Raw genomic sequence first — 45,772 nt, 5'->3', positions numbered from 1 at the left:
GGGGACGGAAGTCCGCGTTCAGCACAAGGCAGGGCCAGCCGGACGGCGGGTGATTAAGCACCTGCATGGTCGGCCCTCCGGGCGGGGGCGGTCCCCCCTATGTCGTACGCGTAGAGACTGAAGACAGGCCCCCTTTCGCGATCCGAGCGCTCGGCGAATCGCCCACTGGGGGAATTCCCGTAGCCAGGGAATTATAGGCCGGTTTTTGAGACAGCTCCATGAAATGAAGCTCGGCGGCCCCGTCCGGATGCGCATGTCCAGGCGGACGGGGCGCGCTGCCCAAGCATCAGGCGCCGACGACGGCGGTGGCGCCGGCCAGGCCCAGGCTGATGGCGACGAAGACGACGCTGACGCTGGCGTCGAAGATGCGGCCGAGTTGGCTGAGGATGGTCATGTTCTGCACTCCCTTGGCTTTTCCAGTGCGGCGGCGCCGCCCCAGGTCCATCTGGACGATGCTTAGATAGGTTCACATCTAAACGATGTACAGATAAATTTTACAATGTAAGCTATTCAGAAATGCATGGAACCGACAGAGCCCGCGCCACGCGCGGCCCAATTGCTCTAGGCTGAAGGGCGCAAGGAGCGGCGACAATGAAGCGATCGGGATGGGTGATGACGGCGATGGTCGCGGGTCTGGCAGCCGCCGCCGGGCCTGCCAGCGCCTGCATTCCATCTCCAGTGCGCGCGCCACCGACGGCGGCCGCGAAGCCGAGGCCCTCTATCGGCATGCGGCCCATGTCGATCTCGTCAAGATCACCGCTGTGGAAGCCGTGGCCCCCGAGAATCTGGCCGGCGCGACCGCGGCCGCCGCTGGCGAAGGCGGAAACAGCTATGACTACTACCTGGAAATCATCAGCGGCTACGCCCCGGCGACCTATCACTACCGGGTGCTTGAGCGGCTCAAGGGCGACCTGCCGCCCGACGACTTCACTCTGCAAGGCATGACGCAGCAGGTGCTCGCGGACGACGCGGCGCAGGCCGCACGCCCCATCCCCCACAAGCGCCCGCCGTTCTTTGCCGAGCCGATCGAGGAGGCGACGGCGGCGAACCTGGCCCGCCCGACATGCGCCCTCTATCCCTACGGCTGGATGGGCTCCACGGCCGTAGTCTTCCGGGACGCCGACGGAGCCTTGCTGGGAGCGGTCGTTCCGCACCGTCGAACCGGCCAGGCGTTGCCTGGCCGCACCTACGCGATCGTCGACGGCGACAAGGACCGCTGGCTGGCCGAAGTGCGGACCGCCCGACGGCTCGCGCAACAAAAAGGGGGCCGGAACCCGGCCCCCTTCAGACACTGACTGGGAGATCGGCTGTTACGCGCCGACGGCGAGCGTAGCGCCCGCAAGGCTGACGCTGAGGGCGATCAGCACGACCGGCACGATCCGGTCGAAAAGACGTTCGAAGCGGTTGAAACGCGCGAGAGACATGACACACACCTTTCAAGTTGGAACCCTCGGGGGAGCGAGGGTTTAGTAATTTGAACACCGCTAAGATATCCGCGATCTGAACGGCGTCAAGATGATCTTTACGGCGTCCAGATTCAGTTTTAGAGTGAACGCTATGAGAGAAGCTGCAGCCGCCGACAATCGCCCCTATCACCATGGCGATCTGCGCCGCGCGTTGATCGACGCGGCCCAGCGACTGCTTGAAGCTGAAGGTCCCACGGCGCTGTCGCTGCGCGCTGTCGCGCGCGAAGCGGGGGTCAGCCCGGCCGCGCCCTATCACCACTTCAAGGACAAGGGCGAACTGCTCGACGCCGTCGCCCACGAAGGCTGGGATCTGCTCAACGAGCTGATGACGGAGGCCCGCGCCAGCCACAGCCTGGTGCGCGACAAGCTGACCGCGCTCGGCGTCGCCTATGTCCGCTTCGCGCGCGACAACCCGGCGCTCTACCGCGTGATGTACGACTGCTCGCGCGACAAGGAGAGCCTGCCCGAGCACGTCCACGCCGAGAACGACAGCGCTTACTGCCAGGTGCGCGACACCCTAGTCGAAGCCGGCGCCGGCCCGATGGACGAGCAGGAACTGGAACTGGCCACCACCGCGGCCTGGTGCGCCGCCCACGGCCTGGCCGAGATGTTCGCCTTCAAGCAGTTCGACCATCTGAAGGACGCGCTCGGCGGCGACGACGCCTTCCTGCGCGGCGTGTTCGAGCACATGGGCATTTTCGGCAAGGCCCACCACGGCTAAAAGCTGATCGGGTGTTCGTCACCCGTTTCGCCCCCTCGCCGACCGGCTACCTGCATCGCGGCCACGCCTTCTCGGCCCTGAGCGCCTTCGAGGCCGCACGCGCGTCCGGCGGGCGCTTCATCCTGCGCATCGAGGACATCGACGTCACTCGCAGCCGACCGCAGTTCGAGGACGCGATCTACGAGGATCTCGCCTGGCTCGGGATCGCCTGGGAGACGCCGGTCCGCCGCCAGTCCGAGCATCTCGACGACTACCAGGCCGCGCTCGCCGCGCTGACCGCCGACCATCTGACCTATCGCTGCTTCCGCACCCGTAAGGAACTGGCCCAGGCCGCCGCCAGCGCCCCCCACGGCCATGCCGAGACATTCCGCGGCGCGCCGCTGCCGGCGGCCGAGGAGGCCGAACGCCTGGCCGCTGGACAGCCGTTCGCCTGGCGGCTGTCGCTCGACGCCGCCGAACAGGCCCTGGCCGGCCGGCCGCTGAGCTTCGTCGAGGAGGGCGATGGTCCTGGCCACGAGCACGGGACGATCGCCGTCGACGCGAGCCTGTCGGGCGGCGACGTGGTGCTGGCGCGCAAGGACGTCGGGGTCGCCTATCACCTGGCGGTCGTGGTCGACGATGCGCTGCAGGGCGTGACCCACGTCATCCGCGGCCAGGACCTCTACGAGGCCACGCACGTCCAGCGGCTGCTGCAAGCCCTGCTCGATCTGCCCACGCCCATCTATCGCCATCATCGCCTGCTGACCGGTCCGGATGGAAAGCGCTACGCCAAGCGCGACCACGCCGAGACATTGCGCGACCTGCGCGCCCGCGGCGTGAGCCCTGGCGAGCTCCGTGCGGAGATGGGATTTGACTGACACGACGGCCTCGCGCGACCGCGGCCAGCTCCAGGCGCTGGCCGTGCTGGTCGCCGGCGCGGCGATCATCGGCCTGGCGCCGATCCTGGTGCGGCTGGCCGACGCCGGCCCGGCGGCGGTCGGCTTCTGGCGCGTGGCTCTCGCCATGCCGCTGCTCGGCCTGATGGCGCTGCGCAGCGAGGGCGGCGTCGGGCGACCGAACAGGTTCGCCCTGATCGCTGGCCTGGCCTTCGCCTGCGACCTGGCCTTCTGGCACTACAGCATCCACTTCACCTCGGTCGCCAACGCCACCGTGCTGACCAACCTGACGCCGGTGGTGGTCACCGCCGCGGCCTGGATCTTCCTGAAGCAGCGACCGGCCAAGCTGTTCGTCGCCGCCGTGGCGCTCGCCGTCGCCGGCGCCTGGCTGATGGCCATCGGCCGCGGGGCGCACGCGCCGGGCGCCAATCCGCCGCTGGGCGACGCCTTGGCCCTGACCACGGCGGTCTGGTACGCCTTCTACTTCCTGGCCATCAGCGCCGCGCGCCGCAGCGTCGGCGCGACCCGCGTGATGTTCTGGTCCAGCGTCGCCAGCGCCCCGCTGCTGCTGGTCGCCGCCCTGGCGATGGGAGAACAGATCCTTCCCGCCACCACGGTCGGCTGGGCGGCGGTGATCGGCCTCGGCGTCATGCACGTGGCCGGCCAGGGCTCCATCGCCTGGGCGCTTGGCCGGCTGCCCGCCGCCACGGCCTCGGTCGTGGTCCTGATCCAGCCGGTGGTCGCCGCTCTGCTCGGCTGGCTGCTGTTCGCCGAGGCGCTCGGCCCGCTGCAGTCGCTGGGCGGCGCCATCGCGCTCTTCGGCGTGGTGCTGTCGCAGGCGGCCTCGCGGCGGAAGGCCTAGGCCCCCATCTTCGCCAGCCACCACTGGTTCATCTGCCAGATCGAGCGTTCCAGCGGCGCCAGCCGGCCCTGACCGGTGGTGGGCGCGTTCAGGCCCTTCCAGACCAGGTCGTTGACGACGATGTCCTCGGCGTGGATCGCCGCCGTCACCTGCTCCAACTCGGCCAGGATGTGGTCGGCCCCCTCCAGGTCCAGCACGTAGCGCGGGACGCAGAGGTGGATTTTCAGGGTGAAGCGGTCGCCGGCCAGCGGCAGCACCTGGTACCAGGCCATGCCGTCGCCATGCAGGGCGAACATGAAGTGCGGAAACGCGGCCGCCGCGAACAACGCCCCGGCCTGCTGCTCGGGCAGCCCCTGGACCAGCCGCGGCCGCTCGGCGTCCACAGCGGCGGCCGGCATATGCAGGATCGACCACGGCCCGTCGCTGTCGAACACGATGGAGTCGCGCGCGTGGAACCCCGGTTCCAGGGTCTGCGCATGGGCGGCCAGGTGGTGGTAGGCCTCCATGAAGTTCTCGACCAGCACCTTCCAGTTCCAGCCGCTGTCGTAGATCAGGGTCCGGGCGACAACCATGCCGGCGATGTCGAACGCCTCGAAGGCTCTCGCCAACGGCTCGACCTGCGGGCCGAACGGCTCGGCCTGCGGGTCGAGATTAGCCATCACGAAGCCCTGCCAGACCTCGCTCCGGAACTGGGTCAGCCGGCAGTCCTCGCGCGCGAAGTCCGCCACGCCGTCCATCAGCGGCGCGGCCGCCAGCCGCCCTTCGGTGTCGTAGCTCCAGGCGTGATAGGGGCAGGTGAACAGCTTGCGCCGCCCCGCCCCCTCGGCGACCGGCGCGGCGCGATGGCGGCAGACGTTGGCCATAACCCGGAACTCGCCATCCAGGCCGTGAACCACCAGCACCGGCTGGCCGGCCAGCTCCATGGCGACGTAGTCCCCGGGGGCCGCCAGCTGATCGACCCGCGCCAGCGGCGCCCAGCTGCGGCGCAGGATACGCTCGGCTTCCAACCTATGGATGTCGGCGCGCACATAGGCGGCCGGCGGCAAGGTCCAGGCTGCTTCCAGCGGCCGCCGCGCCCGCGCGATCTCCTGCGCGCTGATCCCTGGCAAAGCTTCCATCTCGTCGCCTCCGTCGATGGCCGGTCTTCGCCAGCCTCGGCGCTCGATAGGTCCGCGCTAGCCCCAAGTCAATTATTTTGATCGATCGTTTTAAATTAGACGCAAGGACCGACCGGCGCTATGCCCTGACGCGATGACCGTTCCGACGCCAAACCGCCGCCCCGTCGGCCGCCCGCGCGGCGACGGCCGTCCGCACCTGACCCGCGAGGCGGTATTCCTGACCGCCGCGCAGCTGATCAGCGCAGAAGGCTACACCGGCGCAAGCATCCGCATGATCGCCCAGGCGCTCGGCGTGGCGACCGCCTCGCTGTTCAACCTGTTCCCGACCAAGGACGCGCTGCTCAACGATCTGGTCGTCTTTCTGGTCCAGCCCTCGCTCGGCTTCTACGGCCGACTGAACGCGCTGGGCCGGCCGCCCGAGACCGCCCTTTTCAAGAGCCTCTACGAGGAAGCCGCGCTCGTCGCGTCGGTCGACCGCGCCTTGCCGGCGATCTTCTACCTGCCGGAGCTTCGCAAGCCGCAGTTCGGCCCGGCCCAGCAAGCGCGCGCGGACCTGGTCGCCCACTACCGCAATCTGATCGAGGCCGGCGTCGCCAGCGGCGCGCTAGTCTGCGACCTGCCAAACCTGGCGGCCGAACAACTGCTGCAGCTCAGCGAAACCAGCGTGCTCGCCGCCCTTCCCGCCTCGCCGCAGGCCCAGGCCAGGGCCAGCGCACGCCTGGCGCTACGCGGGCTGCTCGCCGATCCCACGCGCCTGAAGGCCGTCGAGGCCGAGGCGATGCAACTGAAGCTGACGATCCTCTAGCGCCTAGTGCGCCGTCTTGCGCCCGGAACCGCCGGGCGCCTTGCCGCCGCCGTCCTGCTTGTTGACCGTCGCCCAGGCCCGACGCTCGGCTTCCCGCTCCGAGACGCCCTTGTCCTCATAGCTCTGGGCGATGTGGTCGGCCTTGCGTTCCTGCTTGTCGGTGTACTTCGACTTCTCTCCGCGAGGCATGGCGAACTCTCCTCCTACTGAGGAAGAGCCAACCACGCCGGCCCGCCTAGGTTCCCAGCGCCCAGGCGGTCCGCGCCGTCTCGATCGCCGCCAGCTTGGCGTGGAACGCGCTCCAGTCGTCGCGCTCGGCGATGTCGGCCCAGATAGCCTCGATCTCGTCGATCAGCAGCTCCTGCGGCTCCGGCGCGGCGAAGTATGCGTCGCTCAGACGTTCGGGCCGTTCGGGTTGGAAGCCTTTGATCTGCGCCCGGAAGTCGTCGAACGCCTCGCCCGCATAGATGTCGCCGCGCAGGCTCGCCAGCGCCCGCCCCTCGTCGCCGCAGAACCAGTCGAAGAAGAACGGCTCCCAGCGCAGGCGGTCGCCGCCCTCGGCGATGGCCCTGAACGTGGCGTTGGCGAAGGCGACCTCGGCCGCCTCCTCGCCGCGCTTGAGCCCCAGCCGGTTCAGCAGCGCCCTGGCCAGCTCCTGGCGATAGGCGGGACCGAAGCCGTTCAGCGCCGCGATCAGCGCATCCTGGTCGGCGACCTGCGCCAGGCAGCCGGCCAGCTGCTGCAGGTTCCAGAACACCGTCTCGGGCTGGCGGCCGAAGCTGTAGAGCCCGGCGGTGTCGAAATAGGCGGCCGTGAAGTTCGGGTCATTGTGCGGCAGGAACCGGTAGGGGCCGTAGTCGAAGCTCTCGCCGGTGATGTTCATGTTGTCGGTGTTCAGCACCCCGTGCACGAACCCGGCCGCCATCCAGCGCGCGGTCAGCCGCGCCGCGCGGCCGGCCACCGCCTCCAGCAGCGCCGCGCCCTTGTCCGGCGCGTTCCCCAGTTCGGGGTAGTAGAGCTCGACCACATGCTCGACGAGCCGCGTAATGGCCGCGGCGTCCTGCAGATAGGCCTGGCGCTGGAAGGTCCCGAACCGGATGTGGCTGTGCGACAGCCGCACCAGCACCGACGAGCGGGTCGGGCTCGGCTCGTCGCCGCGCACCAGCTGCTCGCCGGTCTCGATCAGCGAGAACGATCGCGAGGTCGGCACCCCCAGCGCCTCCAGCATCGCCGTGGCCAGCGCCTCGCGCACGCCGCCCTTCAGGGTCAGCCGCCCGTCGCCGGCCCGCGACCAAGGCGTCTGGCCCGATCCTTTAGTGCCCAGCTCCAGCAGCCGGCCGGTTCCGGCCTCGCGCAGCTGGGCGAAGGTGAAGCCGCGGCCGTCGCCGAGGTCGGGGTTGTAAACGCGGAACTGGTGGCCGTGATAACGCATGGCCAGCGGCTGGGGCAGCTGGCCCGGCAGCGGCTCGAACCGCCCGAAGTGCGCCGTCCATTCGTCGTCGGTCAGGGTATCCAGTCCGACGCTCGCCGCCGCCCGATCGTTGCGGAAGCGCAGGAAAGTCATCGGGAAATCAGCGGCCGCCACCGGATCGAAGAACGCCGGGCCGAGGTCCTGGACATGCGGGTCGGGGCGATAAGCGGGCGAGACGGGCATATCCATCAGATGCGCGATCACATCGGCGCCAGCAACGACCGATTGCGGTATTTCCCCTCTTCCCCCCATGGTAACCGGTGCCATGGCAAGACGACTGACCCTGGATTTCCTGAAGACCGAGACGGCTTCAGGCGTGATCCTCACCACCGCGGCGCTGCTGGCCGTGGCGCTGGCCAACTCGCCTTGGGCCGATCACTACTTCGCCTTCATCAAGCACGAGATCACCATCCAGATCGGCTCGTTCTACGAGGTGAAGCCGGTCTATCGGTGGATCAAGGAAGGCTTGATGGCGATCTTCTTCTTCGTCGTCGGGCTTGAGATCAAACACGAGATCCTGCGCGGCGAGCTGTCCAATCCGCGCCGCCTGGCCCTGCCGGTGCTGGCCGCGCTCGGCGGCATGATCGCCCCGGCTGGCGTCTATCTGCTGTTCAATCTCGGCCAAGGCGGCGCGCCGCAGGGCTGGCCGACCCCCACCGCCACCGACATCGCCTTCGCGCTCGCCGCCCTGGCCGTGGCCGGACCGCGGCTGCCGCCTTCGCTGCGGATCTTCCTGCTGACCCTGGCCATCGCCGACGACCTCGGCGCGGTGGCGCTGATCGCCATCCTCTTCACCTCCGACGTCAACATGTACGCGCTGGGCGGCGCGGCCGCGTCCATCGCCCTGATGGCGCTGATGTCGAAGTGGAAGTCGGCCCCGTACCTGTTCTATGCGGCCTGCTTCGCGCTCGCCTGGGCCTTCTGCCTGAAGAGCGGGGTCAACACCTCGCTGGCCGGGGTCGCCGCGGCCATGACCGTGCCGATCGACCCGCGCAAGCCGGGCCACGAAGGGCCGCTGAAGCACTTCATGGAGAGCCTGCACCCCTACGTCGCCTACCTGATCCTGCCGCTGTTCGCCTTCGCTGCGGCCGGCTTCTCGTTCCAGGGCCTGTCGCTTTCGACCCTGGCCAATCCGGTGCCGCTCGGCATCGCCATGGGCCTGTTCTTCGGCAAGCAGATCGGCGTGTTCGGCTTCGCCGCCGCGGTGATCGGGCTCAAGCTCGCCCGCCGCCCGACCGGGGCCAAGTGGCTGGAACTCTACGGCGTGTCGCTGCTCTGCGGGGTCGGCTTCACCATGAGCCTGTTCATCGGCGGCCTGGCCTTCGATCCCAACGACACCCTGGCCCAGACCGAGGTGCGGATGGGCGTCATCGCCGGCTCTATCCTCTCGGCCCTGGTCGGCATGGGCGTCCTCGCCTACGCCCAACGCCAGCGCAACGAGGCCGCGGACTAGACAGAGCGCCGCTCCGCGTCGCCGCCCCTCACCCTAACCCTCTCCCAATGGGAGAGGGAACGAAGCGATGGCGCACACCCTATTCAGTCCCTCTCCCCCTTGGGGGAGAGGTTAGGTGAGGGGGATCGCCCTCGCCGCCTCGCAGACCTCAGACCAGTTCGCTCGCCCAATCGTCTGCCCCCCGCGCCGCAGCCACGATGTTCACCTCGCCAGCGAAGGCCGCCACGCTCGCGACCGTCTGCGCAAAGTCCGGCGCGTCCGGCTCGCCGCTCTGGCTGATCACCACCGCCGCGATCGGCAGCCCCCGCGAACGCAGGGTCTCGATCGCCGTCAGGGTATGGCTGATCGAACCCAGATAGGACCCGCCGACCACCACGCTCGGCAGGCCCAGCGCCAGCATCAGGTCCAGGCCCGTGCCATCCTCGGCCATCGGCGACATCACCCCGCCGGCGCCCTCGACCAGCATCAGGTCGGCGGCGCTGGCCGCCAATCCAGCGCGGCAGAACTCGGTCAGGCTCGCGATCCGCAGCTCGACGCCCTCCAGCCGCGCGGCCATCGGCGGCGACAGCGGCGCGGCGAACCGCAGCGGCGCGATCGCGTCCAGTTCGGCCAAGGTCAGCGGTCGGTCCATCGCCGCCAGCAGCCGGCCCGGATCGCTGTCACTCCAATCGGCGAGATCGATGCCGCTGACCGCCGGCTTCAGCGCCGCGACGCTCAGACCCTTGGCGCGCGCCGCGCGCAGCATGGCGCAGGCGACATAGGTCTTGCCGACGTCGGTATGGGCGCCGGTGACGAACAGCTGGCGCATCAGGCCTCCATCAGCGGGCGAACCGCCGCCGCCAGACGATCGATCTCTTCGTCCGGATGTCGCGCCGTGAACGCCACCCGCAGCCGCGCGGTGCCCGCCGGCACGGTCGGCGGCCGGATCGCAACCACCAGGAAGCCTTGCGCCTCCAGCGCCTTGGCCGCCGCCAGGGTGCGGTCGGCCTCGCCCAGCACGATCGGCACCACCGCGCTGGTCGCTTCGGGCAGGTTCAGCGCCCGGGTGAAGCGCCGCGCCTTGGCCAGCACCGCGGCCACCCGCTCCGGCTCGGCGGCGATCACGTCCAGCGCCGCCAGCGCCGCCGCGGCGTTCGCCGGCGGCAGGCCGGTCGTATAGACCACCGTGCGCGTGCGGGTCTTGATGAAGTCGATCACCGGCGCGCTGGCGCAGACATAGGCGCCGTAACCGCCCAGCGCCTTGGAGAAGGTGCCCATCGCGAGGTCGATCCTTGCGCCCGGGAACATCGCCGCCGTCCCGCGCCCCTCGCCCAGCACGCCCAGGCCGTGGGCGTCGTCGACCAGCAGCCAGGCCTCATGCGCTTGGGCCAAGGCCGAAATCTCGTCCAGCGGCGCCACGTCGCCGTCCATCGAGAACACCCCGTCCGTGGCGATCAGCGCCCGCCCGGCCTCGCCGCGATAGGCGCTCAGCTTGGCGGCGAGGTCGGCGACATCGTTGTGGGCGAACGGCACGATCCTGGCCCGCGACAGCTGCGAGCCCGACCAGATGCAGGCATGCGCCAGCTCGTCGATCAGGATCAGGTCGCCCTCGCCGACGAAGGTCGGGATGATCCCGGAATTGGCCAGGTAGCCCGAACCGAACACGCAGGCGGCCTCCGCGCCCTTCAGCGCCGCCAGCCGCGCCTCGAGCTCGCCGAAGATCGGGTTGTCGCCGGTCACCAGCCGCGACGCCCCCGAGCCGACCCCATGGGCCTCCACCGCGGCCAGAGCAGCGGCCTTCACCGCCGGATGGTGCGAGAGGTTCAGGTAGTCGTTGCACGAGAAGGACAGCAGCCGCCGCCCGTTACGCTCGACCCACAGCCCGTCCATCCGGCGGGTCGGGACCAGGGTGCGTTTCAAACTGCGCGCCTCGAGCGCGTCGAGCTTGGACTGGGCGAAAGCGGTCAAACTGTCCATCACGGCGCGCGGTATGCACGAGCCTGGGCTTCCGTTAAAGCCAGCGACCATGACTTTCCCGACACCGGACTGGCTCACCCAAGACGCCCGCAACGTCTGGCGCCCCTACTGTCAGATGAAGACCGCGCCAGCTCCCCTAGCGGTAGCTCGCACGCAGGGCGCGCGGATCATTCTCGAGGACGGCCGCGAGCTGGTCGACGGCATCGCCTCCTGGTGGACGGCCTGCCACGGCTACAATCACCCGCACATCCGCGCCGCGGTCACCGCCCAGCTCGAACGCGCGCCGCACGTGATGTTCGGCGGCCTGGCGCACGAGCCGGCCTATCGCCTCGCCCGCCGGCTCGCCGACCTGCTGCCCGGCGACCTAAACCACGTGTTCTTCGCCGAGAGCGGCTCGGTCTCGGTCGAGATCGCCATGAAGATGGCGCTGCAATACTGGATCAACCGTGGCGTCGCCGGGCGCACCCGCTTCCTCAGCTTCCAGGGCGGCTATCACGGCGACACCCTGGCCACGATGACCATCTGCGATCCCGAAGAAGGCATGCACAGCCTGTTCGCCGGGGTCATGCCGTCGCAGATCGTCACCGCCCTGCCGGTCGACGCCGCCTCCGAGGCCGCCCTCGACGCCCTGATGGGCGAGAAGGCCGGCGAGATCGCCGCCATCATCGTCGAGCCGCGCATCCAGGGCGCCGGCGGCATGCTGTTCCACTCCGACGAGGTGCTGCGCACCCTGCGCCGGCTGGCCGACAAGCACGACCTGCTGCTGATCTTCGACGAGATCTTCGTCGGCTTCGGCCGCACCGGCGACCTGTTCGCCTGCTCGGGCTCGGGCGTGACGCCGGACATCGTGACCCTGTCCAAGGCGTTGACCGGCGGCACCCTGCCGCTCTCGGCCGCCATCGCCCGCAGCAAGGTCTTCGAGGCCTTCTGGTCCGACGACGCCGGCGCAGCGCTGATGCACGGCCCGACCTACATGGCCAATCCGCTGGCCTGCGCCGCCGCCAACGCCAGCCTCGACATCTTCGAGACCGGCCAGTGGAAGGCCGACGTCGCCCGCATCAACGCCGCCCTCGCCGACGGGCTGGAGCCCTGCCGCGCCGCCCCCGGCGTCGTCGACGTGCGCACCTACGGCGCTATCGGCGTCGTCGAGTTCGACCACCCGGTCGAGACCGGCCCGCTCTGCATGGCCTTCGCCGAGCACGGCTGCTGGATCCGCCCGATGGGCAAGGTCGTCTACCTGACCCCGCCCTACGTCACCACCAACGCCGAGCTCGCCCAGCTCACCGGCGCGATCCGGGCTGTGCTGCTGGGCAAGTAACGGCTCCGTCCCACTCCGGCCTGTTCCCTCGCCCCCTTGGGGGAGAGGGTTAGGGTGAGGGGGACACCCACCTATCCGCCGCAAAATCCCAAGGCAGCAGAGCGCCGCTCCACGCCGCCTCCCCTCACCCTGCCCTCTCCCCTCAAGCGGGGAGAGGGAAAGCTGTCTCCGGTCAGCACCAACCTGCTCCCTCGCCCCCTTGGGGGAGAGGGTTAGGGTGAGGGGAAAGCCCCTACCCGATCGCCGCCTTCAGCGCCGCGGCGGTTTCCTTGGCCGCCTCGACCACCGCCGGCGAGACGTCCGGCATCAGGTAGAAGTCGTGGATCAGGCCCGCATACTCGACGTGCGCGGCCTTGGCGCCGGCGGCGTTCAGCGCTGCGGCGTAGTCGCGGCCCTCGTCCTTCAGCGGATCGAAGCCGGCGGTGACCACCAGGGCCGGCGGCAGGTCGCCGCTCAGCTTGGCCTTGCCCAGGAACGCCCGGCCGGACTGCGCGTGACCAAGGGCGGCCAGCGACTTGTCGAACCAGGCCAGCGCCGCCTTGGTCAGGATCGGGCCGTCCAGTTCCTTGCGCGAGGCGGTCTCCATCTCCGGCCAGATGCCCGGATAGAGCAGCAGCTGGAAGGCGACCTTGCGGGCCGGATCGTCCTTCAGGTCGATCGAGACGGACGCCGCCAGGTTGCCGCCGGCCGAGTCGCCGCCGACCGCGATGCGCTTGGGGTCGAAGCCGATCTCAGCCGCATGGTCGAAGGCCCACTTGGTCGCGGCCAAGGCGTCGTCGTGCCCAGCCGGGAACGGATGCTCCGGCGCCAACCGGTAGTCGATGGCCAGCACCCGCACGCCGGCCAGCGAGGCCAGCCGCCGGCAGTGGCCGTCATGGGTTTCCAGATCGCCGATCGTGAAACCGCCGCCGTGGAAGTAGACCAGGCCCCCGCTCGGGGTCGTTGCGCCGGCCGGCGTGTACAGCCGCGCGGGGATCGGACCGGCCCCGCCCTCAACCTGCAGATCCTTGGTCACCACGTCCTGCGGCGGGCTCTGGTCAGTCGCCTTGCGCTGCATCTGGTAGCCCATGCGGATCATCGCAGGCGGCACGGCGTCCAGCGGCGGGGCGTTCGCCGCCTGTTCGGCAGCCGCGTCGATCATCGCCTTGAAATGCGGGTCCAGCATCAATCTTCCTCTCCTTGAAACTCAGCCGACGTTGCGGCCGCGGCCTTCCCAGAACGGGGCGCGCAACTCCCGCCGCAGCACCTTGCCGGACGGATTGCGCGGCAGGACCGCAATGAAATCCACGCTTTTGGGGACCTTGTAGCCGGCGATCAGCGCCCGGCAGTGGCCCATGATGGCGTCCGCGTCGGCCTCGGCGCCGGGCCGCAGCACGACAAACGCCTTCACCGCCTCGCCCCACCGCTCGTCCGGCACGCCGACCACCGCGGCGTCGGCCACGGCCGGATGCGAGAACAACGCGTTCTCGACCTCGGCCGGATAGATGTTCTCACCGCCCGAGACGATCATGTCCTTCACCCGGTCGTGGATGAACAGATAGCCGTCGTCGTCGAAATAGCCGGCGTCGCCGCTGCGGAACCAGCCCTCCGGGCAGATCGCCTGGGCGGTGGCCTCGGCCCGGTTCCAGTAGCCCTTCATCACGCCGGGGGAACGGATCTCGATCTCGCCGACCTCGAACGGCGCGGCGTCGCGATCCTCGATGCGCACCCGCACCTCGAAGCCGGCCGACGGGATCCCGCATGAGCGCAGCTTGCCGCGCGCCGGATCGTGCGCCTCGGGCGGCAGGTTGGTGCCGCCGCCGATCGTCTCGGTCAGACCATAGAGCTGGGTGAACTGGGCCGGGAACGTCGCCTGCGCCCGCTTCAGCACCTCCTCTGAGATCGGCGAGGCGCCGTAATAGATGTTGCGCACGCTCGACAGGTCGGTCTGTCCGACCTCCGGCCGCTGGAGGATCATGTTGATCAGCGCCGGCACTAGGAAGGCATGCTCGATCCGGTGCTGCTCGATGACCTTGAGGATCACCCCGGGATCGGGTTCGCGCAACACGATCGCCTTGGCGCCCTGCAGCAGCGCCAGGATGCCGAGATTGGCCCCGGCCACATGAAACAGCGGCATCGCCACCAGCACCGCCATGCCCGGCGCGAACTGCGCCCACTGCTGAAGCGCGCTTTCGAACACCGTCGCGTAGTTGCGCTCGGTCAGCTGCACGCCCTTGGGCAACCCGGTGGTCCCCGAGGTGTAGAGTTGGACGACATCGTCGTCGTCAGCGGCAGGTAGCTGCGGGTCGAGGGCCGGATACCTGCCGATCCAGTCGGCGAATCCGGACCATTGGGCATGACCAGGCTCGATCTGCACCACCGTCTGCAGGGCCGGGAGGTCGGCGGCGATCTTCTCGATCACCGGCGCGAAGTCGGCACCCGTCACCACCAGCCGGCAGCCGGCGTCCTTGAGCACGAAGGCGATCTCGGGCGGCGCCAGCCGCCAGTTGACGGGGGTCAGGCAGGCGCCGGCCTTCAGACAGCCGAGCCACAGGATGAAGAACGCGTCCGAGCCCTTGGTCAGAACCCCGACCCGCTCGCCCGGCGTCACGCCGGCGGCGATCAGCGCCTGGGCGCACTGCGAGGACAGCCGGTCCAGTTCGCCATAGGTGGTGGCCGCGCCCTCGAACCAGATCGCGGTCTCGCCTGGGCGCACGTGGGCATGATGGCGCGCGATATCGGCGACGCATCGGATGTCCGTGGACATCGTTCCTCCCTCCTCTCTTCTTTTCGGAGAGGATGATCCCTCAGCAAGCGGGCCGGCAAGACCCTCGTCCTGCCGGCCCGCAAAAGCCTTCGCGTTTTGAAAGCCTTACTCGGCGGCTTCCTTCGGCGCGTAGCCCAGAACGGCCTTCACTTCGAGGAACTCGTTGAAGGCGAAATCGCCCCACTCGCGCCCGTTGCCGCTCATCTTGTAACCGCCGAACGGCGCCATCAGGTCGCCGCCGCCGCCGTTGATCGACACCTGGCCGGCGCGCAGCTTGGAAGCCACTTCGCGAGCCTTGGCGAGGTCGGCGGCCTGGACGTAGGCGGCCAGGCCGTACTCGGTGTCGTTGCCGATCTGGATGGCTTGTTCGACGTTCTCGTAGCCGAGGATCGACAGCACCGGGCCAAAGATCTCTTCCTTCGAGATCGTCATCTCCGGGGTCACGTTGGCGAACACGGTCGGCTTGACGTAGTAGCCGGTGTCCAGGCCGTCCGGACGGCCCACGCCGCCGGCGACCAGGGTCGCGCCCTCGTCGATGCCCGACTGGATCAGCTTCTGGATCTTGTTGAACTGCACTTCCGAGACCACCGGACCCAGCAGGCTGTTGCCGTTGGGGTCGCCGACGGTGACCTGGGCGGCCGCTTCCTTGGCGACGGCGATCGCTTCATCCATGCGCGCTTGCGGGACCAGCATGCGGGTCGGGGCGTTGCAGGATTGACCCGAGTTGGTCATCACCGTGGCCACGCCGCGGCCCACGCCCTTGGCGAAGGCGTCGTCGTCGAGGACGATGTTCGGGCTCTTGCCGCCCAGTTCCTGGGCCACGCGCTTGACGGTCGGGGCGGCGTTCTTGGCCACCTCGATGCCGGCGCGGGTCGAACCGGTGAACGAGATCAGGTCCACGTCCGGGTGGCTCGACAGCGGCACGCCGACGCCGACGCCGTCGCCTTGCACCAGGTTGAACACGCCGGCCGGCACGCCGGCGGCATGCATGATCTCAGCGAAGATGTGGCCGGTGAACGGCGCCACTTCCGACGGCTTCAGCACCATGGTGCAGCCGGTGGCGATGGCCGGGGCCACCTTGCAGACGATCTGGTTCAGCGGCCAGTTCCAGGGGGTGATGAAGCCGCAGACGCCGATCGGCTCTTTGACGATCATCGTCGGGCCGCGGTCTTCGCTGAACTTGAAGTCCTTCAGCACGGCGGCGGCGGTGCCCAGGTGGCCCATGCCGATCGGAACCTGCGCGCGTTGCGCCAGCGAGGCCGGGGCGCCCATTTCCTCGGTGACCGCGGTCGCCAGGTCGCCGAAGCGCTTCTGGTACTCGGCGAGGATGCGGTTGAGAACGTCCAGGCGCTCTTCGCGGCTGGTCTGCGACCACGTCACGAACGCCTTCTTGGCGGCCTTCACGGCCTTGTCCACGTCGGCGGCGGTGCCGAGCGAGATCTTGCCCGCGACCTTCTCGGTCGCCGGGTTGATGACGTCGAGCGTCTTGGGTTCGACCGGATCGACCCACTGACCGTCGATATAGAACTGCAGGTACTCGCGCATGACGTCCTCCCGGAGGCGTTCGTTGGATTTTGGAGCGCCGACGAGATCCCCCGACGGCTTCAAACAAGCATTTTAGTGATCAATGATCACTGTGGAAGAGGCAACCTTCAAACCCTGAAGGATTCAGGCCGAAACCCGCCCCTCCAATTGGTGCACATGCGGCTGTCCCGCAACCGGGCTACGGCCCTTGAGCACATAACCTGCCCGGATCGAGCCGATGTAAAGGTCCTTCAGGTCGGGGCCGCCCCAGGTGACGTTGGTCGGGTGGTTGACCACCTCGCTGGACGGGTCGTGGATTACAGTCACCACCTCCAGCTCCGGCGTGATCGCCACCACCTTGTTGGCGGCCGGCAGGCAGACCCAGAGATTGCCCTCGGCGTCCAGACCGATCCCGTCCGTGTAGCCGAGCTCGTTGTGGTCGACGCCCGGCGCATCCGGGGCCTGCAGCTTGCCGAGCACGGGGCCGTAGCGGCCGCCGGCCCCCAACGTCGCGCCCTCGTGGATCGGAAAGCGCATCACGTCGGCGCCGCTGGTCTGGGCGCAGAACAGGTAGCGCTCGTCCGCCGACAGGGCCATCCCGTTTGGAAACTTCAGGCCTTCGGCCACCACTTCACTCGACCCGTCCGGCCGCAGTACGAAGATGAAGCCGTCGGCGCGCCCGTCCAGAGCCTGCGGCCAGGTCTCGGCGTGGGTGGAGTTGGCGCACCAGATGTTCCCAGCCTGGTCCATCACCGGATAGTTGGCGCTGGTCAGCCGCCGCCCGCCGACCTGCGTCAGCAGCGTCTCATGCTTCCCCGTGGCCGGGTCGAAGCGCTGCAGCGGCCCGTCCTCACGGTCATAGATGCCGAAGTTGGCGATCAGCACCCGGCCCTGCCGGTCCATGTTGATCCCGTTGGGCGCGCCGCCCTTGGGTCCCATCCGCTTGAACGATCCATCGGGGAAGATCTCGGCCACGGCGCACTGGTGGTCCGAGGCGAAGACCCGGCCGTCCGGCCCGACGACCACGTCCTCCGGGCGGTCGATTCCCACGGCGACCTTGGTCAGGTCGCCCGGCGCGATGGGCGAGAGCGGCATGGCGTTTCCTCCGGCGTTTTCGCCAGCTTGACCCGCGCGGGCGCCATTGAGCAAGGCGACGGACATCTTTCCGCCGCACCGACACCCGCATAAGATGCGCCGAAAAGAAATTTCGCCATTAGGGGGCGCTCATGAAATTCGCTCAGCTGCCGCTGCTCGCCGCCGCATGCGCCGTCGCCGGATCGGCCCAGGCCGCCGACCTCTACGGCTCGATCGGCTACACACAGTTCGAGACTAGGGAGTTCGACGCGAGTCTTGGCGCGGCCCAGGGCCGGTTTGGCGCCCGCCTGGCCCCGCACCTCGGGATTGAGGGCGAACTCGCCGTCGGCGTCGATGACGATCAGGTCGACATGCTCGTCGTCGGCTACGCCTGGAACGAGGAACTCAAGTATCAGGCAGGGCTCTATGCGGTCGGTTTCCTGCCGATCACCGAGAACGCCGAGGTCTTCGCGCGGCTGGGCTTCGGCTACGCCAAGCTCAACACCAAGGCCAGCTACCTAGGCCAATCCATGGACGTCGACCGGACGGAGGACGCCTTCAGCTTCGGCGTCGGCGCCCAATATTTCTTCGCCGGCGCCAACGGCGTGCGGATCGACTACACCCGCCACGAGTTCGGCCAGCGCTCGGCCGACTCCTGGGCGGCGGCCTATGTGCGCAGGTTCTAAGCGCCCGTCTTAGCCGGACGTAAATCCCAGCCTCGCAACCTCCGCGACATGGAAGAGATCGTACGCGCGCCGCATCGACCGCTAGCGGTCCTGGCCGTTTTCGTCATCGCCGGACCGTTGATCGGCGCGACTATCGCCCTGCTCCCGCTGGCGCCGTTCATAATTCTGGCCGGCGCGCTCGAGGGGACCCGGCTTCTTGCCTGGGGCTATCCGCTTGGGGTGATTCCAGCCGCCCTGACCGGCGTCATGGCCAACATCGCAATCGCCAAGTGGCCAAGGCCGGCCTTCGCACCGACCTGCGCCATCGTCGGGGCCGTCGCCAGCGGCGCTTGGGCCCTGATCAACACCCAGTCGTCCGCCCTGGCCGCATGGCTGCCGTTCAGCATGTTCGGCGCGGTGGCGGGATTAGGCGGCGCCGCGATCGTCCACCTGCTCGGCCTGCGAGGGCGAGAGCGGGCGAAAGTCAAGGCCCCGCCGCCTCCCGGGCCCGGTCCGCGGCTCTCCATGCGGGCCGGCGACGTTCTGCTGATCGTGCTCGGCGTGGTGATGGCCGTGATGGTGGCGACGCTGTTGCTGCCAGCGCTAGTCTGATCGCCGATCGACCCCGGTCGTCGGCCCGATGCCTTCGCCGTCCTCGGGGAACGTCATCCACTTTTCCTGCTTCTCGCGCGCATCGCGCCTGGCCTGGAAATTGTTGGCCCGCGCCAGCAGCGCCTCGGCCTCACGTCCCACCTGAGCGAACTTGGTGTCCGGCGGGGCGCTGAGCGCAGTCGGATGGAAGTGTTCGATGTCGTGCAGCAGCTGAAGGAACTCCTGGCCCTCTTGGCTGCCGTCCGCAGGGGGGTGCTCCAGAAGGTCCGCCACCCGCTGAAGGGCCGCCTCGAAGGACTCCTGGTCTCGGATCATCAACTTGCTCCTGCCGTTGGGCGAAGCCGCAGGGCGACGCCCCGCTAAAGCAAAGCCCGAACCGCCGTCCGGTTCCCCGGCCCCTTGCGATCACGCCGCGCCCGCTCTAAAGCCGAACACGTAACGCTGGAGCCTCCCATGACCGCGATCCTGACCATCCTTGCCTTCATCGTCGTCATCGGCGCGCTGAACTACTTCGAGTTCGGCCGGCTCGACTAAGGCTGCTCGTTGGCTGACACCACCCGCGGCGCGGCCCTCATCACCGGGGGCTCGCGCAGGATCGGCCGGGTCCTGACCCAGGCCGCCGCCGACGCGGGTTTTGATGTCGCCATCCACGTCCGCACCATAGACGACGACGCCGAAGCCGCCGCGGCCGATGTCCGGGCCCGCGGCCGCAAGGCTTCGCTGCACGCCTGCGACCTGCGTGACGAGGGGTCCACCGCCCCGCTGGTCGGCGCCGCCGAGAGCGAGCTTGGCCCCGTCACCCTGCTGGTCAACTGCGCCTCGGTGTTCGAGAACGACGCCTTCGCCAGCATGAACCGCGCCTCGTGGGATGCGCACCTGGAGACCAATCTCCGCGCCCCGCTGGTGCTGGCCCAGGCTTTCGCCCGCCGCCTCCCGGCCGGCCGCACCGGCCAGATCGTCAACATCCTCGACCAGCGGGTGTTCGCGCCAAGTCCCGACTTCTTCAGTTACTCGCTGTCCAAGAGCGCGCTCTGGGCGGCCACCCAGATGTTGGCCCAGGACCTGGCGCCGCACATCAGGGTCAACGGCATTGGCCCTGGCCCCACCCTGCCCTCGATCCACCAGCAGGGCAGTGATTTCGATGACGAGGTCGCCGACACTCTGCTCCGCCACCCGGTCGATCCGGCCGAGATCGGCCATGCGTTGCGGTACCTCATTGACGCAAGGTCAGTGACGGGCCAGATGATCGCCGTCGACGCCGGCCAGCACCTGGCCTGAGCCGCTTCCCTGGAACGGAGCCCCCTTGGTTCTTCCATCGCTGCAGCAGAGTTCGCCCGAGGTCCCGTCGCCCGAGCCGCAAGGGCGCGTGGTCATGACCAAGGTGTTCGTCACCGGCCTCAAGGTCGCCGCCGAGATCGGGGTCTACGCCCACGAGAAGGGCATGTCCCAGCCGCTGATCGTCGATGTCGAGCTCGACGTGCCGACGGCCGGCGCCACCCGGCTGGCCGACACTGTCAATTACGAGACGATCGGCGAGTTCGCGCGCGACATCGCCGCGGCCGGCCACATCCAGCTGGTCGAGGACTTCGCCGAGCGCCTGGCCCGCGCGTGCCTCGCCGATCCACGCGTCATGCGCGCCCGCGTGCGGGTGGAAAAGCCGCAGGCGTTGGCGCCGCACGCCGCCGCCGCCGGGGTCGAGATCACCGTCGTCCGGGGCTGATGGTCAGCTACGCCGCGCGTCTCTCGCCGCTGCAGGGCGAAACCGTCTGGACGCTTGAGAAGTCCGCCATCGTCGAACGCCGCACTGGGCGCGAGCGCCGCTTCCCGCTGGCCGAACTGCGCGGCGTCACGCGCGCGGACCGCGGCGCTGTGCTGCAGTTCCAGCGCCGGCGCGTGACCATCCCTGCCCTGACCTATGGCGGCGCCATGCGCCCGCTCGACCAGGCCGACACCTTCGAGACCTTCCTGGCGGCCCTCTCCGACGCCGTTCCCGACCGCCCGATCCGCCGTCCTTCGCCGAACGCCGAGGCGGTGCTCTGGATCATGGGGCTGATGGCGGTCGGCGCCATCGCCGTGCTGCTCGCCGCCGGCGTCGCCGGGGCCTGGCTGCTGGGTGTCGCCCTGGCCGCGCGGCTGGTCTTCGTCGTGATCCTCGGCGCGGCGGTCCTGCCGTGGCTGCGGCCGAGAAATCGGTAGTCGCGCTGCATCCAAGCGACATGAACGCGAATTAAGCTGGCATTCGCGATGAACGGGGCCACATCTCGTTCAGATACTTCGCTTGGGAGACTGAATTGAGCCAAACCGAAACCACCGTTGTGACGACCGAGGACCGCGTCCTGCCGGCAGTGGTCTACGGCCTCTACCTGCTTGGGCTGGTGAACGGCCTGACCATCCTGGTTGGATTGGTGGTGGCCTACATCAACCTCGACAAAGCCGGCCCGCGGATGCGGACCCACTACGACTTCCAGATCCGCACCTTCTGGATCGGGCTGGCGATCTTCCTGTCGCTGGGCCTGCTGATCGGGATCAGCGCGGTGCTGTCGTTCGTGCTGATCGGCATTCCGTTCCTACTGCTGTTCCTCTTCCTCTGGGGCGCGGTCGGGGTCTGGTTCGCCGTTCGCTGCGTCATCGGCCTCGTCTACATTTCGCAGGACGAAGCCTATCCGCGGCCCAACACCTGGCTGATTTGACGGCAGTCACTGCGCCGCGCCGCTCGAAAGGGCGGCGCGGCTATCGTCACGCCCGGCGTGTGGCGTCCCCGCACTAGACCCCCTCGGCCCGCTTTGGCAGCATCGGTTCTCGTCGACGCCAAGGGGGGCGACGGCGCGGGGGGGTTCGTAGCCAACCTGGTTCTGGCGCTGCTGCGGGGGAGCGCGAGCGACGGTCCAGGGGCGGCTGGAGGGCGAATCCCCCCATCCCCATTTTTCGAAACATCGACTTCGAAACAAAAACGCCGCCCGGATGGCTCCGGGCGGCGGGTTTGTTGCGGCGATGCGCCAGCGCTTAGGCCGGAACGGCCTCGCGACGCACCATCCGGGCGTAATCGTCAGCCAGGCCCAGCGACAGGGCGCCCGGGGTGAACCGGTACTCGCCGATCTCGCCGACCGGGGTCACCTCGGCGGCGGTGCCGACCACGAAGCACTCGGTGAAGTCCGCCAGCTCTTCCGGCTTGATGTGACGCTCGATCACCTCGATGCCCTTGGACTTGGCCAGCGCGATCACCGACTGGCGGGTGATCCCGTTCAGGAAGCAATCCGGGGTCGGGGTGTGCAGCGCGCCGTTCTTCACGAAGAACACGTTCGAACCGGTGCTCTCGGCGATGTAGCCGCGGTAGTCGAGCATCATCGCGTCGGTGTAGCCGGCCTTCTCGGCGGCGTGCTTGGAGATGGTGCAGATCATGTACAGGCCCGTGGCCTTGGCATGGACCGGCTCGGTCTCCGGCGACGGGCGCTTGTACTTGGCCCAGGTCAGGCGGATGCCCTTGGCGCGCTCTTCCGGGCTGAAGTAGCTCGGCCAGTCCCACACCGCGATGGCGACATGGATCTTGGTGTTCTGCGCCGAGACGCCGATCATCTCCGAACCGCGCCAGGCGATCGGACGCAGGTAGGCGTCGGTCAGGCCGTTCTTGGCGCAGGTGTCCTTGCAGGCCTGGTCGATCTCCTCCACCGTGAAGGGGATTTCGAAGTCCAGCATCTCAGCCGACTTGAACAGACGCTCGGTATGTTCACGCAGCTTGTAGATCTCTCCCCCATACATCCGCTCGCCTTCGAACACCGCCGAGGCGTAATGGAGGCCATGCGTCAGTACGTGCACCTTCGCCTCGCGCCAGGGCACGAACTGGCCGTCCAGCCAGATCCATCCGTCGCGATCGTCAAAGGGCACTAGAGACATGAGGGAAAGTCCTCCTTTCAATACGGCCCTCTTACAGACTCCCTGGTCCCCCGCGTCAAACAAAATGGGTTTCAAAGTGTAATGGTCGCAGCCGATCCAAGGCTCATTCTGCGCGACGAGGAATTGGATGGCGGCCTCGAATTGCTGCTGCTCGCCGAGGCTGCGCTGTGGTCCGGCGTCGACGCCGGACTGGAGGCCGAAACGGGCCTTGGCCTGGGGCGCTCGCACTGGCGCGCCGCCTTTCTGCTCAAGCGCCGGCCGGGGGTGGGGGTGCAGGAACTGGCCCACCTCACCAGCCTCTCCAAACAGGCCGCCAGCCGCATCGTCGCCGACCTCGAGGCCAAGGGCCTGGCCGAGAAGATCGCCGGCGATCTGGACGGCCGCCGCCGCGCCGTCAGCCTCACTCCGGCCGGCGCCGCCTTCGAGGACCGCATCTCAGAACGCTTGCGCGCCCAGCTCGCCCGGTCCTATCGGGTGGGTGGCCTGGACGGCGTGGCCGGCGCCAGGCGCATCCTGTCGGCCCTGGCCGGCGGGCGGATGAAGAGCGGAGGCGCCTGATGGCCGTGGTCGAGACTGCCGAACGTCACCTGCTGGTGGTCGACGACGATGATCGCATCCGCGACCTGCTCAAGCAGTACCTGACCCGGCACGGCTTCCGCGTCACCACCGCGCCCGGCGGCGCGGCGGCGCGCAGCCTGATCGAGACCATCGACTTCGATCTCGCCGTCTTCGACGTGATGATGCCAGGCGAGGACGGCTTCTCGCTGACCCGCTGGTTGCGCGAGCGCAAGGGCGCCGCCGGCCGCACGCCTGTGCTGATGCTGACGGCGCGCGGCCAGGCCGAGGACCGTATCGAAGGCCTCAAGCTCGGCGCCGACGATTACCTGGGCAAGCCTTTCGAGCCCGAGGAGCTGTTGCTGCGCATCGAGGCGATCCTGCGCCGCGCCGATCAGCGCCCCGGCGGCGCGGGCAATGGCAGCCTGTCGCTCGGCGTCTGCAAATTCGACCTGGAGCGCGGCGAGTTGAGCCGAGACGGCGCGCCTGTCCGGCTGACCGAGGCCGAGGTCGCCCTGCTCAAGCGCCTGGCGCGCAGCCCGCACGAACCGGTCGACCGCCTCGAACTGGCGCGAGAGACCGTCGATCCCTCCGGCCGCGCCGTCGACGTCCAGGTCACCCGCCTGCGCCGCAAGATCGAGAACGATCCCAAGACGCCGCGCTACCTGCAGACCGTTCGCGGCGTCGGCTACCTGCTGGCGCCCGACTGATGGAACGGCCGTGAAACTCCCCCGCCGCCTTGAGCCGCGCCTGGTGCAGCGGCTGATCAAGCGCAGTCTGCCGACCTCGCTGTTCGGCCGCTCGCTGCTGATCATCGTGCTGCCGGTGGCGCTGATGCAGATCGCGGTGACCTGGATCTTCTTCGACGCCCACTGGCAGACGGTGACCAGCCGACTGTCCGACGGCCTGGCCGGCGAGGTCGCCTGGGCGGTCGAAAGCTATCAGGACCAGCCCAGCCCGCAGACCATGGCCACGATCGCCGACCGGGCGGAAAAGTCGCTGAACCTCTCTATCGCCCTGCAGCCGGGCCGCGAGCTGCCGCAGGGCCGGCGCACCAATGCGTTCGCCGTCGTCGACCGCGCCATCGACCGCGCGCTCAGCCAACGGCTGGACGCGCCCTATTGGTTCGACACCACCCGCTACCCGGCCTATGTCGACATCCGGGTGAAGGTCGACCAGGGCGTCATCCGCATCCTGGCGCCCCGCGACCGCGCCTTCGCCACCCAGGGCCACATCTTCGTGCTGTGGCTGGCCATGGCGACGATCCTGCTGACCGCCATCGCCATCCTGTTCATCCGTAACCAGACCCGCACCATCGAGCGGCTGGCCAGCGCCGCCGACGCCTTCGGCAAGGGCGTCGACGCCCCGACCTTCAAGCCCAGCGGCGCGCGCGAGGTGCGCCAGGCGGCGCAGGCCTTCCTGGCCATGAAGTCGCGCATCCAGCGTCACATCGACCAGCGCACCGCCCTGCTCGCCAGCGTCAGCCACGATCTGCGCACGCCGCTGACCCGGCTGAAGCTAGAGCTGGCCCTGGCCGACCCCGGCCCGCGCACGGCCGAGATGAAGCGCGACCTGGCCGAGATGGAGCACATGATCGACGAGTATCTCGCCTTCGCCCGCGGAGAGGGCGGCGAGGCCGTCGAGACCGTCCACCTGAAGTCGGTGATCGACGAGGTCAGCGAGGGCGCGATCCGCGCCGGGGCCCAGGTCCGGGTCACCGCCGATCCGGCCTTGCTGGCGGCCGTGCGTCCCAACGCGCTCAAGCGGGCGCTCTCCAATCTGGTGATGAACGCCGCCGCACATGGCGAGACGGTCGAGGTCGCCGCCGCGGCCCGCGCCTCAGGCGGGGTCGAGATCATCGTCGACGACGACGGCCCAGGCATCCCGCAGGACCGATACGAGGACGCCTTCAAGGCCTTCAACCGGCTCGATGAAGCCCGGAACCAGAACGAGAAGGGCGTCGGCCTGGGCCTGGCCATCGCCCGCGACGTCGCCCGCAGCCACGGCGGCGACATCGTCCTCGACCGCTCGCCCCTAGGCGGCCTCAGGGCGATTGTCAGGTTGCCTGGATAACCGGGTTCGGCCAGTCTCCGCACGCCGAGATTGCGCGATGAGGAAACCTCCGATGACCCTAGCCCGCCTAGCCGCCGCGACCGCCCTGACCGCCGCGATCGCTTCGCCCGCCCTGGCCGCCGATCCGGTCGAGGGGCTCTGGCTGGTCCAGGCCGGGACCGCCAAGGTCAAGGTCGCCCCTTGCGCCAGCGACAAAGCCAAGATGTGCGGCCAGGTCGCCTGGCTGAAGACGGCCGGGGCTAAGGACGCCAACAACCCCGACGCCTCGCTGCGCAGCCGGCCGATCCTGGGCATGCTGATGATCCGCGACTTCAAGTCGGCCGGCCCCGGCAAGTGGACGGGGGGCAAGATCTACGATCCCAATTCGGGCAAGACCTATGGCTCGAAGATGACCGCCAATCCCGACGGGACGCTCAAGGTCGAGGGCTGCGTGGCCGTCGTCTGCCAGGCCCAGACCTGGAAGCGCACGAGCTGAGAGGCTAGCGGCCCAGCTCCTTCGACCGCCGCGTCGCGGCCGCGACGGCTTCACGCAGCAGTCGCGGAAAGCCGTTCTCGCCCAACAGCACGTCGAGCGCCGCCTGGGTCGTGCCGCCGGGCGAGGTGACCTGCTTGCGCAGCTCGGCCGGCTCCTCGCCGCCGCGGGCCATCAGCGCGGCCGCGCCGGCGATGGTCGAGCGAGCCAGCCGTGCGGAGTCAGCCGCCGGCAATCCGGCCGCGGCGCCCGCCGCTTCCAGGGCTTCGACGAAGGCGTAGAGGTAGGCGGGGGCAGAACCGGACACCCCGGTCGCCGCATGCATCAGCTCTTCGTCGGCGATGTCGACGACCGTCCCCACGGGGGCGAACAGCGCGTGGGCCCGCGCCTTGGCCTCGCCGTCGGCGGCGTAGATGCTGGCTGTGCCCTGGCAGATCGCCACGGCGGTCGTCGGCATGATGCGCGCCACCGCGCGGCCGCCGAATGCTTGGGAAATGTCCGACACCCGCACGCCGGCGGCGATAGAGACGATCACGGCGTCAGGCGCCAGGTGATCGGCGACCTCGGCGGCCGCCTCGCGCCACAGCTGCGGCTTCACCGCCAGGAGCACGGTCTTGGCCCGCGCGAGTTCGGCGTCGGCCGGATTAACGCTCGCGCCCGCCGCCTTCGCCGCCTCAAGCGTCGGATTGGCGTGCGGCTCGCGGATCAGCAGGTCGGAGGCCTGGAAGGCCCCGGCCATACGCCAACCCTCGATCAGCGCCCCGCCCATGCGGCCGGCGCCCAGCATCAAGATCGGCGTCATCGGTAGTCCTCGAGCGTAATGGCCGAACGGCTTTCGGCGACCATCACGCTCTAGTCGTTAAGTCCGGCTGCGCCTAGGCCTCGCCGACGGTCTCGAACATGCAGGCCGCCACGGCGTCGGCCGCCGACTTCGACCCGCGCACCAGGAAGTCGAACGCCGGATAGAAGCGGTCCGCCGCCTCCATCGCCACGTCGATCATCGCGGCCGCCTGGGCCAGGCTCGGACGCTCGCCGGTCATCAGCGCCATCGAGTGGCGGAAGATGATCTCGCCGTCGTCCCAGACCTCGAAATGGCCCAGCCAAACGCGCTGATTGAGGGTGGACACCAGTTCGTAGGCCGCGACCTTCTGTTCGGGCGTCGCTTTCAGATCCACCGAGAGGCACAGCTGCAGGCAGTCAGCCTCGGGGCGCCAGGCGAACCAGAGTTCATAGTCCTTCCAGTCACCGGTCAGAGCAAAGGCGAGGTCGCCGTCTTCAGTACGGTCGAACTGCAGGTTCTCGGCGGTCAGCACATGTTCGACCACGTCGAGCGGGTCGAGCGTGACCAGGACGTCTTCGTCAGGCTGGGAGGTATCCATTAGACCAGCGGTCCTTTCGCAGAGGGCGTCCGCGGCCGGGCCGGCCATCGAATCGCCTGCGATGTTCAAAGTAAGCTGCTTCGCGGCTTTGGCGTCACCGGCTTTCTTTCACCGGGCGAGCCACATTCGCGTGTATTTAGACCTAGTCTTTCTTGGCCGCCTTTTTGGGCGCGACCGCCTTCAACTCAGCCACTTCGGCGCGCAGCGCGGCGATCTCCGCCTTAAGCGCGTCGAGGTCGTCGCGACGGACGAGGTCGAAGTCGGCCACGAAGCGGTCGGCCTGGGCGCGGAACGCGGCCTTGGCCTCGTCTCCGGCCGTCTGGGCCAGGCCCATCGCCGCGCTGGTCAGCTTGGCGAACTCGTCCAGAAAGGGGTTCTGAGTCTGCATGAGCCCTATATGGCCCGCCGGGGGATGAAAGCGAAGGGCTTCTCGTCTAAACCTTGGCGGCGAAGCATTCGGAGACGCCCGCCTTGCCATTCCCCGATTTTGACCCAGTCCTCGTCCAGATCGGGCCTTTCGCAATACGCTGGTATGCCTTGGCCTACGTGGCCGGCATCCTGCTGGGGTGGCGCTATGTCGCGGGCTTGATGAAGAATCAGGCCCTGTGGGGGCCGCGCGGCGCGCCTGCGACCATTCCCCAGGTCGACGACATGATCCTCTGGGTGACGCTCGGCATCATCCTCGGCGGCCGGCTCGGCCACGTCCTCTTCTACACGCCGTCGATCATTCTCCAGGACCCGCTGCAGATCGTGAAGGTCTGGGAAGGCGGCATGAGCTTCCACGGCGGGGTGCTCGGCGTGATGATCGCGCTGTTCGGCTTCGCCTGGCGCAACAAGATCGACATCTTCCGCCTGGGCGATGCGGTCGCGGCCTGCGTGCCGATCGGCCTGTTCTTCGGCCGCATCGCCAACTTCATCAACGGCGAACTCTGGGGCCGCCCCGCCAACGTGCCGTGGGCGGTGATCTTCCCTCACGCCGACGGTGTCACGCCCCGCCACCCCAGCCAGCTCTACGAAGCGGCGCTGGAAGGGATCGTGCTGTTCCTGATCCTGCGCTGGGCCACCCATCACGCCAAGCTGCTGCAGCGCCGCGGCGTCGTCGCCGGCATGTTCTTCCTCGGCTACGCGATCTTCCGCACCTTCGTGGAGAACTTCCGCGAGCCGGACCGCTATCTCGAGGCGTTCCCGTTCGGGCTCACCATGGGGATGATGCTGTCGGCGCCGATGGTGCTGCTGGGCCTGTTCCTCATCTGGCGCGGCCTGCGTGAACCCCTCGCCGTCGAGGCCGCGCCCCCTCCGGCGCAGGCCAAGACCCACACCCCATGAGCCTGCGCGACCGCCTGACGGCCCAGATCCGGGCCAGCGGGCCGATGAGCGTCGCCCAGTACATGCACGCCTGCCTGCACGATCCGGACTTCGGCTACTACGCCACCCGTCCGGCGCTCGGCGAGAACGGCGACTTCGTCACCGCTCCGCTGGTCAGCCAGATGTTCGGCGAACTCATCGGCCTCTGGGCCGTGGAGACCTGGGCGCGCCTGGGCAGTCCAGCTGAGTTCCGGCTGGTCGAGATGGGCCCCGGCGACGGCACCTTGATGAGCGACCTGCTGCGCGCCGCGCGCCTCTCGCGCGAGTTCACCGAGGCCGCCGATGTCTGGCTGGTCGAGGTCTCCCAGCCGCTGCGCGACCGCCAGCGCCAAACGCTCGGCGATCACATCTCCTGGGCCGCGTCGCTGGACGAAGTCCCTGGCGACGCGCCGCTGATTCTGGTGGCCAACGAGTTACTCGACTGCCTGCCGGCCCGCCAGTACGTCCGCACCGAAAAGGGCTGGGCCGAGCGCATGGTCGGGCTCGACGACGCCGGTGCGCTGACCTTCGGCCTGGCCGGCGCGCCGGCGATCGACCGGCTCGCGCCGGTCGGCGCGATCCTGGAGCACTCGCCCGCCCAGGCCGCACTTGGCGACGAACTCGCGATCCGTGTCGTGGCCGACGGCGGCGCGGCGCTGCTCATCGACTACGGCCGCGCCGCGCCCGGCTTCGGCGACACGCTCCAGGCCCTGCGCCGCCATCGCAAGGAAAGCCCGCTGACCGGGCCGGGCGAGGCCGACCTCACCGTCCACGCCGACTTCCCGGCGGTGCTCGCCGCCGCCGCCGCCCAGGGCGCGCAAACCCCGCAGATCCTGACCCAGGGCGAGTTGCTCGTCCGGCTCGGGATCGGGGCCCGCGCCGAGGCCCTGGCCAACGCCCGCCCCGACCTTGGCGATAAGATCGAGCGCCAACTCGAGCGGCTGGTCTCCCCCGACGAAATGGGCGAGCTCTTCAAGGCCGCCTGCATTCATTCCGCCGGCTTCGAACCGCCGGCTTTCGAGACCCTCACGTGAACGACCAGACCGTCCTGACCCCGCCCGTTCTGACCTCGCCGCTGCTCGACCTGGCCGGGATCCGCCATGCCTTCTTCACCCGCCAAGGCGGCATCTCGACGGGCCTCTATGCCAGCCTCAACGTCGGGCGCGGCTCCCAGGACGCGCCAGGCGACGTGATCGAGAACCGCCGCCGCGCCGCCGCCCACTTCGGCCTGCCCGAGGGCGCGCTCAACACCTGCTACCAGATCCACTCGGCCACAGCCCTGGTCGCCGGCTCCCCCTGGAACGGCGAGCGCCCCCAGGCCGACGGCGTGGCCGCCAACAAGCCTGGCCTGGCCTGCGGCGCGCTGGCCGCCGATTGCGCCCCGATCCTGTTCGCCGATCCGAAGGCCGGCGTGGTCGCCGCCGCCCACGCCGGCTGGAAGGGCGCGCTGGCCGGCATCGCCGAGGCCACGGTCGCGCGGATGCGGGAGCTGGGCGCCCGGCCGGCCGACATCGTCGCCGTCGTCGGCCCCTGCATCGCCCAGGCGTCTTACGAGGTGGGCGCCGAGTTCGTGGAGGCGTTCGCTGCGGAAGCCCCGCAGAACGTTGAGTTCTTCATCCCCGCCGAAGCCGGCGGCAAGGCCATGTTCGACCTGCCCGGCTACGTGCTGCACCGACTTCGCCGGGCCGGCGTCGGGGCCTGCGAATGGCTGGGCCGCGACACCTGCGCCGAGGAAGAGCTGTTCTTCTCCAACCGCCGGGCCTTCAAGCGCGGCGAGCCGGACTTCGGCCGTCTGCTCTCGGCGATCGCGCTGGACTAGCGGCGCCCTTGCGGGCGCCGCCCGCCCTCACGGCACGATGGTCGTGAACAGGTAGACCGCGAACAGGACCAGGTGCACGACGCCTTGCAGCACCGTGGTCCGCCCGGTGGCCAGCGACAGGGTCGTCACCAGCAGGGTCAGCATCAGCAGCACCATCGCCTTGGCGTCGAGCCCCAGCGACAGCGGCCAGCCCATCACCAGCGAGACCACCGCCACGACCGGGATGGTCAGGCCGATCGAGGCCAGCGCCGAGCCCAGCGCCAGGTTGAGGCTGGTCTGCAGGCGGTCGGCGCGCGCGGCGCGCACCGCCGCCAGGCTTTCGGGCAACAGCACCAGGCCGGCGATGATCACCCCGACCACGGCCTTGGGCGCGCCCGCCCCGGCCACCGCCGCTTCAATCGTCGGCGCCAGCGACTTGGCCAGCAGCACCACGACGACCAGCGCGACGACCAGCAGCCCCAGGCTGAGCCAGGCGGCCAGCGCCGTCGGCGGCGCAGCGTGCGCGTCCTCGTCATGCGCGGCCGAGCCGCTGGGCAGGAAGTAGTCGCGGTGGCGCATGGTCTGCACCAGGACGAAGGTGCCGTAGAGCACCAGCGAAACCAGGCCGACGAAGGCCAGCTGGCTGTTCGAATAGACCGGGCCCGCGGCCGAGGTCGTGTAGTTGGGCAGCACCAGGGTCAGCACCGCCAGCGCCGCCAGGGTCGCGAGCGCGGCGCTCACGCCCGCCTGTCCGTAGCGCTGCTCCATGTGGCGCGCGCCGCCGAGCAGCAGGCACAGGCCGACCAGGCCGTTGAGGATGATCATGATGGCGGCGAACACCGTGTCGCGCGCCAGTCCCGCGCCCGCCGGGCCGCTGGACAGCATCAGGGAGACGATCAGCGAGACCTCGATCACCGTCACCGCGACGGCCAGCACCAAGGTGCCATAGGGTTCGCCGATCTTGTGGGCCACCACTTCGGCGTGGTGCACGGCGGCCAGGACGCAGGCGACCAGTCCGATCGCCAGAACTATGTCGTAAGGCCCGCCGAGCTTCGATCCGAAAAGCAGCAGCGAGCCAATGATGGGTGAGAGCCAGGTCCAGGCCGGGAGTCCGATTTTGGGCATGGCGAATAACGTAAACCAAGCGCCGCCATGCCGCGACCCGAACCCGCGCACCCCGCGATATTGTTATGCGATGTCGGCCTGCGATGTTCTGAGGCCTTGCCCCCCAGCCCTCGCCTGCTAAAAGCCCGGCAATTACCGATACCTGCCCCTGGGGGACCGATGAAGCTGCTGGCTGGCAACTCCAACCGTGCGCTGGCGGAGGCTGTCGCCTCGCGCCTCGACCTTCCCCTCACCCGCGCGCAGGTCAAGCGCTTCGCCGACAACGAGGTCTGGGTGACCATCGACGAAAACGTCCGCGGCGAGGACGTCTTCATCCTTCAGTCGACGAACTATCCCGCCAACGACAACCTGATGGAGCTGCTGGTCTGCATCGACGCGCTGAAACGCGCCTCGGCCAAGCGGATCACCGCGGTGATGCCCTACTTCGGCTACGCCCGTCAGGACCGTAAGACCGGGGGCCGCACGCCGATCTCGGCCAAGCTGGTCGCCAACCTGATCGAGCGCGCCGGCGCCGACCGGGTCCTGACCATGGATCTGCACTCGGGCCAGATCCAAGGCTTCTTCGACATTCCGACCGACAACCTGATCTCCGCGCCGCTGCTGGCGACCGACATCAAGGAAAACTACGAGAAGCCGGCCGAGATCATGATCGTCTCGCCGGACGTCGGCGGCGTGGTCCGCGCCCTGGCGGTGGCCTCCCGCCTCAACGCCGAACTGGCCATCGTCGACAAGCGCCGCTCGGGTCCGGGCAAGAGTGAAGTCGCCAACGTCATCGGCGACGTCGACGGCCGCCGCTGCATCCTCTTCGACGACATGATCGACGGCGGCGGCACGCTCTGCAACGCCGCCCAGGCCCTGATCGACGCCGGCGCCACCGAGGTCTCGGCCTATGTGACCCACGGCGTGATGTCGGGCGCGGCGGTCGAGCGGGTCAACGGCTCGGTCCTCAAGGAACTGGTGATGACCGACTCGATCCCGGCCCCTGAACGCGCCACCGACGCCGGCAAGATCCGCTACGTCAGCTGCGACAAGCTGCTGGGCGAAGCCATCCGCCGCATCGCCAACGAAGAGTCGGTCTCCAAGCTCTTCGACTGACCCGGACGACCTGCGGCGGCCTGCCGGCCGTCGCAGCCCTCTCGCGATCAAAGATCGCGCCCGCGGCGAAACGACGCCCAGGGCCGGCTCGCTGGCCAATCGACCGCCCGCAACCGCCCCACTATGCTCGTTCCTGCCGGTGCGCCGCGCGGGGTCACAAATGCGTCAGACCCCGCCTGAGCCCGGGTTTGGTTAAGCCTCGTTAACCGCTGGCGGTCACATTCTCGCCTGCTGGAGGGGCTAGGCTCCCACGCCTTATTTCTTGGGGAAGGCTCTGGATGATTTCGGCTTCTCGCGCTGGCCTGACGGCCGTCGCCATCGCATTCGCCACAATTCTGGCCTCTTGCGCCGAGCCCCCGCCGCCTAAGCCGGTGGAGCCGCCCGCGCCCGCCGTGAGCCTGGCGCCCAGCATCGTCGAGCGCGCCGCCGCCTACCGCTACTACATGGACCGCGCCGCCGCGATCTCGCCGGCCTTCGTCAGCGGCGAGACCGTCGCCAGCGGCCTGAAGGTCGCTGCGGCGTATGAGCCCAAGCAGTTCCTGCAAGGGGCCATGGCCTATGGCGCCATCGTCGCGCTGCAGGATCCGGCCTTCGTCGCCGGGGTGAGGCAATACGCCGGCAACGCCCAACAGCGGCAGCAGATCGCCTACGAGATCATGAAGGATCCGGCCTATGTGGTCGGCATCGCCGGCGCCGACAGCGCCGCCAGCCTGGTCAAGGCCGCCCTCGGCGACGACGGGAACAAGTTCTACGCCGCCGGCAAGACCGTGAAGCAGGCGGCCTACGACGTACAGAAGCAGTCCTGGTCCAAGGCCGACGTCGTCGGCCGCGAGATGCGCCTGTCGGAAGCCAAGAGCCTGGGGGCCCGCCCCGTGGTCGGCGACGTCGCTCAGACCACGCGCCTGCAGCAGGCGGTCACCGGCGGCCAGCCGCTGGTCATCAGCGGCGCCACGACCGGCGCGCCGCCCTATACGCCGATCGTGATTCGCAGCATGGCCGTCGCCGCGCTCGCCGTGCTCGGCCAGGCCAGCGAAGCCAACCTGGCGACGCTCGAGGCGATCATGGTCGATCCGAACGCGGCCTCCTGCGCCAACATGGCCAAGCTGAACCTCTATCAGTGCCTGGCCGTGTCCAAGCCGCACTACGAGGACGTCTTCTGCCTGGGCCAGCACGCGATGATGGACACCGCTCGCTGCGTCATTAAGGCCTCGGGCCAGCCCGAACCCTTCGAACCGCGCTTCGTGCCGACCGTTCGCGAGAACGCCAGCTACAAGCCGACCCCGGTCAAGAAGCCTGCGGCCAAGAAGCCGGCGAAAAAGGGTTAGAAATCCTTCCCCCAGCCCGTTGCCACGGGCGGGGGTTTTGTGTATCTACGCGCACCTTTCGGCCCTAACGGGTCGTTCCGTCGCCGCGCGGGTCTTCGCGCGGCGGCTTCGTTTTGAGGCGAGGCCATGGCCGATATCATCCTGAACGTTGAACTGCGCGAGCGCATTGGAACCGGTGGTGCGCGCGCCGCCCGTCGTGAGGGTCTGGTCCCCGGCGTGCTGTACGGCGGCGACAAGGATCCCGTGGCGATCACCGTCAAGTCGAACGAGTTCCGCAAGGCGCTCTACACCGGCAAGCTGCTGGGCCACCTGGTGACCCTGAAGCACGGCAATGAAACCCAGCCGGTGATCGCCAAGGTCGTCGACATGCATCCGGTGACCGACGAGCCGATCCACTTCGACCTGTTCCGCGTCGACGCGCACCAGACGATCAAGATCGCCGTGCCGGTGCACTTCAAGAATCACGAAGCCTCCCCGGGCCTGAAGAAGGGCGGCACGCTGAACGTGGTGCGTCACGACGTCGAACTGCAGTGCCATGCCGACGCCATCCCGGAAGAGCTGGTCTTCGACCTGACCGGTCTGGACATCGGCGACACCATCCGCATCTCGGCCTTCACCCTGCCCAAGGGCGTCGAGGCCGCCATGGACCGCGACTTCGTCGTCGCCACCGTGGCCGGTTCGTCGGCCTCGGCGTCGGAAGCCGCTGAAGAAGCCGCCGGCGAAGCCGAAGCCTAAGTCCCTATCGGCCGGCTTGGGGAGCAACGCATGCTCGTCCTGGCCGGCCAGGGCAATCCGGGAGCCCGCTATGCGGGCAACCGGCACAATATCGGCTTCATGGCCGTCGACGAGATCGCGCGCCGCTGGCGCTTTTCTCCCGAACGCTCTCGTTTCTCCTCCCTCGTCCGCGAGGGGGAGATCGAGACACCCAGCGGCCCGGTCCGCACCCTGATCCTCAAGCCTCAGACCTACTACAACGAGAGCGGTCGCTCCGTGTCCGAGGCGTTGAAATTCTACAAGCTCAAGCCCGCCGACCTCGTCCTCTTCTATGACGAGATCGACATGGCGCCCGGCCGCTTCCGAATGAAGAACGGCGGCGGCGCAGCCGGCAACAACGGCGTGCGCTCGGTCACCGCCCACATCGGCCCCGATTTCCGCCGCGCCCGTCTGGGCGTCGGCCATCCCGGCCACAAGGACCGCGTCCAGGGCCACGTGCTCTCCGACTTCCACAAGGTCGACCACGCCTGGGTCGAGGCCCTGCTCCGCGCCGTCGCCGACGCAGCGCCCCTGCTCGCCGAGGGCGAGGACGAGAAGTACCAGACCGAGGTCATGCGCCTGGCCCCCGCCGACAAGAGCGACGTCCCCCGCGGCCGCGCGTAACGCGCTTCTCCCCCTTCATGGGGAGGATCTGATGTCCGGAGGCTGCAATGCCTGTTCCTCTCCCCGCTTGAGGGGAGAGGCTAGGTGAGGGGTCTAGCGGCGCAGAGCGACGCTCTGCTGAGTCAGCACTCCCCCTCACCCCAGCCCTCTCCCCCAAGGGGGCGAGGGAGTCGTTCCAGACGCTCCCCCCTGGGGACCTGTCAGCCCCCGCCCCTTGGGCGCCGCCCCCTAACGTGCTAGTTCGCGCGCTCGAATTTCAGGAACAGCTCTTCCCATGGCTCTCAAAGTCGCGATCGTCGGCCTGCCGAACGTCGGCAAGTCGACCCTCTTCAACGCGCTCACCCAGACGGCCGCGGCCCAGGCCGCCAACTATCCGTTCTGCACCATCGAGCCCAACACCGGCGACGTGGCCGTGCCCGAGCCGCGCCTGAACGCCCTGGCCGCGATCATCCCGTCCAAGGAGATCATTCCGGCGCGGATGAACTTCGTCGACATCGCCGGCCTGGTGCGCGGCGCGTCCAAGGGCGAGGGCCTAGGCAACCAGTTCCTGGCCAACATCCGCGACTGCGACGCCGTGGCCTTCGTGGCTCGCTGCTTCATCGACGACGACATCACCCACGTCGAAGGCAAGATCGATCCCCTCGCCGACCTCGAGACCATCGAGACCGAGCTGATGCTGGCCGACCTCGAAAGCCTTGAGAAGCGAGTCGCCAACCTCGAGAAGCGCGCCAAGACCGGCGACAAGGAAAGCGCCCAGACGCTGCGCCTGGTCCAATTGGCTCTGGTCGAGCTCAACGCCGGCCGCCCGGCCCGCAAGGCCGAGATTTCCGCCGAGGACGACAAGGCCTGGCGGATGCTGCAGCTGCTGACCTCCAAACCCGCCCTCTACGTCTCCAACGTCGACGAGGCCTCCGCCGCCACCGGCAACGACCTGTCGAACCAGGTCGCCGAGCGCGCCAAGCGCGACGGCGCCGACCACGTGGTGATCTCGGCCCAGATCGAGAGCGAGATCGCCATGCTCGACGAAGCCGAGCGCACCGAGTTCCTGGAGACGCTGGGCCTCAGCGAGCCGGGCCTCAACAAGCTGATCCGCGAGGCCTATCACCTGCTCGGCCTGCAGACCTACTTCACGGTCGGCCCCAAGGAAGCCCGCGCCTGGACCATCCATAAGGGCGACACCGCCCCGCAGGCGGCCGGCGTGATCCACACGGACTTCGAGAAGGGCTTCATCCGCGCCGAAACCATCGCCTACGAGGACTATGTCAGCCTCAAGGGCGAAGCCGGCGCGCGCGAAGCCGGCAAGTTCCGCCAGGAAGGCAAGGAGTACGTCGTCAAGGACGGCGACGTACTGAACTTCCGCTTCAACGTCTGAGCCGCCCAACGATGCTCCCCCTCTGGGGGAGCTGTCAGCGCAGCTGACTGAGGGGGACTTCGACTCTGCAGCTTAAGAGCAGTCCCCCTCCGTCGCGCTTCGCGCCCCACCTCCCCAAGAGGGGAGGATCTGGCCGTCAGCGGCTGCACGACCCGTCCCTCTCCCCGCTTGAGGGGAGAGGTTAGGTGAGGGGTCTTGCGGCGCGGAGCGACGCTCAGCCGAGTCAGCAAATCCCCCTCACCCCAACCCTCTCCCCCAAGGGGCGAGGGAGCCGTGCCAGATGCTCACTTCTGGCAGACGATCTTTTCGCGCCATCGCCATCGCCCAAGGTGAGGTTCTCTGCTTAGCTCGCGTCTAACAAGACGGGAGAAACGCATGGGCGAGACCATCACCCTTCGGGGCGCGGACGGCTTCGACTTCTCGGCCTACCACGAGCAGGCCTTCACCCCGCGCAAGGGCGGGGTCATCGTGTTGCAGGAAATCTTCGGCATCGACCGGCACATCCGCGCCGACGTCGAGCGCTGGGCCAAGGCCGGCTACGAGGCGATCGCCCCCTCGCTCTACGACCGCCGCGAGCGCCACTTCACCGCCGCCCATGATCCCGAGGGCCTGGCCGCCGGCGTCGCTCACGCCCGCGCCACGCCGCTGGACCAGGCGCTGACCGACATCGCCGCCTGCCGCGACTTCCTGGCCGCGCGGGGCAAGGTGTTCGTCGTCGGCTACTGCTACGGCGGCTCGCTGACCTGGCTCAGCGCCGCCAAGGTCGAAGGGATCGCCGCGGCCGCCAGCTATTATGGCAGCCTTGTGCAGGCCAACGCCGCACTCCGGCCGCTTTGCCCGACCATCGTCCACCTTGGCCACACCGATCCTGGGATCCCGGCCGACGAGGTCGAGAAGGCCGTGCACGAACACAACCCCGACGTCCCGGTCTACATCTACGAAGGCGCCGGCCACGGGTTCAACAACGAGAGTCCGGAGCGCTACAACGAAGAGGCCGCCGACCTCGCCCGCGCGCGCACCCGCGAGCTGTTCGAGGCCGCGTGAGCATGGGCGAGCAGATCACCCTCAAGAGCGCCTTCGACGGCTTTGAACTGGGCGCCTATCACGCCAAGCCGACCGACGCCCGACGCGGCGGGCTGCTGTTGATTCAGGAGATCTTCGGGGTCACCGACCACATCCGTGAGCTGGCCGACGCCTTCGCCGCCGACGGCTACGAGACCATCGCCCCGTCGTTCTACGACCGCCTCGAGCGCGGCTTCCAGGCCGACTACAGCCAGGGTTCGATCGCCAAGGGCGTCGAGTACTCGCAAGCCACGCCCTGGGACCAGGTGGCCGGCGACGCTCAGGCCGCCATCGACGCGCTCAAGGCTCCGGTTTTCGTCACGGGCTTCTGCTGGGGCGGCGCGGCCACCTGGCTGGCCGCCTGTCGCTGCAGCGGCCTGTCGGCCGCCGCCAGTTTCTACGGACGCCGGATCAGCGAGCTGAAGGACGAGACTCCCCAAGTCCCGATCATCCTGCACTTCGGCAAGACCGACGCCTCGATCCCGCCCGAGCGCGTCGAGGAGATCGGCGAGCGCCATCCCGACATCCCGATCCATCTCTATCCGGCCGGCCACGGGTTCGTCTCCGACCGCCGCGCCGACTATGACGCCGACAGCGCCCGGCTCGCCCGCCTGCGGACCCTGGCGCTGTTCTCCAACAACGGCGGGGGGCGAAGTTCGGCGTGATCCTCGAAACTTCCAGGCTGCGGCTCCGCCCCTTGGCGGCGACCGATCTCGACCCGCTTTGCGCCATCGCCGCCGATCCGCAGGTGATGGCCCACGTCGGCGACGGCGTGCCGCTTAGCCGGGCGGCGACCGCGCTCTGGATCAACAACGCCGCCGCCAGCCTGAAGATCAGCGAGGTCGGCAGCCGCGCCGTGGTGTTGCGCGACAGCGACGCCCTGATCGGCTGGGTCGGCTTGATTCCCACGCCCCATCCCAATCGCCTGGAGCTGATCTACGGCTTCGCTCGCGCCTACTGGGGCCAGGGCTACGCCACCGAGGCCGCCCGCGCGCTGCTGGCCGCCTGTACGCCGGACGCGGTGGACGCCACCATCGACCCGGCCAACCTCGCCTCCTGGCGCATCCTGGAAAAGCTGGGCTTCGTCGTGGTCGGCGAAGAAGAGGACGAGTTCGGTCTGCCGACCCTGCGGCTGCACCTCGAGTTCGGCCCGCCGTTCGCCGCCGGCTAGGGTTCGCGCTCTTCGATCTGCTTGCGCACCTCGGGCACCGTCTCCAGCGCCCGCACCAGCACCGCCTGCGCCGCCAGGATGCCGATCCCCGCCCCGTAGCCGGAGAACACCCCGGCCGGATAACGACCGCCATGGCCGACCGCCCAGACCTGCCAGTAGATGAACAGCGCCGCAGCCGCGAGCAGCCCGACCCCGGTCAGCACCGAGATCGCCGTTTGACCGAACCCAGCCTGGAAGCTCATCCACACATAGCGCGCCAAGCCCCGCTTCAACGCCGGCACCGCCAACGGCACGGCCAGCGAGGCGAGCAGGAAGACGCCTGGCCAGATCAGGGTGCGCTGGACGATCAGCTCGACACCGCCGGGCAACACCCGAAAGGCGTTCACCACTGCGCCGGCATAGATCAGCACCGCCGCGCCGAGCGCCACGTCCTGCATCCGCCGAAAATCCCGCCAGGGCTTGATAAAGCTCATGCGCCCGACTTAGGCGATCGATGCGGCAGGGGTAAGGCCCTATCGCCCTTCTGGCGTTCGCGATGCGCCGATCGCGCCGAAGCCGTCGCCGAAGCGCGCAACCGCAGCTATGCTGCCTGCAAAGGGGCCGCCAAGCGCCCCGGCGTTCTCTCGCCCTTGGGATCCCATGAAGCCGGTCGCCCTGGTCCTTGCCGCCGCCGCCCTACCGGCCGCCGCCCACGCCGGCGAGACCGCCTGCTGGTTCGAGCAGGGGGTGGTTGTCGCCCCCGCCTCGATCGACGGCCTGGCCGGCGACTACATCCTCGACACCGGCGCGCCCGTCACTCAGCTGCATGAGACCAAGGCCCAGGGCGCGGGACTGGTGGAGCTGGACCAGCGCGGGCCGGTCCGCATCGCCGGGCTCACCCTGCCCGACCGCCGGTTCGTGATCGCCGACCTCGACGCGCGCACCTACGCCTTCCCGACCCCGATCGCCGGGGTCATCGGCGCGGACCTGCTGTCGGCCTACGTGGTCGAGGTCAGTTTCGCGCCCTGCAAGGTCGCCATCTATCCGCGCGGCCAAGCCCCGCGCGTGCACAGTAAGGTCACCGTCCTGCCGCTGCACGTCGCCGGCGGGGTCGCCACCGCCCGGGCCGCGGTTGCTGATGGGCCGAGCGCCCTGGCCGGCGACTTCGTGATCGCCACGGGCTCGGACACCGCTGTGCGGGTCGCCCAGGACCACGCCGCCGTTCCAGGCGCCGCCAAGCCGCAGGAACTGCTGCCCTACGGCGAAACCCGCGCTCAGCTGCGGGCCGCCTCGTTCGCCGGGAGGCTGTTCGAGAACCTTGAGGGCGGCTTGTCGTCGGAGACCGAGGCCGACGGCGTCATCGGCGCGCCCTTGCTCGCCCGTTGGCGACTGCGCTTCGACTTTCCAGGCGGCAAGCTGCTGCTGGCGCCCGCCGGCTAGGGCCTAGAGCCGCTCCATCCGCAGCCACTCGGGCCGCCCGGCCCAGGACCGGACGAAGGCCTGCCGCGCGGCCTCGGCCTCGGCCTTGCGGCCCTGCGCCTCTTCACTGCGCGCCAGGCCGTAGAGCGCCCAGCCATTGCGCGGCGTCTGCGCCAGGGCGGCGCGGAACGCCTCGCTGGCCTCGGCCGGCTTGCCCGCGAGGAACAGCGCCGCGCCAAGCGACTGATGGACCGGATAGTACCAGTACGGCGGCTCTGTGTAGGGAATGCGGCCCTCGATGGCGATCGCCTTGCGGTAATGCCCCGCGGCCTCGTCGTAGCGGCCTTCGGCGGTCGTGAAGCGCCCGCGCGCCACCTCCTGCGCCATGTTCACCAGGTCGACCGCCGGCACCAACTGAGCGGTCAGGTCGGCGAAGGCGTCGGCCTTGACCAGGGCGTCCATCGCCGCGATCTCGGCGTCGAAGCCGGCCTTGTCGCGCTGCTGGGCGTAGGCGACCGCGCGCGCGTAGTGATGCATCGCGCTCGCATAGGGCAGGCGCGCGTCGGGCGCCGGCATGGCCAGGATCGCCTCGGGGGCGGCGAACTGGGCCATCGCCTGGTAGGGCGCCGCGTCGATGACCTGGATCCAGCCGATCTTCGCCGAGGTCTCGGCGTCCATCAGCACGCGCAGGCGTTCGGCCTCGCGGACCACCGCATCCATGTCGCCCGCCATCTGCGCCGAGGTGACGATGAAGTGGACGTTGTGCGGATAGTAGCCGTAGCGCACCAAGCTGTGGTCGCCGGCGCTACGGATATAGGCCTCGTCGGCCCGGGCCGCGGCGACGTTCACCCGCATCGAATCCGCGTAGCGCCCGCGCACTTGGTAGATGTGCGAGGGCATGTGCACGAGATGCCCGGCGCTGGGTGCGGTCGGCGCGCCCAGCCGATCCGCCGCCGCTTCCGCGCGCTTAGCGTCGGCCGCCTCCAGCAGGTGAATATAGAGATGCCCGGCCTGCACATGGGCCGGATTGCGGGCGATCACCGTCTCGACCAGCCGCACAGCCTCGCCGCTACGGCCAACCGGCGTCTTCTTGTCGGGCTCCCAGTAGTTCCAGGGCGTGGTGTCCATCACCGCCTCGGCGGCCAGCACCGCCACGTCGTCGTCGGCCGGGAAGCGCCGGGCCGTCTCCAGCATGGCGTCGGCATAGGCGCCGTCCAGCGCCGCCCGGTCGGCCTTCGGATCGCGCGAATAGCGCTTGGCCACCGCCTCGATCAGCGCCCTTTCCATCGGCGAGGCGCGCTCGCGCAGGGTCATGGCCTTGTCCATGGCCGCGAGCGCGGCGTCGCGGTCGCGATCATCCATCGGCGCGTTGATGTTGGGGCCCAACGCGACCGCCTCGCCCCACCAGCACATCGCGCAGGACGGATCCAGCCGCTGGGCCTCGCGGAACGAGCGCACCGCGCCGGCGTGGTTGAAGCCGTAGGTCAGCAGCAGCCCCTGGCTGAAATAGCGCTTGGCCTGCGGATCGGTGGTGGTGACCGGAAACGGCGACGTGGTCAGGTCGTCATAGAGCGGAATCGGCCCCGCTTGGCTGGCCGGCGCGGCGAGCGCCCGGGCCAGCAAGAGGTTGCGCGCCAGCATGCCGCCGCTCTTGGGACTGCCGCAGATCGACGAGGCGAGCGCGGTCGGATCGAGCGCCGCCAAGACCTGGGGCGAGATGCTCGGCTCGAAGGACAGACTCGTGAGCGACAGCCCCAACCCGGCGAGCGCCGCAGTCTTGAACCCGGTACCCATCGCGGCCCTCCGCCAGCCATTTGGGGTATCGTTGGTTTTCGAGGGCGGCAAAGTCAAGCAAGGGCGCGGGCCACGAAAAAAGGCCCCGGATCGCTCCGGGGCCTTTCCAATTCGTCGGAAGCGCTCCGCCCTAGTGGGCGACGTTCTTCCAGATCTTGCGGTAGCTGGCGTACAGCAGGCCCGCGAAGATGAAGAGGTAGATCATCGCGGCCATGCCGAAGGCCTTGCGCTCTTCCATCTTGGGCTCGGAAGCCCAGGCGATGAAGGCCGCAACGTCCTTGGCCTGCTGGTCCAGCGTCGACTTGGTGCCGTCGTCGAACGTCACCTGGCCGGCCGCCAGCGGCGGGGCCATGGCGATGAAGCCGCCGGGCGGAACCTTGTCGTGCGGGCCCGACCACGCGGCCGACACGTCGCCGTTCATGTACGGGTTGTAGTGCTGGCCGACGCCGACCTTCAGACCCGCGGGCGGGTTCTTGTAGCCGGTGAGCAGCGAGTAGATGTACTGCGGCCCGTGGTGACGAGCCTTGGCCATCACCGACAGGTCCGGCGGCAGGGCGCCGCCGTTCGAGGCCCGCGCCGCCGCTTCGTTCGGGAAGGGCGACGGGAACTTGTCGGCCGAGGTGCCCGGACGCTCGATCACATCACCCGTTTCCGAGTCGATGTCCTTGATCTGATAGTCCTTGGCGATCGACTTCACATACGGGTTGTCGTTCGGGTTCTTGTACTTCGCGTCGTAGAACGGCCCGCCCTTTTGGCCGAGGTTCCGGAAGTACATCAGGTTCATCGAGTGGCAGGCCGAGCAGACCTCCCGATAGACCTTGTAACCACGTTGCAGCTCAGCCTGGTCGAACTTGCCGAACGGACCTTCGAAGCTGAATTCGACGTGCTTGGGCGGCAGGGCGCCGCCAGCGGCCTGAGCCGCCGGGGCCGCGAGAATGGCCAAGCCAAGCGCCGCGAGCGCGATACCTTTACGCAGCATCTGAGGCTTAACCCCTCTTTTCAGGCGAAGCCGCGGCGCCGGCCGGCGCGTTGGCGGGATGCGAAAGCACAGGTTCGCTGATCGATTCCGGCAGCGGCAGCGGAGTCTCGGTGAGACCCAGAACCGGCAGAACGACCAGGAAGTAAGCGAAGTAGTAGAGGGTCGCGACCCGCGACAGCCACACCATCGAGTTCAGGTCGGCGTCGCCCAGCTTGAAGGTCGACAGACCCGGGATCACGTGGTTGTCCGGCAGCTGACCACCGCAGTAGCCGAGCACCAGGCAGGCCAGCAGGAAGATGAAGAAGTACAGCTTCGCCGTCGGCCGGTAGCGCATCGAGCGCACCTTAGAGGTGTCGAGCCAGGGCAGGACGAACAGCACCGCGATGGCGCCGAACATCAGGATCACGCCGCCCAGCTTGTCGGGAACCGCGCGCAGGATCGCGTAGAACGGCAGGAAGTACCATTCGGGAACGATGTGCGCCGGGGTCACCAGCGGGTTGCCGGGGATGTAGTTGTCGGCGTGGCCAAGCGCGTTCGGGTTGTAGAACACGAAGGTCGCGAACAGGATCAGGAACACCACGATCGCGAAGCCGTCCTTCACCGTGTAGTACGGATGGAAGGGAACGGTGTCTTCCTTCGACTTCACGTTCACGCCGGTCGGGTTGTTGTTGCCCGGGACGTGCAGCGCCCAGATGTGCAGGCCAACGACGCCCGCGATCATGAACGGCAGCAGGAAGTGCAGCGAGAAGAAGCGGTTCAGGGTCGGGTTGTCGACCGCGAAGCCGCCCCACAGCCAGGTGGTGATCGCTTCGCCCACGACCGGCAGCGCGCCGAACAGGTTGGTGATCACGACGGCGCCGTGGAAGGACATCTGACCCCAGGGCAGCACGTAGCCCATGAAGGCGGTGGCCATCATCAGCAGGTAGATCACGCAGCCCAGGATCCACAGCACTTCGCGCGGAGCCTTGTACGAGCCGTAGTACAGCCCGCGGAACATGTGGATGTAGACCGCGATGAAGAACATCGAGGCGCCGTTGGCGTGCATGTAGCGGATCAGCCAGCCGTAGTTGACGTCACGCATGATGCGTTCGACCGAGGCGAAGGCGTGGTCGACGTGCGGCACGTAGTGCATGGCCAGCACGATGCCGGTGACCAGCTGGATGCCGAGGCAGACCGCCAGGATGCCGCCGAAGGTCCACCAGTAGTTCAGGTTCTTCGGGGTCGGGAAGTCGATCATCGAGTCGTACGCCAGGCGCACGACAGGCAGACGGGTGTCGAGCCAACGCTCGATGCCGGTCTTCGGTTCGTAATTGGAATGTCCGCTCATCTGGGTCAGCCCACCTTGACCTTGGTGTCGGAAAGGAAGGTGTAGTCGGGCACCGCCAGGTTCTTCGGCGCCGGACCCTTACGGATGCGGCCCGACACGTCGTAGTGCGAACCGTGGCAGGGGCAGAACCAGCCGCCGTAGTCGCCGCCGCCGAACGTCGGCACGCAGCCGAGGTGCGTGCAGGTGCCGACCAGCACGAGCCATTGGGCCTTGCCCGGCTTGTGACGGTCTTCGTCCTTCTGCGGATCGGGCATGCTCGCGCTGTCATCCCCAATGGCCTTGGCGATCTCCGCGCCAGTCCGATTGCGGATGAACAGCGGCTTGCCGCGCCACTTGATCGTGACCTGCTGGCCTTCCTCGACCTTGGTCAGGTCGAATTCGACCGACGCCAGCGCCAGCGTATCGCCGGACGGGTTCATCTGGTCGATGAACGGCCAGGCGAGGCCCGCGACAGCGCCGCCGGCCGCGACCGCCGCCGCAATATGAATAAAATCACGCCGGTTCGGGTCGTCGCCCGCGGCATGCGTATCGGGATTTGCGCCCGCGACGGTGTCGGCCACCTTAAAGCTACCCTTCGTTTGGGGCCGCGCGACCGCGGCCCGTCAGATCCCTACGGATAATTCCGGAGTGATCCAGCCTTCGACCCCTGCCAGCGGTTCTGGTAAGGGCCACCGGAACTGAACGCTGGCGCCGGGCAAACCCGCGGAAGACGGTCGGATTGCATCTCGCACCCCGCCCTTCCGTGATTCGCCCCTGGCCCCGGCTAATCCCGTGGCTGGACCGCTTAGAATGCTGCTCGCGCTTTTTCAACCGGACATTCCGCAAAACCTTGGCGCGGCCCTTCGCCTCGGCGCCTGTATGGGGGTGCCCGTACACGTCATCGAGCCTTGTGGTTTCCCGCTTTCCGACAAGGCGATCCGCCGTGCGGCCATGGATTACGGCGAACCGGCCGACGTCGTGCGCCATGCCGGCTGGAGCGATTTTCAGGCCGCCAAGGGGGCAGCTCGCATAGTGCTGTTCTCTACTAAGGCCGCGCAGCCATTGCATGATTTCGCATTTCGGCCTGACGACATCCTACTGTTCGGCCGCGAAAGCCTGGGTGTCCCGGACGACGTTCACGACTCCGCCGACGCCCGCGTCTTCATCCCGCTCACGCCTGGCCGGCGCTCGCTCAACGTCACCGTCTCGGCCGCCATCGGCCTTTCCGAGGCGTTGCGCCAGACCGGTCAATTTCCTACTCCCGCCCAAATTTCCTAACTGCGGTACGCGATGACCAACATTTCTCCCGAGATCGAAGCCCGGCGTAATCGCGCCAAGGAATGGTTCGAAAGTCTGCAGACCCGGATCTTCGCCGAGCTCGAGCGCCTGGAAGACGAGGCTCCGGCCGATCTCTATCCGGGCGAGCCCGGCCAGTTCGAGGCCCGCCCCTGGACCCGCGAGGCCGGCGTCGGTGGCGGCATCGGCGGCCACCTGAAGGGCCGGCTGTTCGAAAAGGCCGGCGTGCACACCTCCGCAGCCCTGGCGCGTTTCTCGCCCGAGATGGCCGCCCAGATGCCCGGGGCCGACAAG

52 protein-coding genes (1 of these 52 cut by a window edge) are annotated in these 45,772 nt (G+C 68.7%); 32 read left to right on the top strand and 20 right to left on the bottom strand.

Going from position 1 to position 45,772, the window contains the following annotated elements:
• Positions 1 to 605 precede the first annotated feature (605 nt).
• The 4 genes from C0481_RS18645 (at position 606) to C0481_RS18630 (ending at position 3,924) form a co-directional block, all read left to right on the top strand.
• Positions 606 to 1,295, top strand: coding sequence for a hypothetical protein (locus C0481_RS18645; protein ID WP_293406619.1), 690 nt, complete (start codon positions 606 to 608; stop codon positions 1,293 to 1,295).
• Positions 1,296 to 1,557: 262 nt separating this feature from the next.
• Positions 1,558 to 2,187, top strand: coding sequence for a TetR/AcrR family transcriptional regulator (locus tag C0481_RS18640; protein ID WP_293406616.1), 630 nt, complete (start codon positions 1,558 to 1,560; stop codon positions 2,185 to 2,187).
• Positions 2,188 to 2,198: 11 nt separating this feature from the next.
• Positions 2,199 to 3,044, top strand: coding sequence for a tRNA glutamyl-Q(34) synthetase GluQRS (gene gluQRS, locus C0481_RS18635; protein ID WP_293406614.1), 846 nt, complete (start codon positions 2,199 to 2,201; stop codon positions 3,042 to 3,044).
• Positions 3,037 to 3,924, top strand: a complete 888-nt coding sequence (locus C0481_RS18630; protein ID WP_293406611.1) for an EamA family transporter — start codon at positions 3,037 to 3,039, stop codon at positions 3,922 to 3,924. The genes gluQRS and C0481_RS18630 overlap by 8 nt, the downstream gene beginning before the upstream one ends.
• Here the strand turns inward: C0481_RS18630 and C0481_RS18625 are convergent.
• Positions 3,921 to 5,042, bottom strand: a complete 1,122-nt coding sequence (locus C0481_RS18625; RefSeq protein ID WP_293406609.1) for an aromatic ring-hydroxylating dioxygenase subunit alpha — start codon at positions 5,040 to 5,042, stop codon at positions 3,921 to 3,923. The two genes, C0481_RS18630 and C0481_RS18625, sit on opposite strands and share 4 nt — an antisense overlap.
• Positions 5,043 to 5,175: 133 nt before the next feature.
• On the opposite strand from C0481_RS18625, the gene C0481_RS18620 reads away from it, so the two are divergent.
• Positions 5,176 to 5,847 (top strand): TetR/AcrR family transcriptional regulator, encoded by a 672-nt coding sequence (locus C0481_RS18620; protein WP_293406607.1) that lies wholly within the window; start codon positions 5,176 to 5,178, stop codon positions 5,845 to 5,847.
• Between the two features lie 3 nt (positions 5,848 to 5,850).
• Here the strand turns inward: C0481_RS18620 and C0481_RS18615 are convergent, their stop codons facing one another.
• Both C0481_RS18615 and C0481_RS18610 read right to left on the bottom strand, forming a co-directional pair.
• The gene (locus tag C0481_RS18615; RefSeq protein WP_293406605.1) at positions 5,851 to 6,036 is read right to left on the bottom strand and encodes a hypothetical protein; all 186 of its coding nucleotides are present in this window, start codon (positions 6,034 to 6,036) and stop codon (positions 5,851 to 5,853) included.
• A 46-nt stretch (positions 6,037 to 6,082) separates the two neighbouring features.
• On the bottom strand, positions 6,083 to 7,501 hold the full coding sequence (locus C0481_RS18610) for a protein adenylyltransferase SelO (protein ID WP_293406627.1): 1,419 nt from the start codon (positions 7,499 to 7,501) through the stop codon (positions 6,083 to 6,085).
• A gap of 82 nt (positions 7,502 to 7,583) precedes the next feature.
• Between C0481_RS18610 and nhaA the strand changes: the two genes are divergently transcribed.
• Positions 7,584 to 8,771, top strand: coding sequence for a Na+/H+ antiporter NhaA (gene nhaA / locus C0481_RS18605; protein WP_293406603.1), 1,188 nt, complete (start codon positions 7,584 to 7,586; stop codon positions 8,769 to 8,771).
• 148 nt (positions 8,772 to 8,919) lie between these two features.
• Here the strand turns inward: nhaA and bioD are convergent, their stop codons facing one another.
• Complete coding sequence (gene bioD / locus C0481_RS18600; protein WP_293406601.1) at positions 8,920 to 9,579, bottom strand: dethiobiotin synthase; 660 nt, start codon at positions 9,577 to 9,579, stop codon at positions 8,920 to 8,922.
• A complete protein-coding gene (bioF, locus tag C0481_RS18595) occupies positions 9,579 to 10,727 on the bottom strand; it encodes an 8-amino-7-oxononanoate synthase (protein WP_293406599.1) in 1,149 nt (382 codons plus the stop codon). Before bioF ends, bioD begins: the two co-directional genes overlap by 1 nt.
• Before the next feature lie 49 nt (positions 10,728 to 10,776).
• Between bioF and C0481_RS18590 the strand changes: the two genes are divergently transcribed.
• Entirely contained in the window at positions 10,777 to 12,045 is a 1,269-nt protein-coding gene (locus tag C0481_RS18590) for an adenosylmethionine--8-amino-7-oxononanoate transaminase (protein ID WP_293406597.1), read from the top strand.
• A gap of 232 nt (positions 12,046 to 12,277) precedes the next feature.
• On the opposite strand, the gene C0481_RS18585 is transcribed toward C0481_RS18590, so the two are convergent.
• The 4 genes from C0481_RS18585 to C0481_RS18570 all read right to left on the bottom strand — a co-directional run bounded on the left by C0481_RS18585 (position 12,278) and on the right by C0481_RS18570 (position 17,410).
• Positions 12,278 to 13,210, bottom strand: coding sequence for an alpha/beta hydrolase (locus tag C0481_RS18585; protein ID WP_293406595.1), 933 nt, complete (start codon positions 13,208 to 13,210; stop codon positions 12,278 to 12,280).
• Between the two features lie 21 nt (positions 13,211 to 13,231).
• Positions 13,232 to 14,791 (bottom strand): long-chain-fatty-acid--CoA ligase, encoded by a 1,560-nt coding sequence (locus C0481_RS18580; protein WP_293406593.1) that lies wholly within the window; start codon positions 14,789 to 14,791, stop codon positions 13,232 to 13,234.
• Between the two features lie 105 nt (positions 14,792 to 14,896).
• Entirely contained in the window at positions 14,897 to 16,336 is a 1,440-nt protein-coding gene (locus tag C0481_RS18575) for an aldehyde dehydrogenase family protein (RefSeq protein WP_293406591.1), read from the bottom strand.
• 123 nt (positions 16,337 to 16,459) lie between these two features.
• Positions 16,460 to 17,410: an SMP-30/gluconolactonase/LRE family protein gene (locus C0481_RS18570; RefSeq protein WP_293406589.1), complete on the bottom strand. Its 951-nt coding sequence runs from the start codon at positions 17,408 to 17,410 to the stop codon at positions 16,460 to 16,462.
• A gap of 131 nt (positions 17,411 to 17,541) precedes the next feature.
• Between C0481_RS18570 and C0481_RS18565 the strand changes: the two genes are divergently transcribed.
• Together C0481_RS18565 and C0481_RS18560 are read left to right on the top strand one after the other, a co-directional pair.
• Complete coding sequence (locus C0481_RS18565; RefSeq protein WP_293406588.1) at positions 17,542 to 18,075, top strand: outer membrane beta-barrel protein; 534 nt, start codon at positions 17,542 to 17,544, stop codon at positions 18,073 to 18,075.
• Between the two features lie 48 nt (positions 18,076 to 18,123).
• Entirely contained in the window at positions 18,124 to 18,666 is a 543-nt protein-coding gene (locus C0481_RS18560) for a hypothetical protein (protein ID WP_293406587.1), read from the top strand.
• On the opposite strand, the gene C0481_RS18555 is transcribed toward C0481_RS18560, so the two are convergent.
• Positions 18,658 to 18,981 carry a hypothetical protein gene (locus tag C0481_RS18555; protein WP_293406585.1) on the bottom strand — a complete coding sequence of 108 codons (324 nt, stop codon included), beginning with the start codon at positions 18,979 to 18,981 and terminating at the stop codon, positions 18,658 to 18,660. The genes C0481_RS18560 and C0481_RS18555 overlap by 9 nt on opposite strands.
• A gap of 84 nt (positions 18,982 to 19,065) precedes the next feature.
• Between C0481_RS18555 and C0481_RS18550 the strand changes: the two genes are divergently transcribed.
• The 5 genes from C0481_RS18550 to C0481_RS18530 all read left to right on the top strand — a co-directional run bounded on the left by C0481_RS18550 (position 19,066) and on the right by C0481_RS18530 (position 21,356).
• Positions 19,066 to 19,200, top strand: coding sequence for a hypothetical protein (locus tag C0481_RS18550; RefSeq protein ID WP_293406583.1), 135 nt, complete (start codon positions 19,066 to 19,068; stop codon positions 19,198 to 19,200).
• Positions 19,201 to 19,209: 9 nt separating this feature from the next.
• Positions 19,210 to 19,944 carry an SDR family oxidoreductase gene (locus C0481_RS18545; protein ID WP_293406581.1) on the top strand — a complete coding sequence of 245 codons (735 nt, stop codon included), beginning with the start codon at positions 19,210 to 19,212 and terminating at the stop codon, positions 19,942 to 19,944.
• Positions 19,945 to 20,038: 94 nt separating this feature from the next.
• Positions 20,039 to 20,386: a dihydroneopterin aldolase gene (gene folB, locus C0481_RS18540; RefSeq protein ID WP_293406625.1), complete on the top strand. Its 348-nt coding sequence runs from the start codon at positions 20,039 to 20,041 to the stop codon at positions 20,384 to 20,386.
• Positions 20,386 to 20,862 carry a hypothetical protein gene (locus C0481_RS18535; protein ID WP_293406579.1) on the top strand — a complete coding sequence of 159 codons (477 nt, stop codon included), beginning with the start codon at positions 20,386 to 20,388 and terminating at the stop codon, positions 20,860 to 20,862. Before folB ends, C0481_RS18535 begins: the two co-directional genes overlap by 1 nt.
• 95 nt (positions 20,863 to 20,957) lie before the next feature.
• Complete coding sequence (locus tag C0481_RS18530; RefSeq protein ID WP_293406577.1) at positions 20,958 to 21,356, top strand: hypothetical protein; 399 nt, start codon at positions 20,958 to 20,960, stop codon at positions 21,354 to 21,356.
• Positions 21,357 to 21,669: 313 nt separating this feature from the next.
• Here the strand turns inward: C0481_RS18530 and C0481_RS18525 are convergent, their stop codons facing one another.
• On the bottom strand, positions 21,670 to 22,557 hold the full coding sequence (locus C0481_RS18525) for a branched-chain amino acid aminotransferase (protein ID WP_293406575.1): 888 nt from the start codon (positions 22,555 to 22,557) through the stop codon (positions 21,670 to 21,672).
• Between the two features lie 81 nt (positions 22,558 to 22,638).
• Here C0481_RS18525 and C0481_RS18520 point away from each other — a divergent pair, with 81 nt between their 5' ends.
• From C0481_RS18520 to C0481_RS18505, 4 genes are read left to right on the top strand one after another with little or no spacing between them, the layout of a single operon-like run.
• Positions 22,639 to 23,115, top strand: coding sequence for a MarR family transcriptional regulator (locus C0481_RS18520; RefSeq protein ID WP_293406573.1), 477 nt, complete (start codon positions 22,639 to 22,641; stop codon positions 23,113 to 23,115).
• Complete coding sequence (locus C0481_RS18515) at positions 23,115 to 23,822, top strand: response regulator transcription factor (RefSeq protein WP_293406571.1); 708 nt, start codon at positions 23,115 to 23,117, stop codon at positions 23,820 to 23,822. Before C0481_RS18520 ends, C0481_RS18515 begins: the two co-directional genes overlap by 1 nt.
• Positions 23,823 to 23,832: 10 nt before the next feature.
• A complete protein-coding gene (locus C0481_RS18510; protein WP_293406569.1) occupies positions 23,833 to 25,185 on the top strand; it encodes an ATP-binding protein in 1,353 nt (450 codons plus the stop codon).
• Positions 25,186 to 25,237: 52 nt separating this feature from the next.
• The gene (locus C0481_RS18505) at positions 25,238 to 25,660 is read left to right on the top strand and encodes a DUF2147 domain-containing protein (RefSeq protein ID WP_293406567.1); all 423 of its coding nucleotides are present in this window, start codon (positions 25,238 to 25,240) and stop codon (positions 25,658 to 25,660) included.
• Positions 25,661 to 25,664: 4 nt separating this feature from the next.
• On the opposite strand, the gene proC is transcribed toward C0481_RS18505, so the two are convergent.
• The 3 genes from proC to C0481_RS18490 all read right to left on the bottom strand — a co-directional run bounded on the left by proC (position 25,665) and on the right by C0481_RS18490 (position 27,424).
• Positions 25,665 to 26,459 (bottom strand): pyrroline-5-carboxylate reductase, encoded by a 795-nt coding sequence (proC, locus tag C0481_RS18500; RefSeq protein ID WP_293406565.1) that lies wholly within the window; start codon positions 26,457 to 26,459, stop codon positions 25,665 to 25,667.
• A 73-nt stretch (positions 26,460 to 26,532) separates the two neighbouring features.
• A complete protein-coding gene (locus C0481_RS18495; protein ID WP_293406563.1) occupies positions 26,533 to 27,036 on the bottom strand; it encodes a YbjN domain-containing protein in 504 nt (167 codons plus the stop codon).
• A gap of 142 nt (positions 27,037 to 27,178) precedes the next feature.
• Positions 27,179 to 27,424, bottom strand: a complete 246-nt coding sequence (locus C0481_RS18490; protein ID WP_293406561.1) for an accessory factor UbiK family protein — start codon at positions 27,422 to 27,424, stop codon at positions 27,179 to 27,181.
• 83 nt (positions 27,425 to 27,507) lie between these two features.
• Between C0481_RS18490 and lgt the strand changes: the two genes are divergently transcribed.
• Genes lgt through pgeF form a run of 3 tightly spaced genes read left to right on the top strand, consistent with a single transcriptional unit; the run spans position 27,508 to position 30,199 of the window.
• Positions 27,508 to 28,362, top strand: coding sequence for a prolipoprotein diacylglyceryl transferase (lgt, locus tag C0481_RS18485; protein ID WP_293406559.1), 855 nt, complete (start codon positions 27,508 to 27,510; stop codon positions 28,360 to 28,362).
• Positions 28,359 to 29,414, top strand: coding sequence for an SAM-dependent methyltransferase (locus C0481_RS18480; protein ID WP_293406557.1), 1,056 nt, complete (start codon positions 28,359 to 28,361; stop codon positions 29,412 to 29,414). The genes lgt and C0481_RS18480 overlap by 4 nt, the downstream gene beginning before the upstream one ends.
• Positions 29,411 to 30,199, top strand: coding sequence for a peptidoglycan editing factor PgeF (gene pgeF, locus C0481_RS18475; protein WP_293406555.1), 789 nt, complete (start codon positions 29,411 to 29,413; stop codon positions 30,197 to 30,199). Before C0481_RS18480 ends, pgeF begins: the two co-directional genes overlap by 4 nt.
• 27 nt (positions 30,200 to 30,226) lie before the next feature.
• Here the strand turns inward: pgeF and C0481_RS18470 are convergent, their stop codons facing one another.
• Entirely contained in the window at positions 30,227 to 31,303 is a 1,077-nt protein-coding gene (locus C0481_RS18470) for an ionic transporter y4hA (RefSeq protein ID WP_293406553.1), read from the bottom strand.
• Positions 31,304 to 31,462: 159 nt separating this feature from the next.
• On the opposite strand from C0481_RS18470, the gene C0481_RS18465 reads away from it, so the two are divergent.
• The 8 genes from C0481_RS18465 (at position 31,463) to C0481_RS18430 (ending at position 38,705) form a co-directional block, all read left to right on the top strand.
• Positions 31,463 to 32,398, top strand: a complete 936-nt coding sequence (locus C0481_RS18465) for a ribose-phosphate pyrophosphokinase (protein ID WP_293406551.1) — start codon at positions 31,463 to 31,465, stop codon at positions 32,396 to 32,398.
• Positions 32,399 to 32,790: 392 nt separating this feature from the next.
• Entirely contained in the window at positions 32,791 to 33,723 is a 933-nt protein-coding gene (locus C0481_RS18460; RefSeq protein ID WP_293406549.1) for a hypothetical protein, read from the top strand.
• A gap of 126 nt (positions 33,724 to 33,849) precedes the next feature.
• A complete protein-coding gene (locus tag C0481_RS18455) occupies positions 33,850 to 34,458 on the top strand; it encodes a 50S ribosomal protein L25/general stress protein Ctc (RefSeq protein WP_293406547.1) in 609 nt (202 codons plus the stop codon).
• A 30-nt stretch (positions 34,459 to 34,488) separates the two neighbouring features.
• Positions 34,489 to 35,100: an aminoacyl-tRNA hydrolase gene (pth, locus tag C0481_RS18450; RefSeq protein ID WP_293406545.1), complete on the top strand. Its 612-nt coding sequence runs from the start codon at positions 34,489 to 34,491 to the stop codon at positions 35,098 to 35,100.
• A 274-nt stretch (positions 35,101 to 35,374) separates the two neighbouring features.
• The gene (gene ychF / locus C0481_RS18445) at positions 35,375 to 36,472 is read left to right on the top strand and encodes a redox-regulated ATPase YchF (RefSeq protein ID WP_293406543.1); all 1,098 of its coding nucleotides are present in this window, start codon (positions 35,375 to 35,377) and stop codon (positions 36,470 to 36,472) included.
• A gap of 375 nt (positions 36,473 to 36,847) precedes the next feature.
• Positions 36,848 to 37,516 carry a dienelactone hydrolase family protein gene (locus tag C0481_RS18440; protein ID WP_293406541.1) on the top strand — a complete coding sequence of 223 codons (669 nt, stop codon included), beginning with the start codon at positions 36,848 to 36,850 and terminating at the stop codon, positions 37,514 to 37,516.
• A 2-nt stretch (positions 37,517 to 37,518) separates the two neighbouring features.
• Positions 37,519 to 38,199 carry a dienelactone hydrolase family protein gene (locus C0481_RS18435; protein WP_293406623.1) on the top strand — a complete coding sequence of 227 codons (681 nt, stop codon included), beginning with the start codon at positions 37,519 to 37,521 and terminating at the stop codon, positions 38,197 to 38,199.
• Entirely contained in the window at positions 38,196 to 38,705 is a 510-nt protein-coding gene (locus C0481_RS18430) for a GNAT family N-acetyltransferase (RefSeq protein ID WP_293406539.1), read from the top strand. The genes C0481_RS18435 and C0481_RS18430 overlap by 4 nt, the downstream gene beginning before the upstream one ends.
• Here the strand turns inward: C0481_RS18430 and C0481_RS18425 are convergent.
• Positions 38,702 to 39,178, bottom strand: coding sequence for a hypothetical protein (locus C0481_RS18425; RefSeq protein WP_293406537.1), 477 nt, complete (start codon positions 39,176 to 39,178; stop codon positions 38,702 to 38,704). The genes C0481_RS18430 and C0481_RS18425 overlap by 4 nt on opposite strands.
• Before the next feature lie 166 nt (positions 39,179 to 39,344).
• Between C0481_RS18425 and C0481_RS18420 the strand changes: the two genes are divergently transcribed.
• On the top strand, positions 39,345 to 40,124 hold the full coding sequence (locus C0481_RS18420) for a hypothetical protein (protein ID WP_293406535.1): 780 nt from the start codon (positions 39,345 to 39,347) through the stop codon (positions 40,122 to 40,124).
• A gap of 3 nt (positions 40,125 to 40,127) precedes the next feature.
• Here the strand turns inward: C0481_RS18420 and C0481_RS18415 are convergent, their stop codons facing one another.
• The 4 genes from C0481_RS18415 to petA form a co-directional block, all read right to left on the bottom strand.
• Positions 40,128 to 41,897 carry a tetratricopeptide repeat protein gene (locus C0481_RS18415; RefSeq protein WP_293406533.1) on the bottom strand — a complete coding sequence of 590 codons (1,770 nt, stop codon included), beginning with the start codon at positions 41,895 to 41,897 and terminating at the stop codon, positions 40,128 to 40,130.
• Positions 41,898 to 42,027: 130 nt separating this feature from the next.
• Entirely contained in the window at positions 42,028 to 42,876 is an 849-nt protein-coding gene (locus tag C0481_RS18410; protein WP_293406531.1) for a cytochrome c1, read from the bottom strand.
• Positions 42,877 to 42,883: 7 nt separating this feature from the next.
• Positions 42,884 to 44,203 carry a cytochrome b/b6 gene (locus C0481_RS18405; RefSeq protein WP_293406529.1) on the bottom strand — a complete coding sequence of 440 codons (1,320 nt, stop codon included), beginning with the start codon at positions 44,201 to 44,203 and terminating at the stop codon, positions 42,884 to 42,886.
• A 5-nt stretch (positions 44,204 to 44,208) separates the two neighbouring features.
• Positions 44,209 to 44,763, bottom strand: a complete 555-nt coding sequence (gene petA / locus C0481_RS18400) for a ubiquinol-cytochrome c reductase iron-sulfur subunit (RefSeq protein WP_293406527.1) — start codon at positions 44,761 to 44,763, stop codon at positions 44,209 to 44,211.
• Positions 44,764 to 44,992: 229 nt separating this feature from the next.
• Here petA and C0481_RS18395 point away from each other — a divergent pair, with 229 nt between their 5' ends.
• Positions 44,993 to 45,460, top strand: a complete 468-nt coding sequence (locus C0481_RS18395) for a tRNA (cytidine(34)-2'-O)-methyltransferase (protein ID WP_293406525.1) — start codon at positions 44,993 to 44,995, stop codon at positions 45,458 to 45,460.
• Between the two features lie 12 nt (positions 45,461 to 45,472).
• Positions 45,473 to 45,772, top strand: the 5' end (the start) of a protein-coding gene (gene hemF / locus C0481_RS18390; RefSeq protein WP_293406523.1) for an oxygen-dependent coproporphyrinogen oxidase. 579 nt of this gene lie beyond the right edge of the window; only the first 300 of its 879 coding nucleotides appear in the window; its start codon is at positions 45,473 to 45,475; its stop codon lies beyond the right edge, outside the window.

Origin of the sequence: Phenylobacterium sp., assembly GCF_013822795.1 — a bacterium.
GTDB lineage: Bacteria > Pseudomonadota > Alphaproteobacteria > Caulobacterales > Caulobacteraceae > Phenylobacterium.
This window is presented reverse-complemented; position numbering and strand designations above follow the sequence as displayed.

Coding starts and splice junctions, on each gene's coding strand:
- C0481_RS18645 (WP_293406619.1), top strand. CDS start 606: ATGGGTGATGACGGCGATGGTCGCGGGTCTGGCAGCCGCCGCCGGGCC.
- C0481_RS18640 (WP_293406616.1), top strand. CDS start 1,558: ATGAGAGAAGCTGCAGCCGCCGACAATCGCCCCTATCACCATGGCGAT.
- C0481_RS18625 (WP_293406609.1), bottom strand. CDS start 5,042: ATGGAAGCTTTGCCAGGGATCAGCGCGCAGGAGATCGCGCGGGCGCGG.
- C0481_RS18620 (WP_293406607.1), top strand. CDS start 5,176: ATGACCGTTCCGACGCCAAACCGCCGCCCCGTCGGCCGCCCGCGCGGC.
- C0481_RS18615 (WP_293406605.1), bottom strand. CDS start 6,036: ATGCCTCGCGGAGAGAAGTCGAAGTACACCGACAAGCAGGAACGCAAG.
- C0481_RS18610 (WP_293406627.1), bottom strand. CDS start 7,501: ATGCCCGTCTCGCCCGCTTATCGCCCCGACCCGCATGTCCAGGACCTC.
- nhaA (WP_293406603.1), top strand. CDS start 7,584: ATGGCAAGACGACTGACCCTGGATTTCCTGAAGACCGAGACGGCTTCA.
- bioD (WP_293406601.1), bottom strand. CDS start 9,579: ATGCGCCAGCTGTTCGTCACCGGCGCCCATACCGACGTCGGCAAGACC.
- bioF (WP_293406599.1), bottom strand. CDS start 10,727: ATGGACAGTTTGACCGCTTTCGCCCAGTCCAAGCTCGACGCGCTCGAG.
- C0481_RS18590 (WP_293406597.1), top strand. CDS start 10,777: ATGACTTTCCCGACACCGGACTGGCTCACCCAAGACGCCCGCAACGTC.
- C0481_RS18585 (WP_293406595.1), bottom strand. CDS start 13,210: ATGCTGGACCCGCATTTCAAGGCGATGATCGACGCGGCTGCCGAACAG.
- C0481_RS18580 (WP_293406593.1), bottom strand. CDS start 14,791: ATGTCCACGGACATCCGATGCGTCGCCGATATCGCGCGCCATCATGCC.
- C0481_RS18575 (WP_293406591.1), bottom strand. CDS start 16,336: ATGCGCGAGTACCTGCAGTTCTATATCGACGGTCAGTGGGTCGATCCG.
- C0481_RS18570 (WP_293406589.1), bottom strand. CDS start 17,410: ATGCCGCTCTCGCCCATCGCGCCGGGCGACCTGACCAAGGTCGCCGTG.
- C0481_RS18565 (WP_293406588.1), top strand. CDS start 17,542: ATGAAATTCGCTCAGCTGCCGCTGCTCGCCGCCGCATGCGCCGTCGCC.
- C0481_RS18560 (WP_293406587.1), top strand. CDS start 18,124: ATGGAAGAGATCGTACGCGCGCCGCATCGACCGCTAGCGGTCCTGGCC.
- C0481_RS18555 (WP_293406585.1), bottom strand. CDS start 18,981: ATGATCCGAGACCAGGAGTCCTTCGAGGCGGCCCTTCAGCGGGTGGCG.
- folB (WP_293406625.1), top strand. CDS start 20,039: ATGACCAAGGTGTTCGTCACCGGCCTCAAGGTCGCCGCCGAGATCGGG.
- C0481_RS18535 (WP_293406579.1), top strand. CDS start 20,386: ATGGTCAGCTACGCCGCGCGTCTCTCGCCGCTGCAGGGCGAAACCGTC.
- C0481_RS18525 (WP_293406575.1), bottom strand. CDS start 22,557: ATGTCTCTAGTGCCCTTTGACGATCGCGACGGATGGATCTGGCTGGAC.
- C0481_RS18520 (WP_293406573.1), top strand. CDS start 22,639: ATGGTCGCAGCCGATCCAAGGCTCATTCTGCGCGACGAGGAATTGGAT.
- C0481_RS18515 (WP_293406571.1), top strand. CDS start 23,115: ATGGCCGTGGTCGAGACTGCCGAACGTCACCTGCTGGTGGTCGACGAC.
- C0481_RS18505 (WP_293406567.1), top strand. CDS start 25,238: ATGACCCTAGCCCGCCTAGCCGCCGCGACCGCCCTGACCGCCGCGATC.
- proC (WP_293406565.1), bottom strand. CDS start 26,459: ATGACGCCGATCTTGATGCTGGGCGCCGGCCGCATGGGCGGGGCGCTG.
- C0481_RS18495 (WP_293406563.1), bottom strand. CDS start 27,036: ATGGATACCTCCCAGCCTGACGAAGACGTCCTGGTCACGCTCGACCCG.
- C0481_RS18490 (WP_293406561.1), bottom strand. CDS start 27,424: ATGCAGACTCAGAACCCCTTTCTGGACGAGTTCGCCAAGCTGACCAGC.
- C0481_RS18480 (WP_293406557.1), top strand. CDS start 28,359: ATGAGCCTGCGCGACCGCCTGACGGCCCAGATCCGGGCCAGCGGGCCG.
- C0481_RS18470 (WP_293406553.1), bottom strand. CDS start 31,303: ATGCCCAAAATCGGACTCCCGGCCTGGACCTGGCTCTCACCCATCATT.
- C0481_RS18465 (WP_293406551.1), top strand. CDS start 31,463: ATGAAGCTGCTGGCTGGCAACTCCAACCGTGCGCTGGCGGAGGCTGTC.
- C0481_RS18455 (WP_293406547.1), top strand. CDS start 33,850: ATGGCCGATATCATCCTGAACGTTGAACTGCGCGAGCGCATTGGAACC.
- pth (WP_293406545.1), top strand. CDS start 34,489: ATGCTCGTCCTGGCCGGCCAGGGCAATCCGGGAGCCCGCTATGCGGGC.
- ychF (WP_293406543.1), top strand. CDS start 35,375: ATGGCTCTCAAAGTCGCGATCGTCGGCCTGCCGAACGTCGGCAAGTCG.
- C0481_RS18440 (WP_293406541.1), top strand. CDS start 36,848: ATGGGCGAGACCATCACCCTTCGGGGCGCGGACGGCTTCGACTTCTCG.
- C0481_RS18435 (WP_293406623.1), top strand. CDS start 37,519: ATGGGCGAGCAGATCACCCTCAAGAGCGCCTTCGACGGCTTTGAACTG.
- C0481_RS18425 (WP_293406537.1), bottom strand. CDS start 39,178: ATGAGCTTTATCAAGCCCTGGCGGGATTTTCGGCGGATGCAGGACGTG.
- C0481_RS18420 (WP_293406535.1), top strand. CDS start 39,345: ATGAAGCCGGTCGCCCTGGTCCTTGCCGCCGCCGCCCTACCGGCCGCC.
- C0481_RS18415 (WP_293406533.1), bottom strand. CDS start 41,897: ATGGGTACCGGGTTCAAGACTGCGGCGCTCGCCGGGTTGGGGCTGTCG.
- C0481_RS18410 (WP_293406531.1), bottom strand. CDS start 42,876: ATGCTGCGTAAAGGTATCGCGCTCGCGGCGCTTGGCTTGGCCATTCTC.
- C0481_RS18405 (WP_293406529.1), bottom strand. CDS start 44,203: ATGAGCGGACATTCCAATTACGAACCGAAGACCGGCATCGAGCGTTGG.
- C0481_RS18395 (WP_293406525.1), top strand. CDS start 44,993: ATGCTGCTCGCGCTTTTTCAACCGGACATTCCGCAAAACCTTGGCGCG.